Annotated in this window: 50 protein-coding genes, 2 tRNA genes, 1 pseudogene and 1 riboswitch (2 of these 54 cut by a window edge); of the genes and pseudogenes, 20 read left to right on the forward strand and 33 right to left on the reverse strand. The window is 63.0% G+C overall.

The window, feature by feature from the left end:
- Nucleotides 1–230 carry the 3' end of a zinc-ribbon domain-containing protein gene (locus IPL79_17280; protein ID MBK9072732.1) on the forward strand. The gene continues 2,101 nt to the left of window position 1, outside the view, so the window shows 230 of its 2,331 coding nt (coding positions 2,102–2,331); its start codon lies off the left edge, out of view; its stop codon occupies nt 228–230.
- A gap of 6 nt (nt 231–236) precedes the next feature.
- Here the strand turns inward: IPL79_17280 and IPL79_17285 are convergent, their stop codons facing one another.
- Both IPL79_17285 and nrdR read right to left on the reverse strand, forming a co-directional pair.
- The gene (locus tag IPL79_17285) at nt 237–986 is read right to left on the reverse strand and encodes an SDR family oxidoreductase (protein MBK9072733.1); all 750 of its coding nucleotides are present in this window, start codon (nt 984–986) and stop codon (nt 237–239) included.
- Nucleotides 987–1,019: 33 nt separating this feature from the next.
- The gene (nrdR, locus tag IPL79_17290; GenBank protein ID MBK9072734.1) at nt 1,020–1,499 is read right to left on the reverse strand and encodes a transcriptional repressor NrdR; all 480 of its coding nucleotides are present in this window, start codon (nt 1,497–1,499) and stop codon (nt 1,020–1,022) included.
- Between the two features lie 85 nt (nt 1,500–1,584).
- Between nrdR and IPL79_17295 the strand changes: the two genes are divergently transcribed.
- On the forward strand, nt 1,585–2,352 hold the full coding sequence (locus IPL79_17295) for an SDR family oxidoreductase (GenBank protein MBK9072735.1): 768 nt from the start codon (nt 1,585–1,587) through the stop codon (nt 2,350–2,352).
- Between the two features lie 184 nt (nt 2,353–2,536).
- Nucleotides 2,537–3,889: a magnesium transporter gene (gene mgtE, locus IPL79_17300; protein ID MBK9072736.1), complete on the forward strand. Its 1,353-nt coding sequence runs from the start codon at nt 2,537–2,539 to the stop codon at nt 3,887–3,889.
- On the opposite strand, the gene IPL79_17305 is transcribed toward mgtE, so the two are convergent.
- Nucleotides 3,855–4,643, reverse strand: a complete 789-nt coding sequence (locus tag IPL79_17305) for a hypothetical protein (protein ID MBK9072737.1) — start codon at nt 4,641–4,643, stop codon at nt 3,855–3,857. The two genes, mgtE and IPL79_17305, sit on opposite strands and share 35 nt — an antisense overlap.
- Nucleotides 4,640–5,107 (reverse strand): hypothetical protein, encoded by a 468-nt coding sequence (locus tag IPL79_17310; protein ID MBK9072738.1) that lies wholly within the window; start codon nt 5,105–5,107, stop codon nt 4,640–4,642. The genes IPL79_17305 and IPL79_17310 overlap by 4 nt, the downstream gene beginning before the upstream one ends.
- 154 nt (nt 5,108–5,261) lie before the next feature.
- Between IPL79_17310 and IPL79_17315 the strand changes: the two genes are divergently transcribed.
- A complete protein-coding gene (locus tag IPL79_17315; GenBank protein MBK9072739.1) occupies nt 5,262–5,900 on the forward strand; it encodes a hypothetical protein in 639 nt (212 codons plus the stop codon).
- Here IPL79_17315 and IPL79_17320 read toward each other — a convergent pair.
- From IPL79_17320 to glmU, 3 genes are all read right to left on the reverse strand, one after another.
- Entirely contained in the window at nt 5,897–7,036 is a 1,140-nt protein-coding gene (locus tag IPL79_17320; GenBank protein MBK9072740.1) for a CoA transferase, read from the reverse strand. The two genes, IPL79_17315 and IPL79_17320, sit on opposite strands and share 4 nt — an antisense overlap.
- A 25-nt stretch (nt 7,037–7,061) precedes the next feature.
- A complete protein-coding gene (locus IPL79_17325) occupies nt 7,062–7,403 on the reverse strand; it encodes an SCP2 sterol-binding domain-containing protein (GenBank protein ID MBK9072741.1) in 342 nt (113 codons plus the stop codon).
- Between the two features lie 128 nt (nt 7,404–7,531).
- Complete coding sequence (gene glmU, locus IPL79_17330) at nt 7,532–8,953, reverse strand: bifunctional UDP-N-acetylglucosamine diphosphorylase/glucosamine-1-phosphate N-acetyltransferase GlmU (GenBank protein MBK9072742.1); 1,422 nt, start codon at nt 8,951–8,953, stop codon at nt 7,532–7,534.
- A 177-nt stretch (nt 8,954–9,130) separates the two neighbouring features.
- Between glmU and IPL79_17335 the strand changes: the two genes are divergently transcribed.
- The 5 genes from IPL79_17335 (at nt 9,131) to IPL79_17355 (ending at nt 15,876) form a co-directional block, all read left to right on the forward strand.
- Nucleotides 9,131–11,866 (forward strand): EAL domain-containing protein, encoded by a 2,736-nt coding sequence (locus IPL79_17335; protein ID MBK9072743.1) that lies wholly within the window; start codon nt 9,131–9,133, stop codon nt 11,864–11,866.
- 149 nt (nt 11,867–12,015) lie between these two features.
- Nucleotides 12,016–13,095: a PilT/PilU family type 4a pilus ATPase gene (locus IPL79_17340; GenBank protein ID MBK9072744.1), complete on the forward strand. Its 1,080-nt coding sequence runs from the start codon at nt 12,016–12,018 to the stop codon at nt 13,093–13,095.
- 26 nt (nt 13,096–13,121) lie between these two features.
- Entirely contained in the window at nt 13,122–14,147 is a 1,026-nt protein-coding gene (locus IPL79_17345; GenBank protein MBK9072745.1) for a threonylcarbamoyl-AMP synthase, read from the forward strand.
- Nucleotides 14,144–14,671, forward strand: a complete 528-nt coding sequence (gene purE, locus IPL79_17350; GenBank protein ID MBK9072746.1) for a 5-(carboxyamino)imidazole ribonucleotide mutase — start codon at nt 14,144–14,146, stop codon at nt 14,669–14,671. The genes IPL79_17345 and purE overlap by 4 nt, the downstream gene beginning before the upstream one ends.
- Nucleotides 14,668–15,876 (forward strand): 5-(carboxyamino)imidazole ribonucleotide synthase, encoded by a 1,209-nt coding sequence (locus IPL79_17355; protein ID MBK9072747.1) that lies wholly within the window; start codon nt 14,668–14,670, stop codon nt 15,874–15,876. Before purE ends, IPL79_17355 begins: the two co-directional genes overlap by 4 nt.
- A 681-nt stretch (nt 15,877–16,557) precedes the next feature.
- Here the strand turns inward: IPL79_17355 and IPL79_17360 are convergent.
- From IPL79_17360 to rpsD, 3 genes and pseudogenes are all read right to left on the reverse strand, one after another.
- On the reverse strand, nt 16,558–17,724 hold the full coding sequence (locus IPL79_17360) for a thiolase family protein (GenBank protein ID MBK9072748.1): 1,167 nt from the start codon (nt 17,722–17,724) through the stop codon (nt 16,558–16,560).
- A 25-nt stretch (nt 17,725–17,749) separates the two neighbouring features.
- Nucleotides 17,750–20,121 (reverse strand): annotated as a pseudogene (locus IPL79_17365) (3-hydroxyacyl-CoA dehydrogenase).
- Between the two features lie 154 nt (nt 20,122–20,275).
- Nucleotides 20,276–20,887 carry a 30S ribosomal protein S4 gene (gene rpsD, locus IPL79_17370; GenBank protein MBK9072749.1) on the reverse strand — a complete coding sequence of 204 codons (612 nt, stop codon included), beginning with the start codon at nt 20,885–20,887 and terminating at the stop codon, nt 20,276–20,278.
- A 282-nt stretch (nt 20,888–21,169) separates the two neighbouring features.
- On the opposite strand from rpsD, the gene IPL79_17375 reads away from it, so the two are divergent.
- The 3 genes from IPL79_17375 to IPL79_17385 all read left to right on the forward strand — a co-directional run bounded on the left by IPL79_17375 (nt 21,170) and on the right by IPL79_17385 (nt 25,328).
- Nucleotides 21,170–23,455, forward strand: a complete 2,286-nt coding sequence (locus tag IPL79_17375) for a TonB-dependent receptor (protein MBK9072750.1) — start codon at nt 21,170–21,172, stop codon at nt 23,453–23,455.
- A 78-nt stretch (nt 23,456–23,533) separates the two neighbouring features.
- Complete coding sequence (locus tag IPL79_17380) at nt 23,534–24,358, forward strand: hypothetical protein (protein ID MBK9072751.1); 825 nt, start codon at nt 23,534–23,536, stop codon at nt 24,356–24,358.
- A 55-nt stretch (nt 24,359–24,413) separates the two neighbouring features.
- Complete coding sequence (locus IPL79_17385; protein ID MBK9072752.1) at nt 24,414–25,328, forward strand: hypothetical protein; 915 nt, start codon at nt 24,414–24,416, stop codon at nt 25,326–25,328.
- A gap of 48 nt (nt 25,329–25,376) precedes the next feature.
- Here the strand turns inward: IPL79_17385 and IPL79_17390 are convergent, their stop codons facing one another.
- From IPL79_17390 to IPL79_17400, 3 genes are all read right to left on the reverse strand, one after another.
- Nucleotides 25,377–26,600 carry a HipA domain-containing protein gene (locus IPL79_17390; GenBank protein MBK9072753.1) on the reverse strand — a complete coding sequence of 408 codons (1,224 nt, stop codon included), beginning with the start codon at nt 26,598–26,600 and terminating at the stop codon, nt 25,377–25,379.
- Entirely contained in the window at nt 26,597–26,941 is a 345-nt protein-coding gene (locus IPL79_17395; protein ID MBK9072754.1) for a helix-turn-helix domain-containing protein, read from the reverse strand. Before IPL79_17395 ends, IPL79_17390 begins: the two co-directional genes overlap by 4 nt.
- 272 nt (nt 26,942–27,213) lie before the next feature.
- Entirely contained in the window at nt 27,214–27,876 is a 663-nt protein-coding gene (locus tag IPL79_17400) for a hypothetical protein (GenBank protein MBK9072755.1), read from the reverse strand.
- Nucleotides 27,877–28,030: 154 nt separating this feature from the next.
- Here IPL79_17400 and IPL79_17405 point away from each other — a divergent pair, with 154 nt between their 5' ends.
- Both IPL79_17405 and IPL79_17410 read left to right on the forward strand, forming a co-directional pair.
- Nucleotides 28,031–28,441, forward strand: coding sequence for a DUF1428 domain-containing protein (locus tag IPL79_17405; GenBank protein ID MBK9072756.1), 411 nt, complete (start codon nt 28,031–28,033; stop codon nt 28,439–28,441).
- 85 nt (nt 28,442–28,526) lie between these two features.
- On the forward strand, nt 28,527–29,324 hold the full coding sequence (locus IPL79_17410; GenBank protein MBK9072757.1) for an RMD1 family protein: 798 nt from the start codon (nt 28,527–28,529) through the stop codon (nt 29,322–29,324).
- Between the two features lie 26 nt (nt 29,325–29,350).
- Here the strand turns inward: IPL79_17410 and IPL79_17415 are convergent, their stop codons facing one another.
- From IPL79_17415 to IPL79_17435, 5 genes are all read right to left on the reverse strand, one after another.
- The gene (locus IPL79_17415) at nt 29,351–29,809 is read right to left on the reverse strand and encodes an arsenate reductase ArsC (GenBank protein ID MBK9072758.1); all 459 of its coding nucleotides are present in this window, start codon (nt 29,807–29,809) and stop codon (nt 29,351–29,353) included.
- Nucleotides 29,810–29,859: 50 nt separating this feature from the next.
- Nucleotides 29,860–30,606, reverse strand: a complete 747-nt coding sequence (locus IPL79_17420) for an ATP-binding protein (GenBank protein MBK9072759.1) — start codon at nt 30,604–30,606, stop codon at nt 29,860–29,862.
- A complete protein-coding gene (locus IPL79_17425) occupies nt 30,600–32,168 on the reverse strand; it encodes an IS21 family transposase (protein ID MBK9072760.1) in 1,569 nt (522 codons plus the stop codon). Before IPL79_17425 ends, IPL79_17420 begins: the two co-directional genes overlap by 7 nt.
- A 178-nt stretch (nt 32,169–32,346) precedes the next feature.
- Nucleotides 32,347–33,456, reverse strand: coding sequence for an ACR3 family arsenite efflux transporter (arsB, locus tag IPL79_17430; GenBank protein ID MBK9072761.1), 1,110 nt, complete (start codon nt 33,454–33,456; stop codon nt 32,347–32,349).
- A 36-nt stretch (nt 33,457–33,492) separates the two neighbouring features.
- The gene (locus tag IPL79_17435; protein MBK9072762.1) at nt 33,493–33,651 is read right to left on the reverse strand and encodes a hypothetical protein; all 159 of its coding nucleotides are present in this window, start codon (nt 33,649–33,651) and stop codon (nt 33,493–33,495) included.
- A gap of 583 nt (nt 33,652–34,234) precedes the next feature.
- Here IPL79_17435 and IPL79_17440 point away from each other — a divergent pair.
- Together IPL79_17440 and IPL79_17445 are read left to right on the forward strand one after the other, a co-directional pair.
- Complete coding sequence (locus tag IPL79_17440) at nt 34,235–36,496, forward strand: DEAD/DEAH box helicase (protein ID MBK9072763.1); 2,262 nt, start codon at nt 34,235–34,237, stop codon at nt 36,494–36,496.
- Nucleotides 36,497–36,504: 8 nt separating this feature from the next.
- Nucleotides 36,505–37,389 (forward strand): DUF4010 domain-containing protein, encoded by an 885-nt coding sequence (locus IPL79_17445; GenBank protein MBK9072764.1) that lies wholly within the window; start codon nt 36,505–36,507, stop codon nt 37,387–37,389.
- On the opposite strand, the gene IPL79_17450 is transcribed toward IPL79_17445, so the two are convergent.
- Both IPL79_17450 and IPL79_17455 read right to left on the reverse strand, forming a co-directional pair.
- The gene (locus tag IPL79_17450; protein MBK9072765.1) at nt 37,361–38,239 is read right to left on the reverse strand and encodes a hypothetical protein; all 879 of its coding nucleotides are present in this window, start codon (nt 38,237–38,239) and stop codon (nt 37,361–37,363) included. The two genes, IPL79_17445 and IPL79_17450, sit on opposite strands and share 29 nt — an antisense overlap.
- Before the next feature lie 210 nt (nt 38,240–38,449).
- Nucleotides 38,450–39,172, reverse strand: coding sequence for a hypothetical protein (locus tag IPL79_17455; protein ID MBK9072766.1), 723 nt, complete (start codon nt 39,170–39,172; stop codon nt 38,450–38,452).
- A 112-nt stretch (nt 39,173–39,284) separates the two neighbouring features.
- Between IPL79_17455 and IPL79_17460 the strand changes: the two genes are divergently transcribed.
- Both IPL79_17460 and IPL79_17465 read left to right on the forward strand, forming a co-directional pair.
- A tRNA-Val gene (locus IPL79_17460) sits at nt 39,285–39,356 on the forward strand.
- A gap of 31 nt (nt 39,357–39,387) precedes the next feature.
- Nucleotides 39,388–39,461, forward strand: a tRNA-Asp gene (locus tag IPL79_17465).
- A 109-nt stretch (nt 39,462–39,570) separates the two neighbouring features.
- On the opposite strand, the gene IPL79_17470 is transcribed toward IPL79_17465, so the two are convergent.
- From IPL79_17470 to IPL79_17485, 4 genes are all read right to left on the reverse strand, one after another.
- Complete coding sequence (locus tag IPL79_17470; protein ID MBK9072767.1) at nt 39,571–39,990, reverse strand: type II toxin-antitoxin system HicB family antitoxin; 420 nt, start codon at nt 39,988–39,990, stop codon at nt 39,571–39,573.
- A gap of 16 nt (nt 39,991–40,006) precedes the next feature.
- A complete protein-coding gene (locus IPL79_17475) occupies nt 40,007–40,192 on the reverse strand; it encodes a type II toxin-antitoxin system HicA family toxin (protein ID MBK9072768.1) in 186 nt (61 codons plus the stop codon).
- A gap of 69 nt (nt 40,193–40,261) precedes the next feature.
- Nucleotides 40,262–40,432 (reverse strand): hypothetical protein, encoded by a 171-nt coding sequence (locus IPL79_17480; protein MBK9072769.1) that lies wholly within the window; start codon nt 40,430–40,432, stop codon nt 40,262–40,264.
- Between the two features lie 254 nt (nt 40,433–40,686).
- Nucleotides 40,687–41,562, reverse strand: a complete 876-nt coding sequence (locus tag IPL79_17485) for a hypothetical protein (protein MBK9072770.1) — start codon at nt 41,560–41,562, stop codon at nt 40,687–40,689.
- A gap of 231 nt (nt 41,563–41,793) precedes the next feature.
- Here IPL79_17485 and IPL79_17490 point away from each other — a divergent pair, with 231 nt between their 5' ends.
- Complete coding sequence (locus IPL79_17490) at nt 41,794–42,696, forward strand: hypothetical protein (protein ID MBK9072771.1); 903 nt, start codon at nt 41,794–41,796, stop codon at nt 42,694–42,696.
- A gap of 22 nt (nt 42,697–42,718) precedes the next feature.
- Here IPL79_17490 and ligA read toward each other — a convergent pair whose 3' ends face one another.
- The 7 genes from ligA to thiC all read right to left on the reverse strand — a co-directional run bounded on the left by ligA (nt 42,719) and on the right by thiC (nt 55,326).
- Nucleotides 42,719–44,743: an NAD-dependent DNA ligase LigA gene (ligA, locus tag IPL79_17495; protein ID MBK9072772.1), complete on the reverse strand. Its 2,025-nt coding sequence runs from the start codon at nt 44,741–44,743 to the stop codon at nt 42,719–42,721.
- Between the two features lie 2 nt (nt 44,744–44,745).
- A complete protein-coding gene (locus IPL79_17500; protein MBK9072773.1) occupies nt 44,746–45,591 on the reverse strand; it encodes a class I SAM-dependent methyltransferase in 846 nt (281 codons plus the stop codon).
- Nucleotides 45,592–45,639: 48 nt separating this feature from the next.
- Nucleotides 45,640–47,847, reverse strand: coding sequence for an Rv1355c family protein (locus IPL79_17505; GenBank protein ID MBK9072774.1), 2,208 nt, complete (start codon nt 47,845–47,847; stop codon nt 45,640–45,642).
- Nucleotides 47,840–49,621: a hypothetical protein gene (locus tag IPL79_17510; protein MBK9072775.1), complete on the reverse strand. Its 1,782-nt coding sequence runs from the start codon at nt 49,619–49,621 to the stop codon at nt 47,840–47,842. The genes IPL79_17505 and IPL79_17510 overlap by 8 nt, the downstream gene beginning before the upstream one ends.
- Nucleotides 49,622–49,623: 2 nt before the next feature.
- Complete coding sequence (locus IPL79_17515) at nt 49,624–53,250, reverse strand: AAA family ATPase (GenBank protein ID MBK9072776.1); 3,627 nt, start codon at nt 53,248–53,250, stop codon at nt 49,624–49,626.
- Nucleotides 53,238–53,567: a protein kinase gene (locus tag IPL79_17520; GenBank protein ID MBK9072777.1), complete on the reverse strand. Its 330-nt coding sequence runs from the start codon at nt 53,565–53,567 to the stop codon at nt 53,238–53,240. The genes IPL79_17515 and IPL79_17520 overlap by 13 nt, the downstream gene beginning before the upstream one ends.
- Nucleotides 53,568–53,637: 70 nt before the next feature.
- Nucleotides 53,638–55,326 carry a phosphomethylpyrimidine synthase ThiC gene (gene thiC, locus IPL79_17525; protein ID MBK9072778.1) on the reverse strand — a complete coding sequence of 563 codons (1,689 nt, stop codon included), beginning with the start codon at nt 55,324–55,326 and terminating at the stop codon, nt 53,638–53,640.
- Nucleotides 55,319–55,439: riboswitch (TPP riboswitch) on the reverse strand. Its footprint overlaps the gene before it by 8 nt.
- A 157-nt stretch (nt 55,440–55,596) precedes the next feature.
- On the opposite strand from thiC, the gene nadA reads away from it, so the two are divergent.
- Nucleotides 55,597–56,529, forward strand: a complete 933-nt coding sequence (gene nadA, locus IPL79_17530; GenBank protein MBK9072779.1) for a quinolinate synthase NadA — start codon at nt 55,597–55,599, stop codon at nt 56,527–56,529.
- Here nadA and IPL79_17535 read toward each other — a convergent pair.
- Both IPL79_17535 and IPL79_17540 read right to left on the reverse strand, forming a co-directional pair.
- Entirely contained in the window at nt 56,526–56,972 is a 447-nt protein-coding gene (locus IPL79_17535; protein MBK9072780.1) for a ribonuclease HI family protein, read from the reverse strand. The two genes, nadA and IPL79_17535, sit on opposite strands and share 4 nt — an antisense overlap.
- Before the next feature lie 133 nt (nt 56,973–57,105).
- Nucleotides 57,106–57,671, reverse strand: the final stretch of a protein-coding gene (locus IPL79_17540) for a hypothetical protein (GenBank protein ID MBK9072781.1). 1,297 nt of this gene lie beyond the right edge of the window; the window shows 566 of its 1,863 coding nt (coding positions 1,298–1,863); its start codon lies off the right edge, out of view; it ends in the stop codon at nt 57,106–57,108.

Here is a 57,671-nt window from a genome sequence, read left to right on the forward strand (position 1 = left end):
CGGCCGAGGCCATCGCGGCGTACAAAGAGTACCTCGAAGTGTATCCGGGCTCGGCAGTGGCCAAGCGCCAGCTCGATCGCTTGGGCGCCGCGGGTAGCGATCGACCAACGCCTACCCCTACGCCAACACCCGCACCCGACGCGCCATCGCCACCGCCCGTAACGCCGGTCGTCCCTGCCGATGCCGCAGCTACCGTGGAGCCGTCCGGCCCCGTCGCCTCACCTGACTAATCCTGGTTAGAAGGCCCGCGATTGCCCGCCATCGACGACAACGGTGGCACCATTTACCCATGACGCCGTCTCGCCGAGCAAAAACGCGACGACGTTGGCTATCTCGCGCGTGGTGCCAAAGCGCCCGCCCGGAATCTCTCGCGCGACAAATTGCTTGATGCCCTCCGGATCCGCCTCGGCGCGGCGATCCCAGCTGCTGCCGGAAAATCGTATCGATCCCGGCGCGACGGTGTTGACGCGAATGCCGTGGCTCGCCCAGTCCCGCGCCAACGCCTTGCCCATGGCGATGACGCCGGCCTTGGCGATGTTGTAGCCGGGCGCGCCTCCAGCCTCGCGACCAAAAATGGATCCGACGAGGACGATCGCGCCGGGGCGCTGCGCCGTCGCAAGCGCGCGCGCCGCGGCTTGCGCGACCCGCATGGACGTCCATAGGTTTGCCGTGAGCGATTGCGCAAAATCATCGTCATCCATCTCGCGGGCATGGCGCGCAAAGGAACGCCCGACGTTGGCGACGACGCCGTCAAAGGGGCCGTCGGCAAACGCGGCCGCGACGCCCTCCGCGGTGGCGACGTCGGCAACCAACGTCGTAAGGGTAGGGCTCGCCAACTCGGTGACAAGCGTCGCCAGCCCATCCGCGCCGCGCGCGACCGCGGTGACGGCAGCGCCCTCGGCGAGCAACGTCTCGACGATCGCACGGCCAATGCCGCGCGATGCCCCAGCCACCAAGATGCGCTTGCCGCTAAGCCCTAGGTCCATGCCGCAACGCTACACGAAACCCACGGGACCACGCTACGCGTCGCCCTCGGCAAACAGCCCAAGCTGCTCGGCGCCGCCGCGGGGCAAGGGGCCGGCGTGAAAGCTCAGCTTGCCGCCATCGTCGAGATAGTTTATTTCGAGCCGCCGGGCGGCAATGGCATCGATCGCGGCGAGGCGCCGCAAGGTCTCTTGCACTAGCTCGGACCACCGCGTCGCCTTCTTGCCGGCGTCGAGCAGGCTCGCCTCGATGTCGCGCACCAGCCGCCGCAGATCTTCGTCGCGCACCTCGGGACGACCCTTGCACACGCGTCGCAGCGCGCGCAGCATCTTGTCGCTGTCAAACGGCTGGAAATGGCCCGCCCGCTTTTCAACCCGCAGCGGCGGCGAACCTATTTTTTCATAGGTCGTAAAGCGACGCTTGCAAGTGCCGCACAGGCGCCGCCGACGCATGCCGTCGGTGCTCATGCGGGTCTCGCTGACTTGGCTGTCGCTGCCGCAATAGGGGCACTGCACGGCGCCACCGTAGCACACCGATAACGGCAACGGAATTTCGTGCCCGGCGGGCCACCCGGGGGCGCTTTTGCGCTATTTGATCGCCATGAACCTCAGCAACCTCAAGATCATCGTTACCGGTGCCGCCCAGGGCATGGGCGCGCACTTTACCAAGCGGCTTGCCGAGGCCGGCGCGTCGGTCGCCGCCGCCGATATTATGGAAGAGGGGCTCGCGGCCTTGGCCGAAGCGACCAAGGGGCTGCCCGGCAAGGTCTTCACCAAAAAGCTCGACGTTTCCAAGGAGGCCGAGGTCACCGCCTTTGTTGACTGGGCGCACGGAGCCATGGGCGGCCTCAACGGCCTCATCAACAACGCCGGCATCTTGCGCGATGGCCTCTTGGTCAAGAAAGACAAGACCACCGGCGAAATTACCAAGCTCTCCGCCGCGCAATGGCAGCAAGTGCTCGACGTCAACCTCACCGGCGCCACGTTCATGGTGCGCGACATGGTCGCGAAGATGGCGGCCAGCGAACAGCGCCCAGGCGTCATCGTCAACATGTCGTCGATCGCGCGCCACGGCAACCGCGGCCAGTCAAACTATACCGCGGCCAAGGCGGCGCTGGCGGCCAATACCGTGACGTGGTCCAAGGAGTTCGCGGCGTTTGGCATTCGCGTCGGCGCCATCGCGCCGGGCATGATCGAAACCCCGATGACCCAGGGGATGAATCAAAAGGCGCGCGATGCGCTGGTTGCGGCAATTCCCGTCGGCCGCGTCGGCGTCCCCGAAGACATCTGGGTCGCGGTGAAATTTGTCCTCGAATGCGACTACTTCAACGGCCGCGTCATCGACGTCGATGGCGGCCTTTCGATGTAGTCTGCGCTAGCTTTTCTTTGAGGCTTCCGGCAGGGTGCCCTTCATGTCGACCCCGGACGAAAACGACCAGGGAGGTGAGGCCCCCGCGTTCGCCAGCGAGCTGCATCCAAGGCTGGCGCAGGAGGTAACCGCCGAAATTCGCGCGGTCGCCGAAAGCCGGGGCGAGGATTCGGCGGTCGTCGACATGACCGAGCTGCTCGCGCTCGATGAGCAGGTCGTCAGCCCCGCGTACGAGCCACTTTCTTTTGACGAACTCCGCGACGCGTGGGCGTTGCTCGACATTCAAGACAAATCCAACGGCCTGCAGCTCCTAGATACCAAGGACAGCGAGGAGTTCTTCACCGCGCTGCCTTCCACCGATCAGGCCCAGTTGCTGCTCTTTTGGCGGCCGAATCAGCGCCGCATGTGGCTGCGCATCCTCGAGCCCGATGACATTGCCGACGTCGTCCAGGCCGCCGAAGAGGACGAACGCGGCGCGCTGATGAACCTGCTCGATGCCCGCACGCGCAGCGAGGTGCATGCGCTGCTTACGTACGAGGACGACGAGGCCGGTGGCCTCATGAACCCGCGTTATGCGCGCCTGCGCCCGCAGATGACCGTCGATGAGGCGATCAGCTATTTGCGGCGGCAGGCGCGTGGTCAGCTCGAAACCATTTATCACGCCTACGTGCTCGACGCCGACTCCAAGCTCATTGGCGCGGTGTCGTTTCGCGAGCTTTTTATCGCCGATCCGCAAAAGACCGTCGCCGACGTCATGACCTCGGACGTGGTGTGCGTCACCGACGAGATGGACCAGGAGACGGTCAGCCGCGTGTTTGCCGAAAACGATCTCAACACCATTCCCGTGGTTGACGCGCTTGGCGTCATGAAGGGCATCGTCACCGTCGACGACATCGTCGACGTGGTGCAGGAAGAGGCGACCGAGGACATCCAGAAATTCGGCGGTATGGCCGCGCTCGACGATCCGTACTTGCAGTCGTCGTGGCTGGAGATGTTCAAAAAACGCGGGGTATGGTTGGTGGTGCTGCAACTGGGCGGCATGCTCACGGCCACCGCGCTTGGGCTATTTCAGCATCAAATCGAAACCGTCGCGCTGCTCACCTTGTTCATGCCGCTGATCATCGCCAGCGGCGGCAATTCGGGCTCGCAGGCGTCGACCCTGGTCATTCGCGCGATGGCACTCGGCGAAGTACGCGCGGCCGATTGGTGGCGCGTCGCGCGGCGCGAGCTAATCATCGGGCTGTCGCTGGGGGGGCTGCTTGGCATCATTGGCTGGGTGCGCGTTTATGCGTGGGGCGCGATGGGGTGGCTCGATCAATACGGGCCGCAGGCGGCGCAATATCTCGCGTTCGCGCTCACGGTGGGCTTTAGCCTGGTTGGCGTGGTGATTTTTGGCACCATGGCGGGCGCGATGTTGCCGTTCGTGCTGCGCCGCCTCGGCGCCGATCCGGCGAGCGCCTCGGCGCCGTTCGTCGCGACGCTGGTCGACGTGACGGGCCTGATTATTTATTTTCTGCTGGCGGGGCTGTTTTTGTAACGGGCTGCGGCCGCACGAGCATGTGGCAGCCGGCGCAGGTCGAGAGCAACTCGCCATACAGCGCGGCGCGTTCATCCTGATCCGTCAAGGCTTCCGCCTTGGTAGCGAGCTGCCTGATGTTGCTCGCCAGCGCACCGACGTCGCCGCGCGGTACGCCGCCGGCAGCGCCAACGGCATCTAGCTTGGTCGTCGCCAGCACCGCGGCCCCCTCGCGCCAGAGCGTATCGGACGGCCCTACAAGGCCATCCCACATGCGCGCCGCCGCCCACTGGTGGCGCTGCATCTGCGCGGGGAGCGCGTCACTAGCCTCGGGGGCTTCCGACCACGTAAAGGCGACGATCGCGCCCTGCGCTTGATGGCAGCCTGCGCAGGCGCGTGCGAGCGCAGGCGCCACGGCCGCCGCGTTTGGCAGGTCTTTGGCTGCTGCGACGTTTTTCGCCGCAGTTTTAAGCGCGGCAACATAAGGCGCCCAGCCCTCGACCTCGGGTTCGACATGGCTGGAGAGCCACGTGGCATAGCCCTGGGCTTCCGCCAATTGGCCGCGCGCGATTGCAAGCTGCAGCGCAGAGACCACCGCGAAATGCTCACGCATGTGGGCCTTGATCTCGGGGCCTTTGGCGTCAGGCGGGACGGCGGCATCACGTGGAAGCGCCTTGCTTGCATCGGGTGGCGGCGGGGTCGGCTCATTTGGCTTGGCAGAGCCACACCCCGCTGCGGCGAGCAAGATCAGCAAAAGGCTAGAATTAGGTTTCATGGCGTACCTTTCGGGCAGCCGCGTTTGGTGCGGCACGTGCCTTCGGGCCCCGCGCCTGGCGCGTTGGTCCGTTGGTAGTAAAATGGAATGACCGCGGTGGTGAAGCCGCCGCGTTGTGGGAACGACCACTTCTTGCTTAGCTTGCGCAGGCAAGCGTCGAGCCTAGCGAGCGGCTTTCCGACGACGCCGGGCGCCATAAAGGCAAAGCGGCGAATGTGGCCGTGGTGATGAATGACTAGCTCCAGTCGCAGCTCGCCCTTAACATCGGGGCCTTTGGCATGAGTAAGCCAGCACTTCTTCACCTCGGGCACGTAGGGCTCAAAATACGTTTCGAGCTCTTTGGCGGTCAGCGAGGGCTTATCGGGCTGGTCGGGATTGGGAGTGGATTGCGCGAGGCTCGGACCTGCTAGGCCCGCAAGCAGGGCCACCGCCCATCCCCAACGCAACAGCGTGCTTAGCGACATGGCCATACGTTACCACGTGCCGTAAGCGAGTCAGACGTCGGTGGACCGATAGTGCCTGGGGCCAACAGACTGCAGCTCGCACGCACCGCCGCAAGCGTGGAGATAGCCTCGCGGTGGCACGAGATTTGCTGCTGCTGGAGGTGAGAACTTAGTCGTGACCGCGGAAATTCCTTCGCCTTATTACGTTGTTGCCGCGCGCTCGCGCTGCCATCGGGCGTGGTGTGTGCTCTTGCTGGTGGGGTGTATTGTCCTGCCCGCGGCGGCGCATGCCGGGGCTCGGCGCAAGGCCAGTCCTGTCGCAACGGCGTTGGTTAAAAAGCATTACCCACGATCGGTTGCCGGGCGCATCGCCAAGGCGCTGCCAGCGCTGGCCGCGTCGTTGATTGCAGATCCCAAAGCGGGTGACGCGATAACCGTGTATCGCGGGCTCAGCGTGGCACCGCAACGATTTGTTGCCACCGGCGTTCGCGGCAAGGCGTCAAATCATTCCGAAAACGGTGAGATCTGGCTATCACGCAATCTTCGCACCGCCTTCGCCTACACCAAACGGGGCCGAAGCGCTGAAGGTACAATCCTCGAACTCAAGCTTCCGACGCGCATGTGGGCACCCGCGCGGTATGCGGCCGCCACGGAAAACAGTTGGGTCCAGCGCACTGAGCTCCCCGATTTGACCCCCTTCATTTCGCGAATCGGTGTGATCGGCGCCGGCACACGTCTCAAGACCGTCAAATGGCATACCTACGACGAGGCGAAGCGCTTAGGCCTGTTTAAATCACCACGGGCCACGCGTTAGACGTTGTTCGTCGTCACGCTGGTTAGCACGCCCGTGTGCTGGCCTTGCCGGGGGGCGGCAGTATCGGCGCGCGCCGGCGCGAGCGGTGTCCGCACATACGTAACTTCGCCGTAGCCGGGCAGGGCGTGGGCCGCGGCAACGTGCCGCGCCTGGTGCTGCGAGTGTCCCAGCAGCTCGTCGCGCAACAGCACGGGCTCGATGCAGACATCGGCAGTCGCGAAGAGCTCCTCCCACGCATGGCGGGGCTTGCTTGCAAACAGCGTCGCGAGTTGTTGCTTGGCGGTGGAGGCATCATCGGCGAGGACAAAGCCTGGTTGCTCGCGCCGCATAATCTCGACAAGCGCGGTGGCAAATTTTTCTTCCAGCGGCGCCACTGCGAGCGCCCCGCCGTCGCTGGTGGCATAGACTTGGTACGTCGCGGCACCTCCGGTGAGCCAGGCGTTGGCCTCGGCATCCGCCGCGCTGGCTGGAGGCGGGTCGGCCACGGCCAACTCTGCGGCGAGCAGCGCAAGCGCGCCCTCGGTCATCGACATGTCGAGATATTGGCCAATCCCGGTCTGCGTGCGCATGTAAAGCGCCGCCAAGATGCCTGCCAAGGGCCAGAGCGCACCGCCCACCAGATCGCCGATTTGTGCGCCTGGCACGCCTGCCTGCGCGCCGGCCTGCCCATTGCCGAGCACGCCCGCGAGCGCAACGTAGTTGAGATCGTGACCCGCGCGATCGCGATAGGGGCCGGTTTGGCCGTAGCCGGTGATCGCGCAATAGATAAGCCGAGGGTTGATGGCGCGCAGGCTGCCGTCGTCGAGCCCCAGGCGCGCCATGACGCCCGGTCGAAAGCTCTCGATGACGATGTCCGCCTTTCGGACAAGCTGCTTGCAGGCCTGCGCGCCCGCCTGGCTCTTCAGATCGAGCGCGACGCTTTGCTTGTTGCGGTTAAGCGCCAAGTAACGCGCGGACGTGTCGCCGACTAAGGGCGGCATGGTGCGCAGGTAGTCCCCGGCGCCGGTGTCCTCAACTTTTATGACCTCGGCGCCGAGATCGCCAAGCACCATCGAAAGATAAGGTCCCGGTAGCAGCCGCGAGAAATCTAAAACCGTTACACCGCGCAGCGCGCTCGCCAGGACTTGATTGTGCATGGCTGGCGGCGCGGGTTTGCGTCGCTTACGCGCGCGCGAGATCGACGATGGATTGCAGCTTCATGGCGAGCATCGGATCGCCCGTGACGAGCAGCTTGCCTTGGAAGTAAAGCTGCATCGCGGCCTGTGGGTCGGCGAGCATGGCTTGGAAGTCTTCGTTGGAGACCGAGATCGTGCACTGCGAGTTGCCGCCGTCGCCCTTGAGGCAAGTCGGTGGCGTGCTGGTGAGATCGACGGTCCATTCGCCGCCGCCGTCGCCGGTCACCTTGAAGCCGTAAATCGCGTTGATTTCCTTGGCTTTTTCTGGAAACTTCTTGAGGCCTTCGGGAATGAGTTGATCAAATAATTGGGTCGCAGATTGTGGCATGGTCATAGGATGTCCTTACGCGAGTGGCGTAGCCGAAGGGATAACGCGTCAGGTGGCGCAGGGTCAAGCGAAACGCCATCGACTCTAGCCGCGTGATCGCTCGGAGCGATACGAGTAATTTATAATAATTACGTATTGTTACGGGCTTTTCGTTTGGCCTGTGCCTCGCGATACTTGTCCGCCCAGCCGTCGACGTTGACCTGTTGGGTACGGCTGAGCGCAAGCGCACCTCGTGGCACGTCTTTAGTCACCGTGGTGCCGGAACCGACGTAGGCACCGCGCCCAACCGTCACCGGCGCCACCAATTGCGAGTCCGAACCGACGAAGACGCCGCTTTCGATCGTGGTCTTGTTCTTGCTGTAGCCGTCGTAGTTACACGTGATCACGCCCGCACCGACGTTGGCATCAGCGCCAATAAAGACGTCGCCGAGATAGGCAAGGTGGTTGGCCTTGGCGCCGGCCATGATCTGCGCCTTCTTGGTTTCGACGAAGTTGCCGAGGTGCACGCGGTCATCGATTTCGGTGCCCGGGCGGCAATGCGAAAACGGCCCAATCTGTGCATTTTGGCCGACCGTTGTCTCGGTGATCACGGAGTAGGGCTTCACCACCGTGCCGTCGCCGATCACGGCGTCGGTGAGAATAGCGCCACAGTCGATCTTGACGCCACGGCCCAAGGTGGTCTTGCCGCGCAGCGCGACGCCGCAGCCAAGCCATGTGTCGGCGCCGATCGCCACCACGTCGGCATCGATATAGATCTGCGCGGGATCTTGCAACGTCGTGCCCTCGCGCATCCAGCGCTCGGCGATTTGCCGGCGCGCCAAACGCTCCACCTGCGCGAGATCGACGCGATCGTTGATGCCCGAGACCTCGGCAAATGGCGCGTCGATCGCGGTGGCGAAGCCACGGGCCGCGGCCTTGGCAACCAAGTCGGTGAGATAGACCTCACCTTTTTTGTTCTGATCGCCAAGCGTTTGTAAATCCGCGCGTAGGTGGCCGAGCCGCACGGCGTAGAAGCCGGCATTGGTTTCGCGAATCTCGCGTTGTGCCGGCGTCGCATCGAGGTGTTCGACGATGGACGCCAAATTTCCCTGCGCATCGCGCACCAGTCGGCCATAGGGCATGTCGCGATCGGGAATGGTTGACAACAAGGCCATGCCCGCCGGCGAGGCCTGGCAGGCGGCAACCAAGCGCTCAATGCTGGCGCTCGTGATGAGCGGCGCATCGCCGCTGAGGATGACGACAATCTGGTCATCGTGCGCGCTCGCGAGCTGCGGCAGCGCGGACTGCACGGCGTGGCCGGTGCCGCGTTGCTCGGCCTGCTCGGCAACCGCAATCGTGCCGACGCCATAGCGATCATCTAGGGCGCCGCGGACGTCGGCCAACTTGTGGCCGAGCACGGCGACGATTTGCTGCGCCCCGGCGCCGCGCGCGGCCTCGATGACCCACGCGATGAGCGAACGGCCCGCGATCGCATGCAACACCTTGGGCAGCTGTGATTTCATGCGCGTGCCCATGCCCGCGGCAAGAATGATAACAATCGGTTGTGCCATGAACGGCCCATATATCACGGGGCGTCGTCACCCCCAAGGCATCGAAAAATAGAAAAATACCGCGTAGTTGTTGTGCGCAGAAGCGGCGCTTTCTGCGCCAATGTAGGTGTAATCGCACCGGAATTTGTCAATTAAGAGCTATCGAGCCGGCGCTCGCCACACCTATAATAGACAGACGTGGGGAACCAAGAACTGCCAGACGAAGTGCCCGACCAAGCCGCCGGACGTGTCCGTGAAAGGCAAAAGTTCAAGGTCCTATGCGTCGACGATGAGACCCTCAACCTTGACTTGCTCGATCGCGCCCTGCGACGAGGGTTCGAGGTGTTATTGGCGTCCTCGCCGGAGCGTGCGATTACGTTGCTGCGCGAAAACTCCGATATCGCGGTGGTCGTCACCGACTATCGTATGCCCGGCATGACCGGTGCGGAGCTACTCGCCGCGTCCGCCAAGTTGCGACCCGATGCGCGCCGAATCGTCGTCACGGGCTATGCCGATACCGACAATATTTTGGCGTCGGTGAATAATGGCGGCGCGCAATACGTGCTGCGCAAGCCATGGAAAAACCAAGATCTGGTCACCATGATTGATCACTTGGTTTCGGCTTATGAGCGCGAACATGGCGGCAAAGAACTGGTCAACCAGCTCCGACTTGCGAATCAAAAATTTGAGCGCCACGAAGAGCGGCTCATCCAAGCGCTCGACGATCGGACGCATGATCTCGACCTGGCCCAGGCGGAGCTCGATCGCATTGTTAAGCAGCAAGAGGCGCTGTCGTTTCGCGACCAGCTCACCGGGCTCTATACCCACCGCGCATTTCTTGAACGCCTAGAAGAGGAATGCGCGCGTTGCCGCCGTCACCCCGAGGCCTTCAGCGTTTTGATGGTGGCGGTCGATGGCCTGCCGTCGATCAATCAAGAATTCGGTTATGCGGTCGGCGACGAATATTTGCGGCGGATCGCCAAGGTGCTTGGGTCGGCGGATCCAACCAGCCGGCTTTCAGACATCACGGCACGATATTCGGGCGAAGAGTTCGTCTTGCTGCTGCCGTCGACGGCCAAGCCAGGCGCGACGACCAAGGCGCTCAAGATTCGCGAGAGCATTGCGCACGCCGAGTTTCCAACCGAGCGCAAAGTAACCGTCTCGGTCGGTATTGCGAGCTTCGCCGAAGATGCCGACAATTCCGAAGGCCTTATTGCTTCCGCTAAGTCGGCGCTGCGAGCCGCCAAGGCCATGGGACCCGGGCGCGTGCGGGCGCACACCCGGGACGAGCCGGGCGGGGCGACCCATTTGCTGGACAATGCGGTTCCCGTCGCGGTCGACGTCGCCGCCGCCGCGCCGCTGTCGTCGGTGCTCGTGCGCATGGTCGAGGAAGATCATCTGCGGCCGTATCATGAGCGCATCGCCGAGATCTCCCTGATGTTGCAGCGCGGCCGCGCGCTGTCGTGCCTCTATGTCGATCTTCGTGGCCTTCAGCGCATCGAGACCGACCTCGGCGTGGCGCATCACGCCCAAGTCTATGAAACCGCGGGCCGCGTTCTGTTTGAGCTGCGTGAGGGGCTGCTGGGCCGCGGCGATGTTATTTGCCGTACCACCGATGATGACGCGTACATCGTGTTTCTCGAGCCGCGCAACGGCATGGCGAGCGACGGCGCCGAGGCCTTGGCCTTGGCGCTAGAGGCCGCGGTGGAGTCGGCCCTGACGCCATCGGTGCGCAAGCTCTTGCACGACGTGCCGCGCACCGTGGTCGGCGTGGCACGCGTGCTCGGCAATTCGATGTTGCGGCCTGAGCGGTTGATCGCCCGCGTGGTGACCGAGGCTGCCGATACCGCGCGCTTGGCGCGCGAGCGGCGCGCCGTGCGCGAAAAGGCGATGCTGCAAGATATCATTCTCTCGGACGGGCTGACGCCGGTTTATCAGCCGATCGCACATCTCGAGACCGGCGAGATCTTCGGCTTTGAGGCGCTTACGCGCGGCCCCAAAGGCACGCCGCTTGAATCGCCCGCGACGCTGTTCTCGATCGCCGACGAGGTGGACCTAACCTTCGAACTCGATCGCGCATGTTTCCGCGGCGCGCTGCGAGGGGCGGCGACGCTCGAGCCTGTGCATCGCCTGTTCGTGAATTTGTTGCCGGTTTCGTATTACGACTCGGCCTTCATCAAGGCCGAGGTGAGCGCCTTGCTTGAGATGGGCGCGGTCACCCCTGCCAACATCGTCTTCGAGATCACGGAAAAGCTCGCGATCGAGAATTTCTCGTCGTTTAAGCGCGCGCTCGCCAACTACACCGCTATGGGGTTTGGCGTCGCCATCGACGACGTTGGCACCCGACATTCAAATCTCGAGACGGTCATGGCGCTGCGCCCTAACTTCATCAAGCTCTCAGACGTGCTAACCCGTGGCGTGGCCAACTCGACGGTGAAGCGCGAGATGGTGCGGTCGCTCAATCGCATCGCCGACGCGATTGATTCGGTGCTCGTGGCCGAAGGCATTGAGACCGCGGATGACCTGCTCGTGTTGCGCGATCTTGGCGTGAAGTTCGGCCAAGGCTTCTTCTTGGCGCGGCCAGGGCCCGCCTTTCCCAAACTCACGCCAAGCGTCAAGCGGGCGATTCGCTCGCAGGTGGAACAACGCGTGGTGATTGCGGCGCCACCCGCCGAGTTTGATGAGCACGGTGACGTCGACATGGACATCTCGCGCGAATCGCAATTGCCGGCTGGCTTCGCGGCGAGCGTCGAAGACGACTCGCGTGCGACGGGCGATCTTTCGACCATCGCCGATCAAATTATGGCGCGCGCGCGGCGTGTGAGCAGCAACAGCGGCATCGTCGAGACGGCGGAAGAAGACCGCACGCTCAACGGCAAGACCGCGCTGCGCTTGGTGGTGCCGCCCGTCGATGACGAAGGCGACGCGTCGTAACCAGGCTATATAACCGCACGTGCGCGATGACGTCGTGCTCAAGCCTACGGGGTAGGCCTCGGCCATACATGCGCGGGCAAGGCCGTCGAATCTGACCCGGCCCGGGTGCTTGAGGCCTTCAACCGGCTTACACTTAATTCTGTATGGCGATGGACAATCCGACGTTTCAGAAGCTGTTGGCGTTTGGGATCGACCGGGGGGTATCGGACATTCACTTCGAGGTCGGCTATCCGCCGCACTATCGCCTGCACGGTGAATTGCTCGGGGCGATCAAGGTGCCGCCGCTCATCGCTGCCGATACCGAAACCATCGCCAAGATGATTTTGGCGGACCGCGGACAAAACGTAGACTTTACGCGCGCTTTCCGCGAGATCGACGTCTCATATTCGCTGGCACAGCGGGGGCGCTTTCGAGCTTCCATTTTTCGCCAGCGCGGCGCGGTCGGCATCGTCATGCGGCTCATTCCGCCCCAGGTCGTGACCATCGAAGATCTAAACCTGCCGCCGGTCTTGGCCGAAATTGCCGATGTTCGGCGCGGCATGGTGCTGGTGACGGGCGCCACGGGCAATGGCAAGTCCACCACGATCGCGGCGATGGTGCGCTACATCAATGAAACCCGCCACGCGCACGTGATTACGATCGAGGACCCGATTGAATTCATTCACGAGCCAGGCAAGTGCATGGTGATCCAGCGCGAGGTTGGCTCGGATACCGATAGCTTTAAGGACGCGCTGATCGCGGCGATGCGGCAAGACCCCGACGTCATCATGGTCGGCGAGATTCGCGATAAAGAGACCGCGGCGACGAGCCTCAAGGCCGCGGAGACCGGCCACTTATTGCTGTCGGCCATTCACACGCCCGATACCATGTCGACGATTCAGCGCTACGTTGGCTTGTTCGACGCCGATGAGCAGGCGATCGCGCGCGAACGCTTGGGCGACTGCTTGCAAGCCGTGGTGTCGCTGCGGCTGATTGCGGCCAAGGAAGGCCGCCGGCGCCTGCCGGCGGTCGAGATTCTTCGTGTCACGCGCTCGGTGCGCGAGGCAATCCGCAATAATCGCTTGAGTGACATCCCTGAATTGATCAAAAAAGGTCGCGACCTGTATTCGATGCAATTGTTTGACCAGCATCTCGTCGATCTCGTGAACAGCGGCTTGGTTTCCATGGAAACCGCGATGTACGCGTCATCGAACCCCGAAGATTTCGAGCGCTCCTTGCGCTTCGGCTAGCCGGGGTTACCGTGTACGATAACGCGGTGGCCGCTCCGTTTGGCACCGATGTCGCACATGCCGCGGCCATCCTGCGCCGCGGCGGGGTGGTGGCGTTTCCCACCGAGACGGTTTATGGGCTTGGCGCCGACCCTCGGCAGGCTTCGGCGGTTGATCGCGTGTACGCCATCAAGGGCCGCCCGCGCAATCACCCGTTGATCGTGCATGTGCATGAGGCCGCCGAGGTGGCGCAGTGGGCCGCGGTCGTGACGCCCGCGGCGACACTCCTGATGTCGGCATTTTGGCCTGGGCCGCTGACGTTGCTGTTGCCCAAGGCTGACGCCGCGCCAGATGCAGCGTTTATCGAAAGCTCGTCGGTCGCGGTGCGCATGCCAAACCATGCCATGGCATTAGCGTTAATTGCGCAGGCTGGCGGCGCCGTGGCCGCGCCGAGCGCCAATCGTTTCGGTGCGCTCAGTCCCACGTCCGCGGCGGACGTCGCCGCGGATTTGGGCGATGACGTCGACTATATTCTCGATGGGGGCCGCTGCGAGGTGGGGGTGGAATCGACGATCGTCAGCCTCCTTGGCGATCAGCCCGTCATGGTGAGGCCAGGTGGCATCACCCGCGCTCAGCTTGAGGCCTTGGTGGGGCAAATGGGCGGGGCGCCGGCGACGGGATTGCGGGCCCCCGGCCTTTTGCCATCGCATTATGCGCCGCGCGCGCGCTTGCTGGCCGTGTGGTCGCGCGACCTCTCGGCGGCGTGTGAGGCGCACGTCGCGCAGTGCCTGGCCGAAGGACGTGCGCCTCGCTACGGCCTGCTAGTCCGCAATTCGGACGATGTGGCAGGGCTCCGCGCTAACGGGTCGTCTCCACTACAAATCATCGCGCTTAGTGATGACGTGGCCTTGTTGGCGCGGCACTTGTACGAGGCCTTGCGCTCGCTAGATGATGCCGGGGTTGATACAATTATAGCCGTCATGCCAGATGCGGTGGGGGTAGGGGAGGCCGTGGTCGACCGTCTGCAAAAGGCCTCCGGACCGCGAGATTTCGTGAAAGGCAAAATGCCATGAAAGCCAAACCATCAGCCTCGGCTGCCCCAAAACGCGGCGGACCAACGGTGCCCGTGGTTGGTATCATCATGGGCTCCAAGAGCGACTGGCCGACCATGAAACACGCGAGCGACGTGCTCACGGCGCTTGGGGTCGGGCACGAGTCGCGCATTGTATCGGCGCATCGCACGCCCGACTTGTTATTTACCTATGCCGAGCAAGCGGCCGCGCGTGGCCTCAAAATCATCATCGCCGGGGCAGGCGGGGCAGCGCACTTGCCTGGCATGACCGCGAGCAAGACGGCCTTGCCTGTGCTCGGGGTGCCCGTGCAGTCCAAGGCGCTTAGCGGCATGGATTCGCTGCTATCGATCGTTCAAATGCCTAAGGGCATCCCGGTAGGCACACTGGCTATCGGCGAGGCGGGCGCTGCCAACGCAGGGCTCTTAGCGGCTGCAATCTTGGCGACGACAGACCTCGCACTCGCAAAGCGCCTCGCGGCCTATCGAGCCGCACAAACGGCCGCCGTGCTGGGAGATGAACTTTGAGCAGGGCTCGCTCGACGGTGCGTCACCATTCGCAAAATGGCGATATCGCCGCGGCTGCCACCGCGCCGCTGCTACCGGGCTCAACCATTGGCGTGCTGGGCGGCGGCCAGCTCGGGCGCATGATGGCGCTGGCGGCACGCCGCATGGGCTATCGCATCGTCGTGCTCGATCGCAATGTGCGCTGCCCAACCGCGCAGGTGGCGGATGGCTTCGTGCTCGGCACGCTCGAAGATCGCGACGCGGCAATGTACTTAGCCGCGCAGTCCGACGTCATCACGCTCGACACTGAGCATGTGCCGGCCGATGTACTCGAGGCGCTGGAAGCTCGGGCGCCTGTACGTCCGGGCGCCGCCGTCCTGCGCACCATTCAAGACCGGTTGACGCAGAAAAATTTTCTGGCGTCGCTCGGCCTGCCGCAGGCAGCGTATGCGCCGGCGGCGTCGCTTGGTGAGCTGACGAGCGCGGTCGCCATGGTCGGGCGGCCTTCTATTTTGAAAGTTAGGCGCCACGGCTACGACGGCAAGGGTCAGGTGCGCATCACGGACGCCAGCGATCTCAACGAGTCGTTGCGACAGCTCAAGTATGAGCCCGCGGTGCTTGAGGCCTTAGTGCCATTTGCACGCGAAATCTCCGTCATCTTGGCGCGCGGCATGGCCGGCGATATCGAGGTCTTCCCGATTGCCGAGAATCAGCACCGCAATCACATTTTGCATATTACGCGAGCCCCAGCACCTATGCCCGAGGTTCGCCGCGGAGAGGCGATTGCGATCGCGACACGTATTGCCAACGAGCTTGGCCATGTAGGCGTCATGGCGGTCGAAATGTTCGAGCTGCCGGATGGCACCTTGCTGGTCAACGAAATCGCGCCGCGCACCCACAACAGCGGGCACTACACCTATGGAGCGTGCACCGTCTCGCAATTCGAGCAACACGTGCGTGCCGTCTGCGGCCTGCCACTCGCCGAGGCGCGGCAAACCACGGGCGCCGTCATGCTCAACCTGCTTGGCGATCTGTGGGCCCACGGCGAACCCGACTGGTCCGTCGTGCTCACCCACCCCCGTGCGCGCCTCCACCTCTACGGCAAAGAAGGCCCCGCGCCCGGCCGCAAGATGGGCCACGTCCTGCTCCTGGACGACAACGCCGAGCGCGCCCTCGCCGACGCCGCCTCCATGATGGGGTCACTCTCGCACCAAAATTCCATATAAATTTCAATGTGTTAACACGGGTGCTGCGTAGTCACCGGACGCCCGCATCGATTCGATGCCACATCGCTCAATTGGGTGAAATGCATCGCACCAATGTGAGGCGCACGCCGATAACCCATGCAATGCGCAAACCCCGCCATGTTGTTACCTCTGAACCGCACGAGGTCGCGTTGACGAGTGTAGCGATGCGAACATTGTTTTCATACCCGAGCGATTATTTGCGATTCCTCCGTGTGCTGGCTGAATCGATGGAACGAAATCGATGCCAGTTACATGCCTTTTCGCTAATCTCTCGTTGTGCATATTTGCTAATCGCTCCGCGCGCACCCCTGGATCTAAGCAATTGCATGCAAGTTACGTGTCAACGGTACGCGTTGATCCGGAATCGGTTGACCAAGAGCAGCGGTGCGCTCTTCGCTCGACGTTTTGAATCAACGTATATTGAACGGACCGATATTGAAAAGACGCGACGTCGCATCGAATCGCATCCAGTTGTGGCTGGCAAAGCTGAATCGCCCGAAGCGTATCGTTGGTCTTCGGCCAACATCAGACTTGCCGCAGCATTGCGAGTCGCCTAAGTCGTATGCGCAGCGTGCGATGTAGAGCTCAGACGCCAGGTGACTACGCAGTAGCGTGTTTAACTGGCTAAATTTGTTTGGAAATTTCGGGGCGGGAGTGACCCTAGGCGGCTTCGAAGAGGCCGGCGGCGCCTTGGCCGCCACCGATGCACATGGTGACGATGGCGTACTTGCCGCCGCGGCGGCGCAGTTCGTAGAGCGCGGTGGCGGTGAGCTTGGCGCCGGTGCAGCCGAGTGGGTGGCCGAGCGCGATGGCGCCGCCGTTGACGTTGAGCTTGGCGTCAGGAATGCCGAGCTCTTTTTGGCAGTAGACGGCTTGGCTGGCAAAGGCCTCGTTCATCTCGAAGAGGTCGATGTCAGAGACCTTGAGGCCGGTCTTGGCGAGCAGCTTTTGCACCGCGGGCAGGGGGCCAATACCCATGAGGGCCGGGTCGACGCCGACGGTGACGAACGCCTTGAAGTAGCCAAGCGGCTTGATGCCGAGGGCTTTGGCCTTGTCGTCCGACATCACCAAACAAGCGGCCGCGCCGTCAGAGAGCGGCGAGGCGTTGCCCGCGGTGACCGAGCCGCCCATGGAAAAGGCAGCCGGCAGTTTGCCAAGGCCTTCGAGCGTAGTCTCGGGGCGCGGCAATTCGTCGATGGCAAAATCGCTGTAAACGCGCTCGCCATTTTGGCCGTAGCCAATCGCGCGCACCGCGACGATTTCGTCTTTGAAGACGCCTTTTTCGATGGCCGCCTTGGCCTTCATCTGGCTGCCAAAGGCAAAGGCGTCTTGCGCCTCGCGCGAAATGTTAAACTTCTTGGCGACATTTTCCGCCGTAATGCCCATCGGCGTATGCGCGGTAGGAAAGCGCTCCATGAGCTCTGGCGAGGCGCTGAGGTGAAAGCCGATCATCGGCACCATGGTCATGGATTCGACGCCGCCGGCGACCACGACGTCGCTGCTGCCAACCGCAATCTGACCAGCTGCCGTCGCAATGGCTTGCAGGCCCGACGAACAAAATCGGTTGATGGTTTGGGCGCCAGTTTCAATCGGCAGGCCGCCAAGCAAGCCTGCGAGGCGCGCGACGTTGAGGCCTTGCTCGCCCTCGGGCATGGCGCAGCCGAGTACGAGGTCGTCGACGTCGCTGGGTTTAAGTTGTGGCACGCGCGCGAGCAGCGCGGCGATGACGTCGCCCGCCAATTCGTCGGGGCGCTTGTTGGTGAGCGAGCCTTTGACGGCGCGACCCACCGCGGAACGGACTGCTTCGGCAATGACAATTTTGGTCATGGTGTTTTCCTTGGTTGCAGGTGGGTTAGTTGCGCAGGGGCTTGTTGTTCATGAGCATGTGCTGCATGCGCGCGATGCTCTTCTCTTCGCCGCACAGCGAGACAAAGGCCTCTCGCTCGAGGTCGAGAATTTCTTGCTCGGTGACCGCGTGGGTGTGGCCGGTGGTGCCGCCGCACAAGACGTTGGCGAGCTTGCCGGCAATTTTCGCATCGTGCTCGCTGGCATAGCCGCCGGCGACCAACGTGTTGATCATCATCTTGAGCGTCGCGATGCCGCTGTCGCCAGGCAGCTTGTAGGCCCGGGGCGTCGCCGGGTGATAGCCCGCGTTGGCGAGGCCAATGACGCGCTGCTTGGCCTCGTGCAGCTGCCGCGCGCGGTCAAACGACACGCCGTCGGTGCCGCGGAAGTAGCCGTAGGCCTTGGCTTCTTCGGCCGACGTGGCGACCTTGGCGAGCGCGATGTTCTTAAACACCTGCGTCACCACGGCGTACGAGTCGACCTCGACGCCTTCGGGAATGCTTTCAAAGGCACGCCACAGCATGTTGAGGTTGCCGGCGCCGCCAGGAATGAGGCCCACGCCTACTTCCACCAGGCCAGCATAGGTTTCAGAGGCCGCTTGCACGCCGTCGGCGGCGAGGCAGAGCTCGAGGCCCCCGCCCAGCGTCATATTATATGGCGCAGCGATCACCGGCACCGACGCATATTTCATTCGCTGCAGACCGGTCTGCAAATTCCCAACCATGGCCGAAATGCCATCCCATTGCTTTTGCTGCGCCGCCATGGCGACCGCGAAGAGGTTGGCGCCGACGCAGAAGAACTCTCCTTGGTTAAACAGCAAGAGGCCCTTGAAGTCGCGTTCGGCGCGCTCCACGGCGAGCGTCAACATGCCGATCACGTCGGTATCGATGCTGTTGGCCTTGGTCTTAAACGTAAGGCCCAAGACGCCATCGCCCAAATCCCACGCCTCGGCCCCGGCGTTCTTAAGCACGGGCGCGTCGCCCTTGCGCATGACGGTGAGCGTGGCCTCACGCGCGTCGGGCTTGTTGTCGGCGTATTTGCCGGCCGCGACGTCATAGACGGTGTGGCCTTGATAGAAGCTGGTGGCGCCGCTGTCGCGCATTTTCTTGATGCTGGCCGGCAGCGCAATGCCGTCGGCGACCATGCGATCGTAGGTGGCAGCAAAGCCGAGCGCATCCCAGATCTCAAAAGGCCCGAGGTCCCAGTTGTACCCCCACTTCATGCCGTCATCGATCGCCTTGACGCTGTCGGAGATTTCGCCGAGGCGCCGCGCCGAATACGCCATGCTCTTGCTCAGGGTTTTCCACGCAAACTCGCCGACCACTCCCTCGGTGGCGACGAGCTTCTTGATGCGCTCGCCGGCATCTTCGATCTTGGCGATGCCCTTGGCGGCCTTGATCAGCGCCTCATTGCCGCCCTTGGCGCGGTATTCGCCGGTTTTAGGATCGAGCGTTTCGACCACGCCGCCCTTGCCCTTTTGTAGAAGCCGCCCTTGGTCTTGTCGCCAAGCTGCTTCTTTTCGATCATCGCCGCCAAATACGCCGGCATCTTAAAGACCTCGCGGTCCTCATCGCTGGTGAGCACGTTGTAGCAATTGCTCACCACATGGCCGAGCGTGTCGAGGCCGACCATGTCGCCGGTGCGAAAGGTGGCGCTCTTGGGATGGCCCATCGGGATGCCGGTGAGCGCGTCGACGTCTTCGGGGGCCAAATCCATGGCGAGCATTTGATGGATGGTTGCCATCATGGCGTGCGCGCCAATGCGATTGGCGATGAAGTTTGGCGTGTCCTTGGCCCATACGATACCCTTGCCGAGCACGTCTTTGCCCCAGGCCTCGACGCGCGCCTTGACGTCGGCATGCGTATCGGGGCCCGCGACCAATTCGAGCAGCTTCATGTAGCGCGGTGGATTAAAGAAGTGGGTGATGAGGAAGTTCTCTTTGAACTTGGCGGTGCGGCCCGCCATCATGTCGACGATGCGGAGCCCCGAGGTGTTGGACGCCACGATGGTGTCGGGGCCGACAATTTTTTCAAGGCGCGTAAACAGCGCCTGCTTGATGTCGAGCTTTTCGATGATGGCCTCGACGATAAGGTCGCAGTCTTTGACGCGCTCAAGATCGTCTTCAAGATTGCCGGTCTGCACCAGGAGCGCATTGCGTGGGTGAAAAAACGACGCCGGCTTGCCCTTGAGCAGCTTGGCGATGGCGCCGTCGGCGAAGCTATTGCGTACCGATTTTTTGCCCTTGTCGGCGTCGGCAATGTTTGGCGGCACGATGTCGAGTAGCACCACCGACAGCCCCGCGTTGGCGCAATGCGCGGCGATGCCGCTCCCCATCACCCCAGAACCCAGCACAGCAATCTTGCGAATTGGTTTGGTCATAAGCGTCCTTCACCAAGAGGTTTAGCCGATTTGGCCAAAGGCGGCTAGCCGCGGCACCGCCTACGGGGGCGCGGCGGGCAACAAAAAAGGCCTGTCCGATTGGACAAGCCTTGGAGAGCACCCTTGCCAGCGGCGAGGGCGATGCGGCGACCTCTTAGAGGCGCAGCGAGTAGTATTCGATCACGAGCCGCGAGTCGATTTCGACCAGCGCCGAGCCTTCGTCAGGCATGCCCGAGACTTTGATGGTCTTCTCGGCGTCGACGACGTCGAGCCATGGCGGCGCGGCGTAGCGGCGAGTGGCGATTTGGTTAGTGATGCTGTCGATCGCTTCGCCGGTCTTGGTAAGGCCGATCACGTCGCCGAGCTTGACGCGGAACGACGCGATGTCGACGCGCTTGCCGTTGACGCTGATGTGGCCGTGCGTCACCGCTTGGCGCGCGGCTGGAATGGTCGGGAAAAAGCCCGCGCGGAACATCACGTTGTCGAGACGTCGCTCGAGCAATTCGATGAGCTTGGTGCCGGTTGCGGTGGTCGAACGACCAGCCGCTTGCACGACGCCACTGAACTGGCGCTCGGAAAGGCCGTAGTAGAAACGAAGCTTTTGCTTTTCCATCAAGCGCAGGCCAAACTCCGTGACCTTGCGACGCGCATAGCCGTGTTGGCCTGGGCGCTGCGGACGACGATCAATGCCTTTGGTGGAAAGGCCGGGCAGACTTACGCCGAGCGCGCGTTGAACTTTTACCCGTGGACCAGTGTATCGACTCATGTTGCTTCCTTATATTCTTCTCGCCGTGGCAAAACCGCGGCAGGCCTCTGCGACGCGGTCTTATAGAGCAAGGCGGCCTTATAGATCAATGAATCAAATGCCGTACAGGGCAATCGTCCACGAAATGAGGGGGCGTGGGCAATTGGTTCTGACGGCCTGACAGAGCGCTCCCTCGGAGCCTACGTTCGTACCGTAAGTTGCTGATATTACATAAGCCGTATGCGCCAGCTCGTAAGTAGCCGTGCCCTTTACGTCTCCCTATCGTGTGCCATGCTGTGTGCTGTGATTGCACGCCCGGCACCTCGGCATTTGATCGCCCTGGCGGCGGTCGGCCTGGCTTTTGCCGCCGCACCCGGCGCCATGGCCCAAGTGCCGGCTAGCGATGAGGCGGCGGTTTCCGAAAACATCGTAGTCGAGGTCACCGACCGGCGCACCGGCGAGGCCATCGAGCAGGCGCTCGTGCTAGTAGGCGAGGCGACGTACCTAACTGATGCGGCGGGCGAGGCGGCGGTCGCGGCGCCGGCAGGAACCACATTTGTCGTTGTCGCCAATGGCTATCTTACGGGGAGCGGCACGCTATCGTCACCACGACAAACGATCGCGTTGCGACCCGAGGCCGACGCCGAAACCATTATTGTCAGCGGCGAAACACCCGAGCAAACCAAGGCGACCTCGTACGAGCTGTCCGGCGACGAGATTGCGCGCATTCCCGGCGCGGCCAACGATGCGTTGCGTGCAATTCAATCGCTGCCCGGCGTTGCACGAATTCCGTTTAGCTTTGGTGGCCTCGCGCTACGAGGCATGTCGCCGCGCGACACCGCGGTGTATTTCGACGGCATCGAGGTGCCCTTAGTGTTTCACTTTGGCGGCCTGCAATCGTTTGTGCCGTCGCATCTCATCGACAAAATGGATGTGCAGCTCGGTGGTTTTGAGAGCCGCTTCGGCCGCGCCCAGGGCGGGGTGGTCGATATCACCAGCGTCGATCCGCGCACCGACAAGCTGCGGCTGGGCGGCGAGGTGAGCTTGCTGCATTCCGCGCTTTACGCCGAGGGACCGGTGCGGAAGGGCAGCAAGATCGGTGCGCTCATTGGCCTGCGGCGCTCGTATCTCGATGTGCTGGCAAGGCCCTTTGTGCTGCCGGAAGACCCCTTGCCGAGCTATTTTGACGGGCAAGTACGGCTGTCGTGGGGCGACGCGAAAAAGGATGGGCATTGGGCGCCGCTCTTGCTGACGTCGTGGGATCGCGTGGCGTCGACGGACATCTCGGTGAACCTGTGGTTTGTGCGTGCGGCGGTGAAATACACGCGTCAGCTCGCGAAGGACCTGGTGGTGTCGGTGACGCCATGGTTGGGGACCACCGTGATTTCGTTTCGCGGCGATCGCGACGAAGAAGAGGGCGATGGCTCACCGACGCGCAACATTGTGTTTCGACGCCCGGTGTATCCGTGGGGCACGCGCATTGATGCGGTGCGGGATGAAACGTGGGGGCACCTGCGCGCGGGCGTCGACTTTCAGGGCGGCTATCTCGGGGTTACGACGGTAACCGGTTTTAATCGCGATGAGGGTGAAGGGCCTGAGACCATCTTCACATCGCGGACGTGGAACGATATTGGCGTGTGGGGCGAGCTGCGATATTCGCCGAGCGACAAGTGGTCGGTCAAGCCGGGCCTGCGGCTCGACTATTACGATCTTACCGGCGAGTTCGTGATGGACCCGCGGATCAATCTGCATCAGGTGGTGACGCAGGACTTAACGCTGCGGCAGGCCTTTGGCGTGTTTCACCAGGAGCCAGCGCCGACCGAGCTCGACACGCCGTTTGCCGAGCAAAAGGTTGGCAGCAGCACGACGTACCAGTCGTCGGTGGGCGCGGAATTGCAACTGCCCGAAGGCATCACCACATCACTGGTGGCGTTCTGGCACGAGAGCCGGGGGCTGCCCGTGCGCTCGGATGAAGATCGCAACATCTTGCGCAGCGATGGCATGTCGCCGGCGCTGTTCGAAATTGTGCTCGAATATGTGGGCGACGGCAGCTATCGACGCAACCTCGGCAAGGGGCGCTCGATTGGGCTCGAGTTCATGGCGCGCCGGCAGGTTGGCCGATGGTTTAGCTTTATCAGCTACACGTATGCCAAATCGCAGCGCACGGAAGACCCCGCGCTGTTTGCGGGTTGGCACGCCTATGCGCTTGATCAACCGCATCGCCTGCACGTGGTGAATTCGGTGGATCTTGGCAAGTGGCAGCTCGGTGCCAAGCTGACCATGGTGTCGGGAAATCCGTTTTCGCCGGCGGTGGCGCTTGAGTCGCCAAGCGGCGGCGATACCGAGCTGGGTTTTGGGCGCCGCCTGCCGACGTTTATTCAACTCGACGTGCGCATCGATCGCCGGTGGAAGAAAAAGCGTGGCGAGCTCTCGCTGTTTTTGGATCTGCAAAACGCGACGCTGCGCAAGAACGTCGAAGGCCGAGACGACGACATCGAACAAGTCGATGGCGTATGGACGCTTGTGCGCGAGGACACGCTCGGCTTGCCTGTGCTGCCGATCCTCGGGCTGATGTTTACGCCGCGGTAACGCCCGCGCGTCATCCTTGACAATTGGTTACGTTTTTCTGCGGGAAAGCGCGTGGGACGAGGCGCTACGCTTGATGCCATGAAACAACAAAGCATCGTCTTGTTGATGGCTGCGAGCATCGCCGCATGGTGGCCTGCGCGTGCGTTCGCTAATATGCGCGCCCCGGGCTACAAGACCCATGCGCCGTCATCGGCCTTGCGTGCGCGCGCGCCAGCGTCGGGGTTGGTCGTGGAGGGTGAGCGGCTGGCGATCGCATGCGATACGGCGTGTGACGTCGTCGCGACGTATACGGTCAATGCTAAGGCCGCGCGGACCGTCGAGCTTGAGTTCGTGCTCCCGACGTCGGCCCCCATTGAAGTGCGGCACGGGCAGGCCTCGGTCGCGCCGATCGTCGCCGAGGCTAAGCCACTTACACCCCACGAGTACCAGCTCGATCGGTCGTCGATGAAGGCGCGGTACGGCGGCGGCGATGCGTCGCTATTTCGCGCGCGCTTTGCCTTGGCCCTGACGGCGGGGCAGAATGCGATCGAGGTGCGCTATGTCCAGCCGCTGGGCGGCCAAGAGCGCGGGCATGGCTATTTTAGCGACGGCACGTGGGCGCATCGCTTTCACTACGAGCTGTGGCCCCTGGCCGAATGGGCGTTGGCCGACGACTTTTCCATGCAGGTGGCCGTCTCGTGGACGCTGCCAGCGGTCTCGAGGTGGACGAAGTGGTTTGGCGAGGTGCCAGCCGTGCGATGCCTGGGCGGAGGGCGCGGGGTGACGGCCGAAACGGCGTTGGCGCCCACCGCGACCCAGAAGATCGCCGCGGGCCGCCAATTGGAATTTGTGTGGGGGCGGCAGTTTCCCGACCGCCTAATTTGCGAACGCAGCGGCATGCCGACGGCGCCGATGCGCAAGTAGAAGGCGGTGGTCGATTCTGCTTGGCAGGCTCGTCAAATAACGCTACCTGGCACCCATGCGACGTATCTTGGCGTGTTTGGTCCCTACGCTGCTGGTGCTGGCAGCCTGCACGGATAGTGACCATGTGGTGGTCGATGAGCTCGGGGACCAGTTTGCGGGCGCTGACACCGACACCGACAAAGCAACGGACGTCATGCTGTCGATCAGCAACGACTATCGAAAGTGTGTCTCGCCCTTGTGCGGCGGCGTATTCGCCAAGCGCACCAACTACGCCAAGGTCCGCTGCGATGGGGCCTGGCGCAAGGAATGCTATCTCGCCGACCTCGATTTTTCCGCTGCCTCCGTTCCGCCGGGCTACGACCTTCTTTCCGTGCGGCAGGCTGTCGAAAATGGAAACGTCCTGCTTCGTGGCACCATCGTTAAGGCAACGGAAGGCGCCGCCGCCGGCCTCAATGTGCTGCTTGTCAGCGAAGTATGGCTCTCTGCCACCCAGGCCGCTGGCGAGGGTGTGTTCGTTTCCATCACCCCAAGTGGCATCTACTGCATCTCCGCGCCGTGTCCAAATTTTCACGAACGCCGCGTCAACTCGACCCTCAGCGCGACGATCGCGGACATCGATTTTGCGCCAAGCGGCGCGACCGATGAACAAATAGGTGCGGCGATCGGGGAGGCCTTCACCACCGGGCTAATCGTCGTTGGCTATCGTTACACGGTTTATGCCAACGGTGCCTCAGCGAAGGGCCGCACGGCCACGCAGTTTTTTACCCAACTTGAGCCTCCTTGCATGGTCACAGGTTGCAGCAACCAAGTTTGTGCCGATGAGCAGGTGATGACGACCTGCGAGTATCTAGAAGAATATGCGTGCTACGCCGAGGCCGAATGCAAGCGGCAAGAAGATGGCCAGTGCGGGTTTACCCAGACGCCAGACCTAGAGGCGTGTCTTGCGGCGTTTGGCGCTGACCAAAACTAGGGGGCTCACGTCCCGCTCATGCGACTTCGCCACCACGCGCTACACGCCTCAAAAGTTGTCGCGTTGTTGCTTTAAGAACGGCCGATCAATTTGCTCCGCTAACAGCGCGAGGTCGCTTTGGCTCACGCCGCAAGCGGCGAAGTGCGGCTGCCACGTCGCTACGGCGGCGATGACCTGGCGCACCTCGGCGGCGGCGGCATCTTTTTTTAGCGCAAATGCTTGGTACATCGACATGGCGTTGTCGAGCGTGGCGTCGGCTTCGGCGGTGCCCACCCGCATTTGCTGATAGCCGAGCGCCTGCCCCGACGGCAGGACATCGAACGCGGGCGAAAGCTCGTAGTGTTGGGTGGCGGTGACGAGGAGGACGTGATTCTTTTCGTGGTCGTCGGTGTTGTCGATCAAAATGTTAAACACCATGCGGCGAAATAGCTCGCGCATCTGGTCGGCGTAGGCGTCAGCGTTGGCGTCTGCCCGACGTCGCAGCACTTGCGCCAACTCGGGATAGCCAAACCGCTCGCCCGCCGCCCGCAGCGCGACATGCGCCGACAGGGCGTGAACCCGCCCTTGGGGCAGTCGATCGAAGCGCTTCACCGCGACCGCATGGCCATCGGCGAGGCGAATGGCCCTGGTTGTCGCGGTGCGGATGCCTGCCTGCCGCGCCAGCGACATGGCGGCGTGTTCGATCAGCGGCGTATCGACCGCATCGCCATCGGCAAACTTTACAACCCACGGCGCGCCATCGATTTCGACCAACGCCTTGGGTCTCGCGCCGCCCATGGTGACGCCCGGCACGATGAGGCGTTGTTGCGCGGCGGGGATGGGCTCGTTGGCCAACACGCGCTGGACGAGCTGCTCGATGGTGACGATGTCTGCGAAATTTGGCAATGGGCCGAATTTTCGCGGCAGATACGCGGTGGCCGAGGTGGAGACGCCTAAGGCACCAAAGCGGTCATCGCCGGCAAAGTAGAGATACTCCATCAGCGACAGCCGCGAGGGCTTGTCGATAAAACGGATGATGCGCTCGCCCCATCGATCCGGGCGGGCGTCATCGACCGCGCCAGCCGCGGTGTCTTTGTCCTTGGGCATAAACTCGCTGTCCCACAGCGGCAGATCTTCGCTAAGGGCAAAGCCATGCTCGCGCCAGCTCGCGGCGTAGCGCAACGAAACGCCGCGCAGCGATCGCACGACGTTGAGTTCGCCAATGAGCACCGGATGGCGCGGGTCGGCGAGCATCCATAGGTAGAGCGTATCCGCCGGCGTGTAGGCGGTCATTTGGCGACGGCCTTCTGCGCGGTGCGCGCGGATTTGCGTTTAGCTGCGGCGCGAAGGTCGAGTTCGAGGGCGCCGCGATCGGTCGTCGGATCTGCAAGGTCGGGCAATGCGTCGGCGCGGCCAATCATCCACAGCGCGGTGGTCAGGACGCCAACGCTGACGCCTGGGTTGCCCTGCTCTAGGCGAATGAGCGTGGGCACGGAGACCCCAAGACGCCGAGCCCAAAGCCGTTGCGATTCGCGGCGCCGCAAGCGCGCAATCGCGAGATTTTCACCCAACTTTTTGAGCGCCAAGACCGCGCTCGGCGGCATGGTGTCGCTAACGTTGGATGTTTTTGACATAATATATAATTATCATATTTTGATGAATTGATAAACTATATATTATCTGATGGACGATTGAATCGACAAAGCCTGTACCCCTGAATTCGGCGAAGCGAGCAGGTGCGACCGGGGACGTCGATGGCGGCGATTTGCGCGCCTTGCGGACGCCTCGCGATGTTTGGCAATTACGGACTGCGAGTCCATAACTGCCAAACAGTTAATTTGAAAGCGGTATTTTGCATTCGCCGACCTGGCTCGCGCGCAGTCGGGCCTGGGCAATGGGTTACATGTTAATCAGGCAGATTGCCGGACTTGAAGAATTCTTCGCGGTCGGCGGCGCGCAATTCGGAGACGGCATCCATTTGCGGATCGGCGCTCTTGGGGGCCTTGGCGGATTTCATCTTGCCCGCGAGGCGCCACTTGCCATCGACGTGGACGAAGTTGTAGATGTGGAAGCCCATCTTCTTGCCGGGGGCGAGCAGGCGCACCGAGCAAAGTGGAATGGGGTTCTTCATCGCGGCGAGTGCGAAGCCTTGGTAGCCGATGGCGGCAGGGTCGGCGGCGTCGGTGAAGCATTCAACTTTAACCTCGGTCTTGCCGTCGGCTTGTTTTTGCTTGAGTAGGCCCGGGATGGCGGCTACGTCGCCAACTTCGCCCGCTTCGGCGAGGACGAGCGCGCCGTTGGCGTCGCCAAAATTGCCTTTGAACCACGCCTCGGCATTGGGGAGCGCAAGGTCGCTCGGCGAAGCGGTGCCGGCGATTAGGTCTTGCACCAATTGCGTGAGGCCTTCGGTCGAAGCGGGGTAGTCCTTGTTATTGGCTGGCGTGGCAGGCTGCGCCTTTTGTGTGGGCGCTGGCGCCGACGTGTCCGCCGCCTCTTTCTTGCCGCAGCCGGTGAGGGCAACACCAAGGCACAACAGGTAGTTCGTAACGCGAAAGGTTGGTTGGGTCATTTGCGCAAAGCCTAGACGCAACAACGTCCGGGTCACAAGCCAGTTGGGCTACCAAAGCTGCAAAGGGGGCGCTCGCGAACGACAAGGATCTTCCCGCGAAGCGAGCGATCACTCGGCTTTACTAGCCGCGCGGGGCAGCTTACGCTGCGGGCACATGAGCTATTTAGACGTATTTATTTTGCCTGTGCCAAAAAAGAACCTCAAGCGCTACAAGGCGGTCGCGCAATTGGCGTGTGATGTGTGGATGGACCACGGCGCGCTTTCGTATGTTGAGACGGTGGGAGACGATGTACCCGCGGGTAAACTTACCTCGCTGCCGCTGAGCGTTAAACTCAAGAAGAACGAAGCGATCGCTTTGGGGTACGCCGTCTATAAATCGCGCGCGCACCGCGATCAGGTCAGCAAGAAAGTGTTCGCCGATCCGCGCATGCAATTTGACTGGAAGAAAGCGCCTTTTGACGGCCAACGCATGATTTTTGGCGGTTTTGAGCAAATCCTCGGCGCCGTCGCAAAGGCGAAAGCGGCGACCAAAAAGGCCAAGCCGCGCGCCTCCAAGCGTGCTTAGCCGGCGGCCTCACGCGTGCCTGTGAGGGCGTGCGGAACTAGGGCTAGCTTTCGCGGGTGTGCGCAATTTGGCGTAAGCTGGAGCCATGACCACCGTCCTGCCCGTGCTCGCCTACGGCTTTGAAGCGCAATTTCGCATGCGCGACCTTGAGGCCTGTTTTGCGGGGGCGAAGATCCGCCAAACCAAGAGTCAGCTCGTCGCGGAGTACGCCGCTGACAAGTTCGCAGTCGCCTTCGACTTCGGCGCTGTGGTCTTTCTAAATATCAGCGGCGAAGAGCGATCTCGGGTCTTGGCGGAGATACGCGCCAAGGTGGCCACCGATGAACCCCACAACCCGCTTGAAGAAGACTATATCGTGCAGCTCGACCCGACGCTGGCAAGCCATGCGCAGGTTGGCTTTGAACGCGTCATGCTGCGGGCGCTATCGCCTGGCGCAGTCGAGATCATCGCGCGCTTGCTCGCGCAATCCGTCGCCCTAGACTATTACGAAGAAGACTGGCAAGAGATTCAGAAAGCGCTGCACGAGCAAACCGAACACGTCGCGAGCCGCGGTCGGCTGCGCGGGCGCAAGCGCGATTTGACGCGGTTTGTCGCCAGCACCTTGTCGTCGAAGAACCAGATGATCGCGGGCCTGGCGTTGCTCGACAAGCCGGCGGCGACCTGGGAAGACGAAGCGCTCGACGCCTTGTACCGCGCCTTGCGCAGCGAACTAGAGATCGAAGAACGCGCACGCGCGCTGGAGCACAAGCTCAACATCATCCAGGACTCGCTCGAAATCTTCCTCGATATCGAACAAGCCCGTCACTCGCACGTGCTTGAGGTCATCATCATCGCCCTCATTTTGTTTGAGGTGGTGGTAACGCTGGTCGACAAGCTGCTGTAGGACGCCGCACTAGGGTGCGGCTGTGGCTACAGGTGCTCAAGCGACGACGCGAAGCCTTCGAGCCGGCCTTGGATTTGATCCCGCGCGGCGCGGAAACGAGTCAACATTTCTTCGCGCGGGATCGATGCGTCGGGGCTCGCTGGATCTTGAATGGGCCAATGCAGGCGGCGTGCGTCGCCGAGAAAAACCGGACAGACTTCCTCGGCGCAAAGCGTGATCACGGTGTCAACCGTGGCCGGGTCGATGGCGAGCACCGATTTGGAATGGTGCGCCGATAAATCGATGCCGACCTCGCGCATCACCTCGATCGCGTAGGGGTTGACGGTGCTGGGCGCGCTGCCGGCGCTCTGCGCCGCGATGCGTGCGCCAAACAGCTTGCGCGCGAGGCCCTCGGCCATCTGCGAGCGCGCCGAGTTGGCGACGCAAAGAAAGAGAATGGAGTTGGTTGCGTATTCCGGCCATCGTGACCAGCAAGATCGGCGCATCGTGACCACGTGGATCGGACCATCGTGACCGGAGCGCAGCGACGCTGCTTTTAGGGTTGGTTTTGGCCGGTAATTCCCTTTCGTTTGGAGGGTCCCATTCGCACGAGACGGTGGGCGTTGTGGAGGATTCGATCGCAAATGGCATCGGCGGAGGTCGGATCGCCGATGTGGTCGTGCCATGTGGTGACGGGCAGTTGGCTGGTGATGATGGTGGAGCGCGCGCCATAACGGTCGTCGAGGATTTCGACGAGGTCGCGCCGGTCGGCGTCGGTGAGAGGAGCGTGCCCCCAATCATCTAAGACGAGCAGGTCGGCCTTGGCGAAGCGCGCCAAGACGCGGACGTAGGTGCCATCGGCATGCGCCAGCGTGAGCTCTTCGACCAGGCGCGACGCGCGGCGATAGATCGCCCGATAGCCCTTGCGGCACGCGGCGTGGGCGAGCGCGCACGCGAGGTACGTCTTGCCGGTGCCGGTGGCGCCGGTGATGACGACGTTTTGATGCTCGTCAAGCCAGCGACACGTGCCGAGCTGGCGGACGACCGCTTTTTCGAGCCCGCGCCGCGCGGCATAATCGAGGTCTTCCAGGCACGCATGTCCAAGCCGCAGCTTGGCATCTTTGAGATAGCGCGTCAGGCGATTGTTCTCGCGCGCGGTCCACTCGGCGTCGATGAGCAGGCCGAGGCGCTCGTCAAAGGCGAGTTGGCCGATGTCGGGTGCCTGATGTTGGGCTTGCCAGGCGCGCGCCATGGCGTCGAGCCGCAGCTCTTTGAGTTTTTCTAAAGTGGGTTGCATTAGCATGTCGTGATCTCCTCGCTGTAATAGGTTTTGCCGCGGATATGTTCATGGGTGCCGACGCCGGCGGCTGCGGCGACGGAGGGTTGCGCGAGCTTGTCGAGCCCGCACTTAAGTATCGAATCGACATTGCGATAGCTGCGCGCCTTTACCTGCAGCGCGCGGCCGCACGCCGCTTCGAGGCGCGCGTCGCCGTACTTCTTGCCCAGGCGAAAGATGCCGAGGCAGGCGCGAAAGCCTTGCTCGGGATGTCGGCGCTCTTGCAAGATGGCCTGCGCCAGCAGGTGCGTGCTTGGCCCGATGCTGCCCGCCCATTGCAAGATGCGCGAAGGCGTCCACGCGAGATGCCGCTTGTGGCTCTCGGGCATGTGCGCCGGATCCGTGGTGTGGCGCCCGCGGTCCGCGCTGCGGAGATGGCTGGCGACGCGGCGGCGAGCGTGAAAAACCTCGATTGTCATGCCTGTGATGCGTGCTTCGACCTTTTCGCCGACCAGCTGATAGGGCACCGAGTAGTAGTGCCGATCGACGTCGATGTGATAATCGATGTTGACCGTGGAGGTGACAAATTCGCCGTAGGTAAAGGAGGTTGTCGGCAGCGGCCGCAGGGCGGGCGCCTCGATGTGATCAAACATGGCGCGTCGACTTTGGCCATAGACTCGCATCGTCCGCGCGTTGAGGTGGACGAGTAGTTCAGCGATGCGCTCGTTCAGCGCGTCAAGCGTGAAAAAGCGTTGGTGACGCAAGCACGCCAAGATCCATCGCTGCGCCACCTGCACCGCGACCTCGACCTTGGCCTTGTCGCGCGGATGAGCGGGGCGCGCTGGCACCACCGTGGTGCCATAGTGCGTGGCCATGTCCTCGTACGTGCGCTGGATGCGCGGCTCGTAGCGACATGCCGTGGTGACGCCGCTCTTGAGCTGGTCGGGCACGAGCTTAGTCGGCACGCCGCCAAAAAAGGCAAAGGCGCGTTGGTGGCTCGCGATAAAATCGCGGCCTTGTTGTGAGTAGGTCGCCTCGGCGTACGTGTAGCTCGAGGCGCCGAGCACCGCGACGAAGAGCTCGACCGCGCGCGGCTCACCTGTCGCCGAATCAATGAGCGTCGGGCGCCCTCCCGAATAGTCGACAAACATCGCGTCGCCGGCGTGATGCGGCTGCCGCATCGTCAGCTTGCGCTTTGCCAGCCACGCCCGGTAGTAGTCGCAAAACTGCGAGTAGCGATATCCATCCGGATGCTGCTCGAGATATTCGAGGTGCAGCAGCGCCAGCGTCACGCCTTTTTTCTTGCGCTCGGCGTGGACCACGCCAAAGTCAGGCAGCGGCCTGTGATGTCCGCCCGCGAGGGCTTCGCCGGGCGCGGGGGCATAGAGCGCCGCGGTCAGCTCCTCGTCGCTGAGCTGCTGGACGGCGTTCCACGTCAGGCCCGCCGCCTTCGCCTTGGCAAACGCCGTCCACACCTTGCCGCTGCTGAGCGACAACGCGGCTGCCACCGCGCGGTTGCTCAGGCCAAGGACCCATTTCTGTCTCAAGATTTCTCGGGTGATGCGCATAGAGGTTCGTTCCGTCGCCATGACCCCTTTGTAGGGCTTCTGGCAACCAACCTTGGGCTGCGCGCTGGGCTCCGTTTGGCCCCCGTTCCCCGGCCCCTCGGCCGTGGTCACGATGGACCGATCTAGGTGGTCACGATGGACCGATCTAGGTGGTCACGATGGACCGATCTGGGTGGTCACGATGGACCGATCTGGGTGGTCACGATGGACCGATCTGGGTGGTCACGATGCTCCGGCGCACGCAGTTGGTTTGATGGGAGGTGAAAAAACGCCGGCGACCCCACAGGGCGACGTTGACAAGGCCAATGAGCACCGGTACCTCGACCAGCGGCCCGATGACGGCGGCAAATGCGACGCCGCTGTTGATACCAAAGCTCGCGATTGCCACCGCGATGGCGAGCTCGAAGTTGTTAGAGGCGGCGGTGAACGAGAGCGTAGCAGTTTGGGTGTAGTTGGCGCCGGCGCGCCGGCTGGCGAAGAACGTCAGCGCGAACATCAAGAGAAAATAGGCGAGCAAGGGCGCCGCGATTCGCAAGACATCCAAGGGCAGCTGCACGATGGCTTCGCCCTTAAGCGAAAACATGACCACGATGGTAAACAGCAACGACGCCAAGGTGATGGGCCCAAGGCGCGGCAAGAAGCGCGTCTCATACCATCCACGGCCTCGCGCGCGAATCAAGAGCAAGCGCGTGAGGAAGCCCGCCGCAAACGGCACCCCGAGGTAGATGGCGACGCTTTTGGCGATGTCCACGATAGAGATGTCAATGACGGCGCCTTTTAGCCCGAGCCAGGTCGGTAAGAGCGTAACAAAAAAGTAGGCATAGAACGGAAAGAAGAAGACTTGAAACAGTGAGTTGAACGCGACGAGGCCGGCGCAGTATTCGGCGTCGCCTTTCGCCAGTTCGTTCCAAACCAGCACCATCGCGATGCATGGTGAGATGCCGACCAAGATGAGGCCGATCATGTAAGCGGGTTTGTCCGAGAGCATGGTTATGGCCAGCGCGAACATGAGCGACGGTGCGATCACCCAGTTAAACAGCACCGAGAGCCCAAAGATTCGCCGATTGCGGAAGACCTTGCCAAGCTCTTCGTATTTCACCTTGGCCAGCGGCGGGTACATCATGAGGATGAGGCCGATGGCGATAGGCATCGAGGTCGTGCCCACGCTCATGCGGCCCAGCGCCGTCGTGAAGCCGGGGACGAACTTGCCAAGCGCGACGCCTAGGCCCATGGCGAGGAAGATCCACAGCGTCAGGTACCGATCAAGAAAGGACAGCTTGCTGAGCAGGCCGTTGTTGGTGTTCGTCATGATAGGAATCTTCCCTTTTTGGGGCCTGGTGCGCACTTATGTCTGCGCGCCGGGCAAGATGGCCTCGATGGTGCCAGTCAGCTCGCAGGCGGCTGCGAGCGTGTTGGAAATTGTGCCGAACTTGCGAATGTTGCGATGCAGCAGCTCAACGCGTGCGGCCAACTCGTCGGTGACGACGCGCAGGTGATAGCTCACTCGGACGATCCGCGGCGGCGGCTCTTCGCGTTCGGCGAACCTCGACCGAGGCCGATTCGTAGCGAAACGGCAGCATCTGCGCGAAGCGCTCGACGTTTTGAGGATGCAGGCGCAAAGTGACGCGCTGAGGATGTCGGCCGGGCCGGGCAGGTCCTCGACGCGCCCGCGGTGCCATCGAAGGCCACGTCGAGCCCGTGCGCGAGCAGCCGTCCGGCGCCACCCGCGCTCACGCTGCCGCGCGCGGCATAGCGTACCGAGGCGCTCATGTCGTGGGCTCGCGACAGGCGGTGACCAAGACCTTACGGCGGCGATTCTTGGCGGGCTTAGTGATCTGACATGCCATGCGTGGTTCGCTCCAGGTAGGCCAAGATCCTACTACCAGCCCTAGGGGTAGCGCGCGGGTCCGGACGCAAGTTCCGGATCGTTACGATCCATTTGATCAGTGATTTGCCACGGCGGGCGCATCGCAAGAACTAGACGCGGATCGGGCTGCCTGTTATCCATGAAAGACATGGTTGCGAAGGGGACGCATATACCAGGTTTGGGAGGCCCGTCGGCGGTCGACCATCCGCGGGAGGCGTTTGTGCCACGTCTCTTCCTTGGCAAAGACACGCTGGTTATCGCGCAAGGCGGCCGCCGCTACGAAGAGGTCACGGTCGCGGTGATGCGGGTGGAATTTGACTACGGCGGCTCAAAGGTCCGCTGCACGGACACCTCGCCGCGCATCTACGACCTCGGCCGTATTAAGGCGGGCCCGATCAGCCGCGACGCCTTCGGCGAATCGCAGGCCAAGCGCATGCTGGAGAGCCTGGGCGCCATGGAGCTCGATGCGCTCGACGATTGCACCCTCGAACACGCGACCGACTTTGACTACGTGGTGCGGCTAGATGGCGACGTCCATGCGTTGTGTGCCTTTTCCGCGTATGCGCTGCCGCAGCTGCGCAAGCTGGGCTGGTCGGTCGACATCGCGCCTGACTACCCGTGGCAGGTGCTTGAAACGTCGGCGCCCTTATATGCCGACGTGCAGCCCGACCAAAAACGCCCCGACTGGTTTGGCCTCGAGCTCGGCGTCGAGGTCGATGGCCACCGCGTCAACCTCATGCCGGCCTTGCTCGAAATGCTCGATCGCGCCGACAGCCTGGAAGACCTCCTCAAGCGCGCGCGCCGCTGCATCGCGGTGCCGGTGAGCGACACGCATTATTTGGCGGTGCCACCAGAGCGGTTGCGCCTCTTGCTCAAGGTAATGGTCGAGATGTACCGCGACGGCACCACCGGTTTGTCGTTTCGCGCCATGCAAGCGCCTGCCATCGCCGACCTGTGCGACGCTTTTGCCGCGCGCGGCGGCGAGCTGCGGGTGCGGGCGCCGCATGGTTTTAGCGTGGCCAGCGCCAAGCTAGAGGCCGGGCCGGACAAGATGGTCATGCCGAGGGGCTTGCACGCGACGTTGCGGCCGTATCAAGAAGAGGGCATCGCGTGGCTGCAACATATGCGCGCCAATGGCGCCGGCGCGGTGCTCGCCGACGACATGGGGCTTGGCAAAACGTTGCAGACCATTGCGCATGTGCTCGCCGAGCGCGAGAGCGGCCGCATGGTGGCGCCATGCCTGGTGGTGACACTCACCAGCTTAGTTGGCAATTGGGCGCGCGAGTTCAAGAAATTTGCGCCCAGCCTGCGCGTGCTGCAGCTGCGCGGCGCGACGCGCAAGCAGCACTTTGACGATATCGACACCTATGACGTCGTGATTTCAACCTATCCCTTGCTGTCGCGCGATAAAGAAGCACTCGGCAAGCTTGAGTATCACCTGCTTGTGCTCGACGAGGCGCACACCATTAAAAATGCCAACGCCATCGCGCACGAGGCCGCGCGCGCCATCCGCGCCAAGCACAAGGTGTCGCTCAGCGGCACGCCGATCGAAAACAATCTCGGCGAGCTGTGGTCGATGATGGATTTTTTAAACCCCGGCATTCTCGGCACCTCTGAACAATTTCGCGCCAATTTCCGCACCCCGATCGAGCAAATGGGCGAGACCACCCGGCTGCTAGCGTTGCGCGATCGCGTGCGGCCCTACATTTTGCGCCGCACCAAAGACGCCGTCGCGCGCGATTTGCCGCCCAAGACCGATATTGTCCGGGCCGTCGAACTCACCGGCGCCCAGCGCGAGCTCTACGAATCAATTCGCGTCTCGGCGCACGCCGACGTGCGGCGCGAAATCAAGCGCCGCGGCCTTGGCGGCGCAACCATTGCAATTCTCGACGCCTTGCTCAAGCTGCGTCAGGTGTGCTGTGACCCGCGGCTGGTCCACGTCGACGCCGCGCGCAAGGTCAAAGAGTCTGCCAAGAGCGACATGTTCTTTGACTTGCTCACCCAGCAGCTCGGCCAGGGCCGCCGCATCTTGGTGTTTTCGCAATTTGCCAAGATGCTGTCGCTTATCAGCGAAGGCCTGCTCGGCCGCGGCATCGGCCACGTCACTCTCACGGGCGCGACGCAAGATCGCGACAAGCCGATCAACGCGTTTGAGCAAGGCCGCGCCGATGTTTTTCTCATTAGCCTCAAGGCAGGTGGCACGGGCCTCAACCTCACCTCGGCCGACACCGTGATTCACTACGATCCGTGGTGGAACCCGGCGGCGCAGGCGCAGGCGACCGACCGCGCCTATCGCATCGGCCAGACCAAGCCGGTGTTTGCCTATAATCTTATCGCCGCGGGCTCGGTCGAGGAGCGCATGCTGGCCCTGCAAGGCTTTAAGCGCCGCCTCGCCGAATCGATCATCGGTGGACCGCCGGGCGAGAGCGGGCCGCTGTTTTCCGAGCGCGACGTCGATGATTTGCTGTCACCGCTGGAGTAGGGTGGCCTGTGGTCAAGCAGCCAGCGCAGGCGTGGCAACGCCAGGATATTCGTCGTTGGGTCGCCGTGGCCGCGGCGATGTCGCTGGCGCTGCTCGTCATCCCGGACCGTAATTTCGGGCCGTACGAGGCCGTGAATCTTCATGCTTGGTGGCGCCTGGTTACGCTCATGCTGTGGCTCATGCTCGCCGGCCAGTTCGCCGAGGGCTTATTTGGCCGCCGGTGGGGCCTGGCGATGGCGGGTTTTGGTGGAGGTTTTGTCTCGAGCACGGCGACGATTGCTGCCATGGCGAGCCGCACCAAGGACGACCCGGGTGTTGAGCGCCACGCCTCGGCAGGCGCGGTCGCGTCGACGGCGGCGACGTATTGTATGCTCGCCGTCCTGATTGCCAGCGCCGACATGCAGCTGCTGCGCGTCTTAGCGGTGCCGCTGCTCGCGGGGTTCGTGGCGATTGGCTTGGCTGCCGCAAAACTCACTCATCGCGCCGGCAAGCATCCCAATGACGGTGGTAGCGGCAGCGCGGCGTCGATTAATATTAAGGCCCTGGTGACCTTTGTGGCGCTCCTGGTCGCGATTGGATTTGTCTCTAAGATCGCCGCAGCGCACGTTGGGCAGGGCGGTGTGTTGGCTGTTGCGGGGGTGACCGGCCTTGTCGATGCCCACGCGATTACGGGTTCAACCGCAGGCATGCACGCAGATGGCCAAGTTTCCACGTCCGTTGCGAGCCTTGCGATCTTGCTCGCGCTAACCGCCAACACGTTCACCAAGATGGCGCTCGTCGCGTCGGCCCGCCTGCCAAAATTTACCAGCCACGTGCTGGTCAGCCTGGCGGTGTCGCTAGCAGCAACTTGGATAGGATGGCTTGCTACGAAATACCTGGGGCTACCGTGGTAACGCCAGCGCCAAACCACCGGACGTCGCTGTCAAACAAGATCTCGGCCGTGCCCGTGGCCGCATCAATTTCGATGAGGCGACCGGCCGGCGTACCCTCCGCACCGCCATCGACAAAGCCAAAGAAGCGGCCGCCCCAATAGCCAAGGCCAAAGATGCGATCAAAGCCCGTATCTTGCGGCGCAAGCGTCGCCTCCCACGTTTGTGGGTCGAGCTGCACCAAGTAATCGTCGACTTGCCAATCATCGCCGATGTTCACCGTGGCGAAAATTCCTACATTATAGATGGCGACGATATCGCCGCTGGAGCCAATGGTTTGCCCGCCGAGCGTGCCGTAGTTGCCCAGCAGCGCGGCGGTGCCGGTGGCTTCATCGATCGAAAAAACGTCGCCATCGTCGTTCGCGGCGATAAGGTATTCATCGCTGGTGATGTCATTGATGTCGGTTGGTACAAACGACAAGCTCGTGAGCCCCTTGGCCGAAGCGGTCAGGTCACTAATGAGCGTCGCGGTGCCGGTGGGGCTAATTTCATAAAGCGCGTTCATGGTGATGCCGAGAATACGGCCATTTTTGTCGACCGCGATATCGGTGATGCTGCGCGAGCCTTGACCTGTAATATTGCCAATGAGCGTGGCATCGAGCACCGCCGGATCAATTTCGAAAAGTTGATTGCCCGAGTGCGCCAGGATTTTGGAATCAGGTGCCGGCGGCGTTGGTGGCGAAGGCGGCGTTGGTGGGTTGGGCGAGGGCGTCGGCGTCGAAGGAAATTCTTTTCCTTCGGCGCAACCGCCCATGGCCAAACCTGCCATTAGCGAAACGAATGCAAACTTCAGACGCCGTGACGTTGCCTTCATGCGGGCGACGGTACGTCGAATTTGTGACAATTGGATGAACAAAAATGCAGCCGGGCTAAAAATGAGATCGCGTGAGATCCGCTACTTTGTCGCGCATTTGGCCGTGACGGATATTTCAGTCGTGTCCGCGGCAGCTGTGGCGGCTTTCGCCGGCTTAGTACCCGCAAATTGCTTGCCGAGGTGGGCCTGGATTTTCTCAGGAGCCACCATTTAATCGCTGAGAAACTGCTTAAATGCGGCTACTTGCGCGTCTGCGACGGCCTGCGTCGCCGCAACGTGAGTAATCGTGAGGCGGATTTCGGAACACGAATTGGCGAGGGCAACAATATCGGCTGCGCTAAGTTGATTTGGGCCATGCTGGCGAGCCTCTTCGGGGGTGCGCATGGTGGCGGTGCCAGGCGCAAACAAGCCAGTGGTGCTGCTGCCGCCACTCCGAGCTATTTTGGCGACCGGTGATTGAGCTTCAGCGGCAGCGGCGATTTCAGCGGCCTCAACCGCGACGATGGTTTTGGCAATCGCCTCGGTGGCCGATTTCAGCGCTGGTGGCAACGCGGCATTGGCCTCGGTTTGCACGGACGCGATGCCGGCCACCTTGCCTTGCGTCTTTGCGTCATTAAACATGCCGGCGAATTTGTCGAGTAGGCCGCGCGCGCCGTCCAGGGTGGCGGTTAGCGCGGTGACCATGTCGGTGGCGGTTTGATAGGCTAGGCCGGCTTTCGAGGTTGCTTGCAGGGGCTTGGCTATCGCGGCCATGCGCGCGCTGGCGGCTTCGCTGGCGGCTTTGAGCTCGGTGAATTGCTCGTTCCACGCGCCGAACCCGCGTACCCAGGTTTCCGTCACGGCCCTCGTATCCTCGACTTTTTTACAAGCGACGGCTGCGCCGCACAGCGCCAGCGCGTAAAGGGCAGTCAGCACGATTCGGCGAAGCTTCATAATTGACGCCAGCATAGGGGACCGGCTGCGCGGCATCAAGGCGATAAGAATTTGTCAGCCCGCGTTGACAGGTCCGGGCATTGGGTCTAAGTACGTTGGGTCTCACGAACCTGGGCGCATAGCTCAGCGGAAGAGCGTCGCCCTTACAAGGCGAGGGTCGGAGGTTCGATCCCTTCTGCGCCCACGACCCGATACGAGTGAAAACTGAATACTTTGGAGCGGTAGTTAAGTCGGTTATAACGCCGGCCTGTCACGCCGGAGGCCGCGGGTTCGAGTCCCGTCCGCTCCGCGACTTAACAAATTTGGCACTGGGGTAACCCGGTGCCATTTTTGTTTTCGGCTTGTGTTTGCGCCATGGCTGGTGGCATTGCGAAGCCAGGCGCCACGATAGCGCTGAGCTACGCGAGCTGCGGCTCAAACGTTGCGCCGAGCGCTTGCGCAATCGCCTTGATCGTTTGCAGCGTAGGATTGGCGCTTGGCGACTCGAGCTTGGCAATTTGTTGTTGGCTGACGCCGGCGCGCTTGGCGAGCTGCGCTTGCGTAAGGCCATGCTTGCTGCGCATCCACCGCAGCTGCAGCGCGAAAGCCAGCGATGGGTCGTCAACCACGATGGCCGCGGTCGTCCCGCGCTTGGCATACTTGGGATGCGGCGGCACGGCACCGTGTTCGAGATTCGACTCGAGCCACGCAAAGAGCGCCTCCTTCGCCATTTCGGTGGCTTGTGCCTTAGAGTCGCCAAAGGTTTGGCATCCTGGACAATCCGGGAATTCGGCGAGCCAGTGCTTGCCTTGTTTGGTGAGTTTTGCGGTGTACTTCATGGTTCCTTTTTGCCGCTTACCGAATCTTGATGCCGGCCTGTTTCTCAATCGCCTTGACCGTGCCGATGGGCATGTCTTTTCGAGGGTGCGGTACGACAACAAATCGACTTTCTTTGACGAACATATGATGCGACCCGCGTACCCGATCGAGTCGAAAACCCGCACGTTTGAGGAGTCGATGACTTCGCTCGACGTCATACAAGTACAGCTTACATCTTTTGAGTTGTATGCGCAAGATTGATCCACTGCCTGTGGCGCGTGGAGTAGTTAGCTACGAGCAAGCCCTTAAGGCGGCGATCACGGCTTCACGTGACAGCGAAGGATCTTCGCAGCGCAGCGTGCCAAAGACAAAGCTCTCTTCGCGCGCCTTGGCATCGCTCGGGTGGTCCGCAGCCTTGGCGACTAGGTCGCGGAGCTGTTGCAGAGCGCTTGCGGACGTCATAGGTCTATTCTATACGTTCTAGGACTTGCTGTCGTCTTAACGTATTGCTTCGGACTGACACCGGAAGCACCAGCGGGAACTGGGGGCATATTTGGGGGCACAAGGTTTGGCTCCGGCAGAAAAATGTTTAGATATCATAGGCATTTGCCATCTGTTCGAGTCCCGTCCGCTCCGCGACTTAACAAATTTGGCACTGGGGTAACCCGGTGCCATTATTGTTTTCGGCAGTTCGTGGCGGTTTGGGTGGCGCGCGCCTACGAAATCGGCGGCACGACAACGCCCAGTGGCAGGCGGAAGATCAAGAAGTCGCCGCGAGGTTGGCCGTTGGAGGTAAACGCACCGGGGGAGGCGCCCACGTCGTCGTCAAACCAGATCCATTTGGCGCCGGCATCGAGCGCATCGCCCTTGCCGGCGTCGCCAGCCTGACGGCCGCATACGTTGCCGAAGTTGCCCGTCTCTTGCGCGGGCTCAAGAATCACCAGGCCACGACCGGCGCCGTTGGGCGTGGTCCCGAGCCAGCCATTGCTGAAGGTATCCCCGGGCGTGTTGGTACACTTGGCTAGGTAGTCGTCGATGACGGTGGTCGAAGGGCCTCCCGTGCCCGGATCGTAATCGACGCCGGTGGCGCAGACCTCCCAGGCGGCATCGCCGGTGTAGATGGTGTTGGCGCCGTTGGAGGTTGCGAATTGCGCGATAAGGCCCTGCGTGACCGACTCATCGGACCAGGTAATCACATAGAGGTATTCTACGCCTTGGGTGGCGCTCGCCGGCACGACGTACATTTCGGGGCCCATGCGGTCGCCGTTGCAGGTGCCGAATTGGTCGCAGGTGAGGTCGCCGCCGCATGGCGTTTGCTCGTCACACGCCGCGCTGCAAAAAAAGATCTGGCCGCCGCCGTCTTCAACGCCTAAAAAATAGTGGGCGAGCGAGGTTTGCGAACCGTAGCCAAATCCATACGCGTTGTCGGCGGTGATGCTGACGTGGACGTCGACGGGGTCGCCGGAGGGACCATCGTCACCTCCGTCGCCACCGCCGTCGGGGCCGCCGTCGCCTGGTGGGTTGTTTCCCGAATTGTTGTCGGTGCTGCAACCAAAATGTAAGAGGGCTAAAATAATCAAGGCCCGCTGCATGCCCGTTATTGTAAGTGCCTTGCAATGGCATATCAATGTAGGCCTCGGCTGCGACTGGGCCGAAATCATCGGCGGTTAAGCAATAGTAGAATGTTGCTAGCGCCGGCTTAAGGGGACAAGCGCCCCGGGTTTGCTGGGGCTACGGTCCGCAAGTAAAGCGGGAGACGATCTAAGTGTTTGTAACTACTGTGGTCGCCGCCGGCACCGCTATTGCAATTACCACTCGGTACTATGAAGTTATCCTCTCTCAAACACGTTTCGTTGGTCACCATGGTCGGGCTGCTGGGGGGCGCTGGCGGCTGTTTCGACGGGCCTTCGCCGGGCGAGTCAGACGCTCAAGACGGCGACAAGAGCGCCGCACCGCACATCCGCAAGCTAGCAATTCTGCACGCCGACAGGATGGGCGAGAACATCTCGCCTGAACCGCGGTTTATGCTCCAGGTCTTGTCGCAACAGGAATTGGATGAGGATCACAGCCTGGTCTATGAACGCTGCCCGACTGGGTCCGCTGTTAATTGGATCATTGGATACTGTGAGGTGCAAGTCGACGACGCGTCGGGTGCCTTGCAGCGCATGGTTGAAGCGACCATGGCGAGCATTACGTCCGACAGCACGGAATTGCGAGCCCTAGTGATCGGCGAGCCTCGGCTTATCGAGGTCGATGGGGACCAGAAGCTAGCGCTTGATTCGTCTCACGAAATCTATCTCGGTCAGGTCCCAAGGCAAATCGCGCATATGAACCCGCAAAAGGCATCGCCTACGCTGTATCGCGCCACGCAGCAAAAAGCCTTCACGATCGCACCCTCTGGGTTCGGGATGTCGGTCGAGCGCGCGGCGACGTCGGTACGCGCCCTAGCGTTTGCGGAGCTTATGGCGTCTAGGGTTGAGCAAGGGTGGTCGTCTGAAATTACGCCAGCCCATTTGGCCGATGCCTACACGCTGCAAGCGCGCAACGCGCAATACCTCAGCGACGAGCTCAATGTGACTGGCGTCTTCTTTGAGGCCGCCAATCCTGAAGACTTGCCACCGATTCTTCCCCCTCCACCGGGCCAGGCGCCGGGGATTTATGGTGAGCGCGAAGAAGGCGAGCTATTTGTGCTTGATGTCTATCGCAAGGTTGTTGCCGCAGAGTAACAGTTTGCAACGCACGGGCGCGTCAAGACTGCGGCACGTCGCCTGCAATCAATGCGCCCAGCGCGGCCTCGTCGAGCACCTTCGTGCCATGCTTGGTGGCAGCGTCGAGCTTGCTCTTGCCGGTGTCGGCGCCGGCGACGAGGTAGTTGGTTTTTTTGCTGACCGAGCCAGCGACGGTACCGCCGGCAGCCTCGATGTCGGCGGCGACTTCGGCGCGCGGCTTAGATAGGGTGCCGGTGATAACAAAAATTTGACCGGAGAGCGCGCCGGTGGCGGCCGCCTTCACCGGCTCGGCCGGATCGACGCCGTGGCTGATGAGTTTGTCCACGATCTCAAGCGAGTCGGGGTCGCGAAAAAAGGCGTCGACCGATTGCGCGATCACCTCGCCGACGCCGTCGATGGCGCATAGCTCGGCGACCATGGCTTCGCGGTCGGTGGCGGCGACGCGGTTGCGCAAGGTCGACAGCTTGCCGTACGGCTTCATGATGAGCCCCGCAACGACGCCGCCAACATTGGCGATGCCAAGCGCCGAGAGCAGCCGGCTCGCGGTCGCGGTTTCGCGCGCGTGGGCAATGGCCGTAACGAGATTTGTCGCGCTTAGCTTGCCGAAGCGCTCGAGGCCTTCGAGCTGCTCGACGGTGAGCGCAAACAAATCTGCGACGTCGCGGACGTAGCCGGCGGCGATGATGGCCGCGACGATTTTTTCGCCAAGGCCGTCAATATTGAGCTGGCCGCGCGAGCCAAAGAATTCGATGGCGGCAAGGCGCTGTGCCGGGCAGCCGACGCGGTTGGGACAAATGAGCACCACCTTTTCATCTTCGCGCACCAGCGCGGTGCCGCACGTCGGGCATGCGGCGGGCGGCACAAAGCGCGGCTGCGTTGACGCCTCGGTGACGCCGAGCACCTGCGGAATAATTTCGCCGGCCTTCTCGATCAGCACGCGGTCGCCGGCGCCGATGCCGAGGCGCGCGACCTGATCCCAGTTGTGCAAGCTCACCCGCGACACCGTGGTGCCCGAGACGTCGACCGGCTCGAGGATGGCAACCGGCGTGATGGCGCCGGTGCGGCCAACATTGATTTCCAGTTCGCGCACCAACGTGGTGACCTGGCGCGCCGGGAATTTATAGGCGATGGCCCATTTGGGGAATTTGGAGGTGGTGCCGAGCTCGGCGCGTTGCTCGTAGCTGTCGACCTTGATCACCAAGCCATCAATTTCATACGGCAGCGAATCGCGGCGGCTCTCCCACGACGCCACATGCGCCAGCAACTCGTCGAGCGAGTGGGCCAGCGCGTTGTGGCGGTTGGTTGGCAGCCCAAGCGTGGCAAGGCGCGCGATCGAGGCGTGGTGCGAGGTGATGCCCGCATCGCCGTCGACCAATTCGTACAAAATGGTCTGCATCGGTCGCTGCGCCACTTCGCGCGCATCCAGCAGCTTGATCGATCCGGCCGCGAGGTTGCGCGGGTTCTTGAACAGCTCTTCGCCGGAGGCCGCGCGCGCTTCGTTGATTTTTGCGAACTCGGCCTTGGCAATATACACCTCGCCGCGCACCGTGATGTCGACGGGTTCGCGCAGGCGCAGCGCTACGCCCTGGACGGTCTTTAGGTTCGACGTGATGTCCTCGCCGACGGTGCCGTCGCCGCGGGTGGTGCCCAGCGCCAGCAGGCCCTCCTTATATGTAAGCTCAATTCCGAAGCCGTCGATCTTCGGCTCGACGACGTAGCTAACTGTTGCCTCGGCGCCAAGCGTCTTAACGATGCGGTCGACAAAGGCGGTGAGCTCGCCAGGATTATACGTGTTGTCGAGCGACAGCATCGGCCGTTCGCGCACGACCTTGGTAAAACCCGAGGCCGGCAGTGGCGCGACGCGCTGGGTGGGCGACCACGGCACGATCCACGCCGGGTGGGCCGCCTCCAGCTCGCGCAGGTGACGCAGCAGCGCATCGTACTCGCCATCGCTAATGGTCGGCGCCGCGTCGACGTAGTAGCGGCGATCATGCTCGGCGAGTTCGTCGACGAGTGCCAGGTATTTTGCGTTGGGCGTCGCCATGGCTAGGCGCTCCCCGCCTTGCGCGCGACTACCGCGGCGGCGTGCACGGAGATTTCAAAGGGGCGTTTGTCAAAATAGGTGTCGATGGTTTGCTTGAGCGCGTTAAACACTTCCGGCACGTGCGCGACGTCGCCAACGATATCGCGCCACGCCGAAAGCGGGCCCGATTCAATAAATGGCGAGTAGAAAAATTCGCGCCCGCTGCGAAATAAGATCGTAAATGCGCTGACTTCGATGCGGGCGTCTAAGCCAGCCGCGAGGCACCACCCTTGAACTTGTTCATACGTGGGGTAGGTCGCGATATAGGCTTCCAGCCGCGCAATCGCTTCATCGTCATTCCGGCGCATGAGCACCTCTTTATAGAGGTCGTGTAGTTGTCCAAACGTGCCGGCCAGTGGCAACGCGCAGCGGACCTCGCCACCCGGGCGACATACGCGGGCTAGTTCAGCCAGCAAGTGCTTGGGGTCGGCATGCTCGTGCAGCGCGAGATTGCTCACCACCAGGTCGTAGACGTTGTCGGCAAAGGGCAGCTTGGCAATTGGCTCGGTGCGAAAAAACACCGCACGCTCGCCGAGTGGGCCAAGCGCAGCCACCTTGCGCCGCGCGACATCGACCATGGGCGCGCGTGGATCGATGGCGATGATGCGGCCGGCACCTTCCATGCGCGCCAGCAACTCGACGATGACGTCGCCGGTGAGGCAGCCAACGTCGAGCACCTGCACCTTGGGCCGCAGCGACAGGCCGCGCAGCAGCGGCTCGGCAAAGCGAGCGCTCCAGATCGGCGCGATCTCGAGGTCAAACGCGCGCGCATAGCGCTCGTACCGCGGGTCGGAAGGCTCCAGCGCCATGGCTACGGTATAGCGAATTTGCTGGCCTAGAGGCTGACCAAGACGGGCCTAAATCGTTGGCACGTCGCGGCGCAGCGAGATCGCGCTGGGCGGCGGCGCGTGCGCAAGGCGCAACATGACGCCGCAAAATGGCGCCGCGGCGCCTAGGTCCCAGAAGCCGCGCCAGGCGGGCGAGAGGCGCGTCATCAGCTCGCTAGCACGCGGCGACATCGGCGCGCCTCGGTCGAGGCGCGCCAGCAACGACGGCAGCGCGCCCCATGGTTGCACGGCGAGGCCGCACAGCGTGGCCGCGAGCCACACGCGTTGCAACTGGCGGCCGGCGTCAAAGGCGCCGTGGTCGCCACCACCGCGAACGCCCACAAGGACGGCCGCAGAACACTGGGCCATCGCCATGGCCGCGCCGCGTTTTAGGGCGTGGCCGCCGTCCACCTGTGCCAGCCGCGCCATCGCCTCAGGGTTGCCAAGAATGCGCATGATCGCGACGTCGGTGGGCGAGGCTTCTAGCGTTGCGACGTCGAGGCCATCGCGGGTGGCTGTCGCGGCATGCGGCGTAAAGCGCAGATCGGCCATGAGTTCGGCATGCAGGCGCGGCTCGAGGTGGCGCAGCCGCTCTACCTCGCCAAGCCAGGTTCCAAGCGCCAGACGCGCGTCGTCGGCGGTGCGTAGCGCAAGCACGCCGGCCGGGTGGTGAAGCGCGGCTTGCATCGCCTGCACATCGCTTGGCGCCAGAGCTTGCGGCGGTGCGAGGCGGCGATTGGTGACGCGATCGGCGATGGCGGTGGCAAGCGGCGAGGGCTCGAGGTCGCCGCGGGCAAACGTGATCGCCACCGCCGGTCGCGCGTCCGCGGCGGCTTTGAGTTCGCTGACGTTGGCGGCGAGGCCGAGCGAGGTTGCCGAGAGGACGATATTTTCTACCGCTGCGCCAAGTGCGATAAGGTTATCGTGCGCGTCGCCCGACGCCGCAAGTGCTTGTGACGACAATGCGCATGTAAGGCGCGTGCCGTTCCATCCAAATTGCCAAGGCTGGCGATTGCCCGACGAGGGCGCCAACGAGGCGTGGGCGACTAAAAAGCGAATTTCCTCGGCCGACGGCGCAGCGCCGCGACCGCGCGCGGGCGCGCGCAAGGCGGCGAGCTCGCGCCGAGGTTGCGTCGCCTCGGGCGCGGCGCGCACGGCCAAGTCAACCGGCGTCGTATCCGCGGCCGTCGCTGGCGTGATGAGCTCCGCCAAATCGACAAAGTAACGCCCCGAAGCGCGAAATTGGTCGAGCAAGACGCGCCGCGCGGTGTCGGCGACCAAGGCACCGCCAAGCGTTACCGACGAGCCGAGTTGCGGCCACGTCGAGATGCTATGACCAAGTTCACACATCGAGGCCGCCATCGCGCCGCTCATGCCGTCGACGCCGACAATCCCGAGCACTAATGGCAACTGCGCCGGCCGCGGTAATTCGGCCACGTCGGCCGCGGTCACGCCGGGTAACAGGCCGTGAAACAGCGGCCGCTCCGGCTGCAGGTCGAAGCGCTCGACATCGAGCATGCCGCGCTCGCTGGTGTCCATGATCACGGGGATGCGTCGCCGCCGCGCCTCTTCGCGGACCTGGAACTTGATGACGATGCTATCGCACTCTTCGACCAGTAAATCGATGCCGTCAAGAAACGTGGCGAGATTGGCGTCGGTGACGCCTTGCGGGAGGATTTCGATGTCGAGGTAGGGGTTGAGCTCGAACATGGCGCGCGCCGTGATGACCGCCTTGTTGACGCCCAGCTCGTGCACGCCGGCGCGCAGGCGATTGAGGTTCGAGAGCGACAGCGTGTCAAAATCGGCGAGGCGAAAGCGGCCGCCGATGCCTTCAAGCGTCAGGGTTAGCGCGGCCGCCTGGCCCACCGAGAGGCCGAGCACCGCGATGCGCTTGCGCTGCAGCAAGGCTTGCTCATCGCGCACGATCTTGAGACGATTGCGATCGGTGCGCAGCTCGAAAAAGTCCTGCGGCGCGAGCAACCGCACCAATCGCCGCGACCACGCATAATAGACCCACGCGCCATAGCGTTCGAGGTCGCCGCCGCACACCGCGGCGATCGCCTGCGCTTGCACCTCGCCTTGCAACGGTGGCCCGGGATGGCGCGTCTGCGCCAGGTCGGCGACTTGTGCCTGCAAGGTGTCAAACACCTGCACGTCGCGCGCGGCGCGTAGCTCGGCAAGGCGCGCACGCGACGATGCCTCGGCGGGGTACAAGAGCTCGGGTTGCCAACTATCCACGGAAGGTGCCCTCGCCTGAGGTTCGCGGTGCGGTGATTTCGTAGAGATGTTCCAAGAATTCCGGCAGACGATCGACCGACAAGATGACCGCGTCGGACTCACCCATGTCGACGCAGGCGGCGCGTTGTGCCTCGCCCAGCCAGGCGTCGTCCTCAAGCATCAAGACAAAGCGCGCCTTGCCCTGCGCGGCAAACCACGCTTGCGCCGCGGCGATGAGCGCCGACACGTAGGCCTCACCGCCGGGCCGCACCGGGTAGACGCGCATCACGTCGAGCAAGCCAAAGAGATGCACGCCGTCTTGCGCCAGCTCGAGCACGGCGCCGCAGACCAGTTCGCCGTCGGCGCGGGCAACAAAGACCGCGCGTTGCCTCGCGAGGCCCGCGGCATGCCACGGCGCCGCGATGTCGCCAAACCCCATGCGCGCCGGCGTGAGGTCGAAGGCCTCGCAATACATCGCGGGGCGCAGCGCGCCGATTGCCTCGGCAAGCGCCGCCGCGTCCTCGGGCGATGCCGGGCCTACCGCGGCGTGCGCGCTCGGCGCGGCGTCGAAGGGCGTCGCGACCTCGACCACCAAGGCGCGAAAGCGCACGATGGCGGCATAGCCGTCGTCGACGTAGCGCAGCGGCAGCTCGTACATAAAATAGGCGCTCCACGTCCGCTTGGCCTGCACCAGCATGGCGACGTAGCGCACGCCGTCATCGTGGCGCTGCATGTGCTCGTAGCAATGCAGCAGCGTGCGGCGCAGAATTTCGCGGCCGGAAAATCCATCGAAGCTGCCGGTGATCTTGGCGAGCTGAAATCCCATCCAGGTATGGGCATACACGCGAAACATCGTCGCCGTGGCGATGAGCTCGGATTTTCCGGTCGCGGGCCACACGATGCTGCACGCGAGGTGCGGCATGTCGTCGAGGCGATCGCAGACGCGCTCGAATTGGCCGCGCAGCTCGACAAAATGCTCGGGCTGCTTGTTGGACAGCGAAAAATAGCCCGCGCGTTCATAGAGCGCCCATTGCGCGGCGGCCCACTGGCGGCCTTGCTGCGTATAGGGATTGAGCGTCTGCATGACGAGGCGGTGCCAGGCATCGTCCTCGGTCGCGGTGACCTCACCCGAATACACCTCGCGGCCATCGGACATGCGGCGCCGCGCGACGATGGTCACCGTGGTCGGGCTGTCGCCGCTGGCGCCATCGGGCACGATCTGGATGCTAGCGCCGGGCACGAGCTCGTCGGCCATGGCCGCCGGCGTCGTCACGGTCTCATCGAGCACGAACGAGACGCCATTGTAGGAGATGTTGCGCATGCGGCCCGTGCCCACGCCGGCACGTGACGAGTGGATCTGCAGCGGCGTTGAGGTCGAGGTGCGGCGATGCCAGCGCCGGCGGATGCGAGTGATTTCGGTGGGCCACGCGGTGACGATCGCCGTTTCCGTTGTCTGGACCACCTGCGCGGCAAAGCGAAAGGTCGTGTTGAGCGCATCGAGCTCGATGTTGATGCTTGTGCCGGGCTGCGCGTGCGTGACGCCTGGCTCGGCCGCGGACGGCACCCAGGTCAGCGCGGGATCACAGCCCATCAAGGTGGCCTCAAGTGGCGGGGCGGCCTCGCCTTGCGCCGCCTTGCCGAGGTCGAGCCGGCCCTGCGCATTGTGCCGCGCGAGCGCATCCACGATGGCCAGGATGCGCGCCGGATCTGTCACCTGCTCCGTAAACGGTGCGCGCGTCGCCGCGGCCTCGCCGCCGTCTTGCCATGCAGGTTCATCGCGGTTGCCGTCGGCCATAGCTACCTTTCTTGCCCATCCGCCAGCCCGGATGCATGGGGCACAAACACCGCCGCCAGCCGCTGCGGATTGGCGACGTTGTGGCTGGCGATAAAGCGCAAGGCTTGGCTGGTCGCTTCGGGCTCTGCCGAGGCAAGGCGCGCGAGGTTGGCGTGCAATTCCAGGCCGAGCTCCGACATGATGGCGGCCGCGCGGAGATAGCCGTCGCGGTTGCCGTCGAGCTGGGCGTCGATGAGCGTCGCCAGGCCCGCGAGCCAGGGTCTGTTTTCGCGATGCAGCGACCGCGCGAGCTTGCGGGCGCGGGCCGTTAGCTCGCGGCGGGCTGGCGCATCGATGGCTTCACCGGTCAGCCGCGCCAAGAGGATGCGCGCGTGCAGATCGGCAATCAGCGCGCGATTCATTTGCACCCGCAGCAGGCCCGACTTGGCCAGCGCCGGCCACAGGGCGTCAAAGCGCGCCGCGGCGTCGCGCGCCTTGCCTTCGTAAAGATCGATATGGGTCTGGCAGATTAGATCGAAGAGGTGTTGGACATGAAAGCCCTGTTGCGACCATTGAGCGATCGCCGCGCTGGCCTCACGCCGCGCGCGCACCGGGTCATCCGCGACGAGCCACACCAGGCTCGGGTAGCCCGACTTGGCGCTCATGGCAGAAAATAGGTCATCGCTTTCGTCGGCGGCCTGCAAGATGTCACCCGCGTAGCGCGCCAGCGCGGTGAGCTCGCCGCAGAAGCACAGCGACCACAGCGCGATCTGATGCAACATCGCGCGCTCGAAGATGTATTGATGGCGGCGGGCATCGGTGGCGGCCATGAAGCGCTCGCAATCGATGCGCAGGGCGCGCCAATTGCCGCGCAAAAACTCGACCATCGCCCGCGCGAAGATGACAAATGGCGCGGCGTCGGCGGCGCGTTCGGCCAGGCGCTGCGCGTCGTCGAGGCGTGCCTGGGCCGCGCTCGCGCTGCCGTGGTTCGCGGTGATGTAAATCGCCTCGGTGGCGGCGGCACGGCTTAGATGCAGCGGCTGCCCCGATGCAAATGCCAGCGGCGTGTAGCGACAATAATAGACGATGCCGAGCAACTGATCGACGGAGAAGAAATCGACCAACGTCGTCCAACACAATTCCAGGCGATGCTGGGTCGCCTCCGGCAGGGTGATGCCTGTAGGCGGCAGACGCCGCTCGGCGCGCCGCAGGCCCGCGGCAAAGCCACCGCGCAGCTGCAAGGCGACGCGGTGGCCCAGCAACGTCGCCACCGCCGCGCCGCGGCTGCGCGGCAACGGCACGCCGGCGGCGTCGAGCAGCGGCACCAGCGTGGCGTGGCCGGCGTCGATCTGGCCACAACGCAGCAACTGATCCGCCGCGCGATGCAGCAAGCGTCGGCGCTCATCTCCGTCAGCGCGGGCGGCCGCCTGTTGAAACGCCGTTGCCGCTGGCTGCGCCTGGCGCTGGCTTGCGCGTGCATCTCCTAGTTTTTCCCAAATCTCATGCAACGGCGGGTGGGCTCGCCACGGTCGGTGGCCAGAAATTGCCTCTGGCCACAGTTCAATGAGTTCGCCAAATAGTCGGCTCGCGCGATTGAAGGCGAGCTTCGCCGAGGAGGCGTCGGCCGCGCGCAGCAGGTAGTGTGCCGCCCGTGCCGGGTTGCCCGCGCTACGCCAATGGGTCGCGATGAACTCAGGATTGGCTTCATCGTCGCCTTCCAGCGCCGTCGCCAGCTGTTCGTGGATTTGCTGGAGCGTGGCGGCAGGAAGGCGCGAAATCGCGACTTGGCGAATGCGGTCGTGGTACGCCTCGACGCGGTCGCCGCGGCGCATGCCGTCCGTGCGCACGAGATGCGCGACTTGCAGCGCCTCGATCGCATCGGCTACCGCCGCCATCTCGCTACCCAGCGCAATCGCCGCGGCCCCGCGCGATAGGGGTTGGCCCGCGACGGCGAGCAAATCAATCAAGCGACGTCCCAGCGGCGTCAGCTTGCCGAGACGGGCTTGCAGCGCTTGCTCAAGCGTCACCAGGCGGTCGCTGCCAGTGGCGCGCGCGGCGCGGACGAGCTCTTCGATGAGCAACGGATGGCCGCCGGCTTCGGCGACGAGGCCCTGAACATCAAGCGGCACATCGTCGCCCATGAGCGCACGCGCCAGGCTAAGCGCGGCAGGGGTTGGCAAGACGCCGAGGGCCAGCTCGTGCGCCTGTGGCAGCAGCGCACGCACCGTGCCCAGCACATCGACGTGGGTCGCATCGTCGTCGTGGGCGGCCAGGCGCGCCGTGGCCACAAACAGCATGGGGGGCGCATCGGCGACGCTACCGACTGCGGCCAAGAGGTCGAGACTGTCTTGATCGGCCCACTGCAAGTCGTCGATGACAATGACCAACTGTCCACGCTGCGCCACGTGACGCAGCGTCTCGCGCACCGCGGTGAAGACGCGTTGACGCTGGGCTTGCGGCGAAAGCGTTGGGCCAGCCTCGGCGGTACTATCCGCAAGCACGGGGACGCGGCGCAGCACCGGAAATACCTGAAGCAAGATATCGGCGTCGATGGGCCGCATGGCTGCAGCCTCCGCCGTTGGCAGCTGCGCCCAATAATCGCTGAGCTGGTCGATGACGCAGTCCCACGCCTTAAAGGGCACGGTCTCGCTTTCGTAGCATCGGCCGCTGAGCACCACCGCGTCGGCCCCGAGCGCTACCGGCAAGAAATGCGCGACGAGTTCGCTCTTGCCGACGCCGGACTCGCCGACGACAAGCACCGCGGTCGGCGCCTGGCGGCTGGCTTCAAACGCGCGCCGCAGCGTCGCGAGCTCGCCGTCGCGCCCCAAGAAGGTTTGGGGCCGCGTTTGCGGTTGGATCGAAAACGAACGGCGCCGGCTGCGCGCGGCCGGGGCGAGGTGGCGTCGCAACGCCGCGCCGTCAGGACGCGCCGCGGGGTCGCGTTGCAGCAAAGCCATGCATAGCTCGACCAAATCGGGTGGCGCCGCAGGATTGATGAGCTGCGGCGACGGCGGATCTTGCTCGCACTTGGCCGCAAGCGCGCGCTTCATATCGTGAAACAGCGGCGCAAACGGTATGTCGCCGGTGAGCGCCTCATAAAGCATCACGCCCACCGCGTACCAGTCGGCGGCCTTGGTCGGATGCATCCGCTTGGCTTGCTCGGGCGCCATATAGGCGGGCGTGCAATAGTCGACGCTATCGTGGGCGCGCAAGGTGAAGCCAAAGTCCACCAGCGCGACGCGACCCTGCGGCGTAACCAGTACGTTGTTGGGCTTGAGATCGCGATGCAACTTGCCCGCGGCGTGGATCGCCGCCACGCCAACGGCGAGTTGCGCCAGGGCCTCGCGCAAGCGCGCGACATCCAGCACGCCGGTGGCCCACGCCGAGGCCGAGTGCAGCGCGCTGGGCATCATCAGCGGCATAACAATGGAGGGTGCGTCGACAAATTTTAAGTGCGCGGTCGCGGCATAGCTTGGCGTCGCTGCCACTGCGGTTGGCGAGGCAGGTGCCGGTGTTGCCGCCGCCAGGCGTGCCGGGCTTTCGCTAGCAGTTGATGGCAAGCGCTCGGTGGCGACGTTGCCGCGCGTTGGCAGGGCGGCGTGCGGTCGCACCCAGTCGATGAACGACACCGCGCCGTCTAGTAGCTCCATGGTAAAAACCATTGCCCGCCCTCGTGCACTAGCTCGTGCAGCTTGACGACGTTGGGATGCTGCAGCTCGCGCAGGCCGCGAAATTCGCTTTTAAAGCGCAGGACGGCATCCCCCGCGGGTTCCTCGCGCAGCACCTTCATCGCCACGCTGGCGCCGCGCTCGCGATCGAAGGCCTCGTAGACGACGCCAAAGCTGCCCTCGCCAGCGAGGCGTATGCGCTCAAAGCGCGCACTGGCAGGAAATTCTCCGAGCTTGGTCATGTCGAGCGAACCCAGGCTTTCGATCGCCGGGCCCGAAAAGTGTACCAGCCAGGCCACCGGGGACGCCGACGCGCGAAACCGGAATTACGCTAACGAATCAGGCAAATACAAAATTGTGTAAGCTGGATTACGGCGCTTTGGTATGGAGGTCGCCGACGTGCTCAAACTCGGCGGCCTTGGCGGCTAGGCCCGCCGAAATCGCCTCGGCTTCAGCCAGGCCATTGGCGGCGGCATAGTCGCGCACGTCTTGCGTGATCTTCATCGAGCAAAACTTGGGGCCGCACATCGAACAAAAATGCGCGCCCTTGGCCGCGGGCGCCGGCAGCGTCTCGTCGTGGTAGGCGACCGCGGTGTCGGGGTCGAGACACAAATTAAACTGGTCTTGCCAGCGAAATTCAAAGCGCGCCTTCGACAGCGCATCATCGCGCCGTTGCGCACCTGGATGACCCTTGGCGAGATCGGCGGCGTGGGCGGCGATCTTGTACGCAATGACGCCGGCCTTGACGTCGTCGCGATTGGGCAGGCCGAGATGTTCTTTCGGCGTCACGTAGCACAGCATCGCCGTGCCGTGCCAGCCAATCATCGCGGCGCCAATCGCGCTGGTGATGTGGTCGTAGCCGGGCGCAATGTCGGTGACCAAGGGCCCGAGCGTGTAGAACGGCGCCTCGTCGCACCACTTCTCCTGCAGCTCGACATTTTCTTTAATCTTGTGCATCGGCACGTGGCCGGGGCCTTCGATCATGACCTGGATATCGTGTTTCCACGCGATCTTGGTTAGCTCGCCCAGGGTTTCCAGTTCGCCGAGCTGAGCAGCGTCGTTGGCATCCGCAATGCAGCCCGGGCGCAGGCCGTCGCCGAGCGAGAATGCGACGTCGTACTTTTTCATCACCTCGCAGATGCGCTCGAAGTTGGTGTAGAGAAAGTTTTCTTTATGATGCGTCAGGCACCACTTGGCCATGATCGACCCGCCGCGCGAGACAATGCCGGTGAGGCGCTTCGCGGTCATCGGCACGTAGCGCATGAGCACGCCGGCGTGGATGGTGAAGTAGTCGACGCCTTGCTCGGCCTGCTCGATCAGCGTATCGATGAAAAGGTCGATGCTGAGCGCCCCGGCATCGCCGTTCACTTTTTCGAGGCATTGGTAAATAGGCACCGTGCCAATGGGCACCGGCGCGTTGCGAATGATCCACTCGCGGGTCTTGTGGATGTCTTTGCCGGTGGAGAGGTCCATCACGGTATCGGCGCCCCACTTGGTCGACCACCGCAGCTTGTCGACTTCTTCGCCGATCGATGAGCCCACCGCCGAGTTGCCGATGTTGGCGTTGATTTTTACCAGGAAGTTCTTGCCGATGATCATCGGTTCGGCTTCAGGATGGTTGATGTTGGCCGGGATGATGGCGCGGCCGCGCGCGACCTCAGCGCGCACGAACTCTGGCGCCATGTTTTCGCGAATCGCGATAAACTTCATCTCTTCGGTAATGATGCCGCGCCGCGCGTAGTGCATTTGCGTGCGATTGCCGGTGTCGCCGCCCGGCAACTTGCCAGCGAGGCGCGCCGCGATCCACGGCTGGCGCAGCTTGGGCAGCCCTTGCTCCAAATCGCAGTCTGCGGGGCCCGAGGTGTCATAGACATCGAGCGGCGCCTCGCCGCCGCTTAAGTGAATGCGCCGCATCGGCACCGAGAGGCCGTCTTGCTGCACGTACACTTTTTCGGAGTTAGGAAACCCCGTGATCGGCGCGAGGCCCGCGACCGGACTCGCCTCGGCGGTTGGTAGGCTGCGTTTGGCGTTTGTTGTTGGAGGTGACTCTTGTGACATCTAATTGCTTCCCTTCGTCGGCATGACCCGTGCAGGTTTGGAGGGTCGCGCAAAATGCGCCTCTCAGCCTTGGCCTGCGCACGCGCAAACGGTTGGCTCCCCTAGCTATGTTTTAGGTATGTTGCCTGGCCGGACATTACCCCGACGGCGCCCAGTTGCAAGCCCTAGTGAATATGGTACCCAGACCGCATGGCGGGTGAAAAATTACCAGTCGCTAATGCAGGCCCCGGGCTAGGCGCGCCGACATCGCGCGATGCCGAGGCCAGCCGCATGACGCCGCAGGAGCTCGAGGCAGAGATCGTACGGCTTCGGCGCGAGCGCAATGCGGTGATTTTGGCGCACTATTACCAAGAATCCGAAATCCAAGACCTCGCCGATTTCGTCGGCGACTCGCTGCAATTGTCGCAGGCCGCGGCCAAAACGCAGGCCGATGTCATTGTTTTTTGCGGCGTGCATTTCATGGCCGAGACGGCCAAAATCTTAAACCCCACCAAGATCGTGGTCATTCCCGATCTGGAGGCAGGGTGTTCTCTAGCCGACGGATGCCCCGCGCCGCAGTTTGCGCATTGGCTAAAACAGTACCCAGACCATTTTGTCGTCAGCTACATCAATTGCTCGGCCGACGTGAAGGCGCTCTCCGACGTGATCGTGACGTCGTCCAATGCCGTCAAGATCGTAAAGGCGCTGCCGCGCGATAAGAAGATCGTGTTTGCGCCCGACAAATTTTTAGGCGCGTTCGTCGCCAAGCAGGCTGACCGGCCCGACCTGGTGCTCTGGCAGGGCACCTGCATCGTCCACGAGTCTTTTAGCGAGCGGCGCTTGCTTGACCTAATGGCGGCGCATCCCGACGCCGAGGTGATCGCGCATCCCGAATGCCATGGCGGCATCTTGCGACATGCTGCGCACATCGCGTCGACGTCGGGGCTCATTGCCTACGCCAAGACCAGCCCTGCCCAAAAATTTATCGTCGCCACTGAGGCCGGCATCCTGCATCGCATGCAGCAGGAGGCGCCAAACAAGACGCTGCTCGCCGCGCCGCCAGAGGACGAGAGCTGCTCGTGCAACGAGTGTCCATTTATGCGCCGCAACACCCTCGAGAAACTGTATCTCTGCCTGCGCGATCTGGCGCCGCAGATCGAGGTGCCTGAGGCCACGCGCGTGCGCGCCTTGGCGCCAATTGAGCGCATGCTCGCGATGAGCTAGCCGGCTTTGCGTGCCAGCCCCAAGGCGGCGCGAGCCAGCGCATCGGCCTCGCCATTTTTGCGCCGCGGCAACCACGTGATGGTGACGGCATCAAACGTGGCCACCAATGCGCGGGCCTCGGCGAAGATAGGCACCAGTCGCGGTACCTGCGTGCGCGTCTCGCCGATGGTCTGTTCGATGACTACGGTGTTGTCGCAATAAATCGTTAGCGCGCGTGCGCCCAGTCGGCGCGCCGCCTTGAGCGCGGCCACGAGCGCCCAGCCTTCGGCTTGCGTGTTGCAACCAACAGGCGCGGGTTCGCACACCTCGTGCCGCGCGCCGGTTGGCGACAACAGCGTGGCGCCGAGGCCCGTGGCCCCGCGCCCCTTGAGTGCGGCACCGTCGCAATGAATCGTCCACGCGTGCGGATCAAGTGAGAGACGCTTGGAGGACTTGCCGCGCATGCCGTACGTCCCTTATCGTACCACACGGGTCGTTCCACGCCATTGGGTGCACGACGTGCGATCGCAGGTGAGGTGGCATCAATGATCGTTGCGCGCGTGATGGCTCGCGCAGCCGCCACGCGGCCCACCAGAGTTAGTCGTTCGTAAGCACCAAGAGGTATTTGAGCCTGGCAGCGCCAATTAAGCGAATCTCTAACGCCTCGGCGTACGCGCTTGGCGCGAACGGCGACAGCATCTCGATGGCTTGAAAAAACTCTTGAATTGTAACGGAGCAAGTTACGTTAGCGCTGGACATGGCCAGGGCCATGGGCCCGTTGAGCGCCCCTTCGCCTCGTTCTTCGGTGTCGGTTCCGTTGAAAAACGTTACGGTCGTTTCTGCGCCTCCGACCTGGGTACGCGACGTTTTGCAAAATACCAATGGCGAATTGTCGGCGTCGCGGAGCGTAAGTTCGATGCTGCCCGTGTTGTTTGAAGGGAAGAAATAGTAATCAGTTTGAAGCCCGCTAACGCCGCCTGGAATGACTTTGTAGAGCGAGCCTGTGCCATTGGAACCCGCCGCCAATGCGTCGCTGGAGATGCCCACATTGAAGGGGCTCCATCCCGAATACTCCGAGCTGGCGCGGAACGGTAAGTACGCCACGATCGATTGAGCTGATCCCTGGGAAGGGTCGCATTCGTCGCCAACTCCGTCGTCATCTT

Source organism: Myxococcales bacterium (assembly GCA_016716835.1).
GTDB lineage: Bacteria > Myxococcota_A > Polyangia > Haliangiales > Haliangiaceae > JADJUW01.

Bases quoted from the DNA above. Each gene is read 5' to 3' on its own strand.
- IPL79_17285 (MBK9072733.1), bottom strand. From the start codon at position 986: ATGGACCTAGGGCTTAGCGGCAAGCGCATCTTGGTGGCTGGGGCATCG.
- IPL79_17295 (MBK9072735.1), top strand. From the start codon at position 1,585: ATGAACCTCAGCAACCTCAAGATCATCGTTACCGGTGCCGCCCAGGGC.
- mgtE (MBK9072736.1), top strand. From the start codon at position 2,537: ATGACCGAGCTGCTCGCGCTCGATGAGCAGGTCGTCAGCCCCGCGTAC.
- IPL79_17305 (MBK9072737.1), bottom strand. From the start codon at position 4,643: ATGAAACCTAATTCTAGCCTTTTGCTGATCTTGCTCGCCGCAGCGGGG.
- IPL79_17310 (MBK9072738.1), bottom strand. From the start codon at position 5,107: ATGTCGCTAAGCACGCTGTTGCGTTGGGGATGGGCGGTGGCCCTGCTT.
- IPL79_17320 (MBK9072740.1), bottom strand. From the start codon at position 7,036: ATGCACAATCAAGTCCTGGCGAGCGCGCTGCGCGGTGTAACGGTTTTA.
- IPL79_17325 (MBK9072741.1), bottom strand. From the start codon at position 7,403: ATGCCACAATCTGCGACCCAATTATTTGATCAACTCATTCCCGAAGGC.
- glmU (MBK9072742.1), bottom strand. From the start codon at position 8,953: ATGGCACAACCGATTGTTATCATTCTTGCCGCGGGCATGGGCACGCGC.
- IPL79_17340 (MBK9072744.1), top strand. From the start codon at position 12,016: ATGGACAATCCGACGTTTCAGAAGCTGTTGGCGTTTGGGATCGACCGG.
- purE (MBK9072746.1), top strand. From the start codon at position 14,144: ATGAAAGCCAAACCATCAGCCTCGGCTGCCCCAAAACGCGGCGGACCA.
- IPL79_17360 (MBK9072748.1), bottom strand. From the start codon at position 17,724: ATGACCAAAATTGTCATTGCCGAAGCAGTCCGTTCCGCGGTGGGTCGC.
- rpsD (MBK9072749.1), bottom strand. From the start codon at position 20,887: ATGAGTCGATACACTGGTCCACGGGTAAAAGTTCAACGCGCGCTCGGC.
- IPL79_17380 (MBK9072751.1), top strand. From the start codon at position 23,534: ATGAAACAACAAAGCATCGTCTTGTTGATGGCTGCGAGCATCGCCGCA.
- IPL79_17385 (MBK9072752.1), top strand. From the start codon at position 24,414: ATGCGACGTATCTTGGCGTGTTTGGTCCCTACGCTGCTGGTGCTGGCA.
- IPL79_17390 (MBK9072753.1), bottom strand. From the start codon at position 26,600: ATGACCGCCTACACGCCGGCGGATACGCTCTACCTATGGATGCTCGCC.
- IPL79_17395 (MBK9072754.1), bottom strand. From the start codon at position 26,941: ATGTCAAAAACATCCAACGTTAGCGACACCATGCCGCCGAGCGCGGTC.
- IPL79_17400 (MBK9072755.1), bottom strand. From the start codon at position 27,876: ATGACCCAACCAACCTTTCGCGTTACGAACTACCTGTTGTGCCTTGGT.
- IPL79_17405 (MBK9072756.1), top strand. From the start codon at position 28,031: ATGAGCTATTTAGACGTATTTATTTTGCCTGTGCCAAAAAAGAACCTC.
- IPL79_17410 (MBK9072757.1), top strand. From the start codon at position 28,527: ATGACCACCGTCCTGCCCGTGCTCGCCTACGGCTTTGAAGCGCAATTT.
- IPL79_17415 (MBK9072758.1), bottom strand. From the start codon at position 29,809: ATGCGCCGATCTTGCTGGTCACGATGGCCGGAATACGCAACCAACTCC.
- IPL79_17420 (MBK9072759.1), bottom strand. From the start codon at position 30,606: ATGCTAATGCAACCCACTTTAGAAAAACTCAAAGAGCTGCGGCTCGAC.
- IPL79_17425 (MBK9072760.1), bottom strand. From the start codon at position 32,168: ATGGCGACGGAACGAACCTCTATGCGCATCACCCGAGAAATCTTGAGA.
- arsB (MBK9072761.1), bottom strand. From the start codon at position 33,456: ATGACGAACACCAACAACGGCCTGCTCAGCAAGCTGTCCTTTCTTGAT.
- IPL79_17450 (MBK9072765.1), bottom strand. From the start codon at position 38,239: ATGAAGGCAACGTCACGGCGTCTGAAGTTTGCATTCGTTTCGCTAATG.
- IPL79_17455 (MBK9072766.1), bottom strand. From the start codon at position 39,172: ATGAAGCTTCGCCGAATCGTGCTGACTGCCCTTTACGCGCTGGCGCTG.
- IPL79_17470 (MBK9072767.1), bottom strand. From the start codon at position 39,990: ATGAAGTACACCGCAAAACTCACCAAACAAGGCAAGCACTGGCTCGCC.
- IPL79_17480 (MBK9072769.1), bottom strand. From the start codon at position 40,432: ATGACGTCCGCAAGCGCTCTGCAACAGCTCCGCGACCTAGTCGCCAAG.
- IPL79_17485 (MBK9072770.1), bottom strand. From the start codon at position 41,562: ATGCAGCGGGCCTTGATTATTTTAGCCCTCTTACATTTTGGTTGCAGC.
- IPL79_17490 (MBK9072771.1), top strand. From the start codon at position 41,794: ATGAAGTTATCCTCTCTCAAACACGTTTCGTTGGTCACCATGGTCGGG.
- ligA (MBK9072772.1), bottom strand. From the start codon at position 44,743: ATGGCGACGCCCAACGCAAAATACCTGGCACTCGTCGACGAACTCGCC.
- IPL79_17500 (MBK9072773.1), bottom strand. From the start codon at position 45,591: ATGGCGCTGGAGCCTTCCGACCCGCGGTACGAGCGCTATGCGCGCGCG.
- IPL79_17510 (MBK9072775.1), bottom strand. From the start codon at position 49,621: ATGGCCGACGGCAACCGCGATGAACCTGCATGGCAAGACGGCGGCGAG.
- IPL79_17515 (MBK9072776.1), bottom strand. From the start codon at position 53,250: ATGGAGCTACTAGACGGCGCGGTGTCGTTCATCGACTGGGTGCGACCG.
- thiC (MBK9072778.1), bottom strand. From the start codon at position 55,326: ATGTCACAAGAGTCACCTCCAACAACAAACGCCAAACGCAGCCTACCA.
- nadA (MBK9072779.1), top strand. From the start codon at position 55,597: ATGACGCCGCAGGAGCTCGAGGCAGAGATCGTACGGCTTCGGCGCGAG.
- IPL79_17535 (MBK9072780.1), bottom strand. From the start codon at position 56,972: ATGCGCGGCAAGTCCTCCAAGCGTCTCTCACTTGATCCGCACGCGTGG.